Here is a 57,671-nt window from a genome sequence, read left to right on the forward strand (position 1 = left end):
AACGCGCTCGCCTCGTTCTCCGTCGAGAACCTGCTGAACGAGCAGTACACGCAGTACCAGCAGTTCCTGCCGAGCGCCGGCATCACCTTCAAGGGCTCGCTCACCATCAAGTTCGGCGACGGATACCTCTCGGCACTCTCGCCCACCACCCTTGCTGCCAAGTGAGCCGGGAAAGCCACCTCTCTCAGGAAAGAGAACGCCCATGTACATCGCAATGAACCGCTTCAAGGTGAAGCTGGATTCGCAGGCCGAGTTCGAGCGCGTCTGGCGCGAGCGCGACAGCTACCTTTCGAGGGTTCCGGGCTTCGTGGCGTTCAACCTGCTGAAGGGGCCGCTTCGAGACGATCACATTCTCTATTCGTCTCACACGCACTGGCAGACCAAAACCGCATTCGAGGACTGGACGAAATCGGACGCGTTCCGCGACGCTCACCGCAATGCCGGCACGAACAAGGTGAATTATATCGGGCCACCAGAGTTCGAAGGTTTTGAATCTGTGCTGTCCCTGACAGCTTCCTAAGCGGATGCCGGAGGGGGCAAGGTTTTCGCCCCATTCGCACATTTCGTCTCCCGTATCTCATCCAGCGCCTGTATCTTTTGGGTGCCCATCGCCGATATGAAGCACTTCGCGGTGCGGAAGGCATTTTAACCATGGCGGACGAACGGGACAAAAGATGAGGCGATAGAGATCGTCGTCAAATGGCCGTTGCAAATATGGACAAGTTTGTCTCGCCCCGGCTTAGGAATATATTGGGGCTTCCCCACACAGTCTGGAGCGTACAATGGCCGATCTCGTCATAATTGCATACGATTCCGAACAGAAGGCGGAGGCGGCACGGCAGGAGCTTCTCAAGCTCCAGCGGGAATACCTGATCGAGCTGGGTGATGCCGTCATCGCCGTGCGGCAGGAGGACGGCACGATCAAGCTGCACCAGATGATCAACACGACGCTCGCCGGCGCGGCGTCCGGCAGCCTCTGGGGTGGCCTCGTCGGGCTCTTGTTCCTCAATCCGCTGATCGGCATGGCGGTGGGCGCCGGCGCCGGCGCGATCGCGGGCAAGTTCACGGATACGGGCATCAATGATGACTTCATCAGAGATGCGAGCTCGGCGCTCGGCAACGGGCAGGCGGCGTTGTGCGTCCTCATTCGCAAGGTGACCGCGGACAAGGTGGTCGCCGACATGGCGCAGTTCGGCGGCACCGTGCTTCGCACCAACCTTTCCAACGAGCAGGAAGAGAAGCTCCAGGCTGCGCTCAGGGGCGCTTGAGTTCGCTGGTCTCGGCCAACGCCCCGGCCGCATAGGCCGGGGCCCAATGTTCCGACATCCGAACCCGTCCAGCCGCCGATCAATCGTTGACGGGCAGCGGAGCCTCCCGGTTCACGAGACCTGCCTCGCGCAGCTCGCGCCAGAAATCGGCGGGCACCTTTTCCTCCAGGGCGGCTCGGTCCTCCGCGATGCGGCTCGGTTGGCTGGCCCCCGGGATCACGGCCGCAACCGCCGGATTGGCGAGCGAAAACTGAAGTCCCGCCGCCTTCATGCTAATGCCGTGGCGGTCGGCGATGGCCTTGATGCGCGCCACCTTGGCGAGGATGGCGGGTGTGGCCGGCGCGTATTCGAAATTCGGGCCGCCGACGAGCGCCCCGGAACTGTAGGGGCCGCCCACGACGATGCCGAGGCCCCGTTCCGCCACCATGGGCATCACGCGCTGAAGCGCGCGGTCATGGTCGAGCAGGGTGTAGCGGCCCGCGAGGAGGAAGCCGTCCGGACGGGGCTCTTCGAGGCCGAGCAGCAATTCAATGGGCTCGACGCGGTTGACGCCGAGGCCCCAGGCTTTGATCACGCCCTCGTCGCGCAAGCGATCGAGAGCCTTGAAGGCGCCCTTGCGCGCGCTCTCGAACATGGCCAGCCATTCGTCACCGTAGAAATCCTGTGCCACGTCGTGGACCCAGGCGATCTCGATATGGTCTGTCCCGAGGCGCTTCAGGCTGTCCTCGATGGAGCGGAGCGTCGCGTCCGCCGAATAGTCATTCACGATCTTGTTCGGGCGGCCGTGCTTGAAGACATCGCCCTTCTCGCCGAGATCGCGGGCGCTCACATCCTCGACCTCATCGAGAATGACGCGGCCGACCTTGGTGCTGATGACGTACTCTTCGCGCGGCTTGCCGGCGAGCGCCTCGCCCATGCGAATTTCCGCGAGGCCCGCGCCGTAGAAGGGCGCGTTGTCGAAATAGCGGATGCCGTCGTTCCAGGCGGCCTCCACGGTCGCGCGGGCCTCCGCCTCGGGAATGTCGCGGAACATATTGCCGAGCGGCGCGGCGCCGAAGCCGAGCTTGCCCGGGAGAATATTCTTGAGTGCCATTGTCCTGTCCTCTGTTCCGGGTTTGCGAAGCGGCGCAGTGCGCGCGCCCCATCGGCTTACGCTGCGATCGAGCGGTTCAGCGCCCCCACGAGCCTGGCCGCCAGCGGATGATCCGACCGCGGGTTCTGGCCGGTGATCAACTCGCGATCCTCGATCACGTTCGGCTCGAAATCGACCGTGGTGGTGCTCACATCGCCGCCGGCGACCTTAAGTGCATCGACCATGTTGAAATAGAGCTTGGCGTGGAGGATGTGATCCTCGACGACCTTCTCTTCAGTGTTGGAGAACACGGTCATCTTGTACCCGGCATACTGCCATCCCCTGGCCCATTCGACCGCCTTTTCGGCAGCGCCGGCGATCATGGCCGAACGGAACTCGCGCACGTGCGGCATCGCCGAGACGACCGCGATCGGGCCATGGCAGAGCAGCGCCGTGGGCTTCGCCCGATCATGGAAGTGGCGCAGGATCTCGCCCATGTCTGCGTCCTGCATCAGGTCCACCACAGGGGCCTGCCCGCCGGGCACGAACACGCCGGCATAGGCGTCCAGCCCCTCCTCGATCACGGCGCGCAGCGTACGCACTTCGTTCATCGAGGGATCCTCGGCGAAGAACGCCTTGGCGCGGCGGTAGGCCGCCTCGTCCTCAAAATGCTGGGCTGAATCCGACGCCGCGTCGATATGCGGCTTGGTGCCGTTCGGGGTGGCGAGCACCACCTCATAGCCCGCCTGGATCACCGCCATGGCGGGCACGACAGTCTCATTGAGGTATTGACCGGTCGCGCCCCAGCCACCGCCCTGGATCTCGATCCGGGTGGCATTCGAACCAATCACGAGAACCTTTCCCTTGCTCATGTGAGCCTCCGTTGGAAGGGATTGTCCCCTTCGGACAGGCTCACCATGCGCCCACGCGATATATTCCTGAAATTTATTATTTTTATTTTAGATATTCATCTAACATTATAACTCATGCGGTACGATCTCAATCTCCTGCCGGTCTTCATCACACTGATGGAGGAACGCAACGTGTCCCGCGCCGCCGAGCGGCTGGGGATCACCCAGCCCGCTCTTTCGAACGCGCTGGCCCGCCTTCGGGTCGTGATGCGCGATCCCCTTTTCATCCGGGAGCGCTACGGCATCCAGCCGACGCCGCTCGCCCAGGAACTGGCGCCGGTGATCGCCGAGGCGCTGGCGAAGATCGACGAGGTGGTCCTCCGCCAGCAGGATTTCGATCCGGCTCAGGCCGAGCGGCTGGTGACCATCGCGCCCAACAGCTACGTCGAGTTCGCGCTGGTGCCGGCACTCGTCGCCAAGCTTCGCGCGGTGGCCCCGGGAATCAAGCTTCGCCTCGTCCCCTTCGGCAGCGATCTCGCGGAGACGGGTGTCATCTCCGGCACGACTGCCATGGTGCTGGGCCGCATCATCGATGCGCCTGATAACCTCGTCGTGCAGCACCTCATGGATGACGGGCTCACCTGTGTCGTGCGCGCCGGCCATCCGCAGGTATCGGGCGCGATGACGCGCGCGCAATATGAGAGCCTCAAGCATGTGAACGTGCTGCCGCCCGGCCGGCTGCGCGTCGGCCTCTTCCAGGCGCTGGAGCGGCAAGGGCTCCGGCGGGAGGTCGCCGTCTCGGTGACGCATTTCCTCGCGGTTCCGGAGATGGTCGCCGTTACGGATTTTTGCGCGACGCTGCCACGCCTCATCTGTCGCCGCCTCGCCCATGACACGCGCTTGCAAATCGTGCCGGCGCCCGTCGACCTCGGCACTTTTCCGGTGGAGATGGCCTGGCACGTCCGCTATCGCCACGATCCGGCCCATCGCTGGCTCCGCTCCCTGATCGGGGAGGTCGCGCGCGAGGTGGCGGGCGACGGGGCGCCGTGAGGGTCGGTTTTCAATCAGCGCTGCTGCGCGCCAGAATGGGCATTAACTCGGCCGCAAAAGGCGGACATTTGCAGGGTGAGGAAGCGGGACTTGGCTTCGATGACACGAGCCGCCCCCTTTAGTTGGCCACGAAACGCTCGTTCTGAGCACCAAGGCGGCCGCCGATACTCAGAAATGATAGGCGAAGCGCAGGCTGCCGCTCTGGACCAGGAAGGACTCCCCGCCCGAGAGCCCGTATTCCGCCTTCGCCTCGAAGCCACCTGCCTTGTAAAAATCAACGCCCGCCGAGAAGGAGCCGAAGATGCCGGGCGAGTTCAGATAGGTCTGGAATGTGCCGTCCTGCGCCGAGGCGCCCACGAAGCTTGAGGAGACCGTGCGCGTATCGTTGGAGTTGAAGCTGACCCCGAAGGTCAGGAACGGGCGCAGGATCGCATCGTCGAGATTGTAGCGGCCGCCGATCTCCACCATGGGCGAGAAGATGAGGTTCGTCTGGCTGCTGCCGTCCACCTTGAGCGCATAGCCCAGGGCGCCCTGCTCCTGGTAGCCCGGCGCGGTGGAATAGACGAGGTCGAGATCCGCATAGGGCCGGATGTACCAGTTGGGGAAGGTGAACTCATAGCCCGCCCGCAGCCGCCCGCCGATGAAGGTCATGCTGCTGTCGCTCTCCAGCACGTTGTAGACCGCGGGCAGCGTCCCCACCGCCGGCAGGGAGACGAGCCGGTTGTTGTCGTAGCTCCCGTTGGCCACCGCGAGCGAGCCGGCGAACAGCCAGGGCCCCGCCACGTGCTTGATGGAGACGGCGCCGTCGAAGGATGTGCCGCTGCCGCTGGAGCCGTTGTTCGCCGAAGCCCAGCTCTGGCCGATGCCGAACGATCCGCCCACATACCAGCCCGCCGCAACCTCCTTCTGTGCGCCCATCCGATACACGACCTCCGAGACGCGGAAGCCCTGGGTGTCGCTGGTCTGCCACTGGCTCGCCCAGCTGCCCGTCACCTTGGCCCAGGTGCATTCGTCCTCCCCGAGCAGCGTTCCAGCGTCGACGAAGACCGGGCAGCTCAGGGCCGCGCCCAGCACGGCGCCGGAATTGTTCAGCAAAGCGGTGGCCTGCGCCTGCGAGGCTTCGGGCGAGAGGGTGCTCAGGGCAGACTTATAGGCGCCGCCGCCGCCCACCTGGGAGAGATAGCCGAACAGGGGCGCGAAGAGCGGGTCCTGGTTGTTCCAGGCGTTCGTCAGATAACCGGCGAAAGAGGCTTCGCCGGGGGTGAGCGCGACGCCGGCGGGCTGGAAATGCGCGCTGGGCGTGAGGAAGAGCGTGAAGCCGTTCTGCTCCAGGCTCCAGTCGAACAGGAGCGAGGATTGAGCGGTGGCGCTCCAGTCCAAGGGTCCGCCGGAGAGAACGGCATAGGATCCGGGCAGGAGGGTTTTCGCGTAAGGGGCAATCACGCCTTCCACGGCGGCGAAGCCTTCGACTTTCAGCATGTCCGCCTGTTGCGGCGCCCGCGCGTCGATGTCCACCGCGAGGATGCCGGAAGAGGACTGCCCGAAAAAGCCGGTGACGGTGGTCGTGCCGATGGTCCCGCGGCCCAGCACATTGATCGTGCCCGCATTCTGGAGCTCATACACATTCAACAGCGACCCGGAATTGAGCACGCCGTTATTGGCCATCATGCCCAGCGCCGAACCGATATCGACGCTGCCCGTGATGGTGCCGGCATTTGATACATAGGTCGTGCCGCCGCTGCTGAGGATGGCGGTGCCGTTCACTCCGTCCACCGTGGTGACCGAGCCACTTCCGGCGATCTGGATCTGGTTGGCGGTGCTCCAGTACAAAGGCTGGAATGCCCCCCCGGACAGAACGATGCCCGCCGCGCCGATGCCGCTGCCGGCGGCATAGCCCGCATTGGTCCCGCCGATCACGCTGCCGCCGACGGAGACGTTGATGGCCTGCACAGGAGCGCCGCTCTTAGTGGAGACGGTGCCGGTGCTCTGGGCGAGGATGCCGATGGCGCCGACGCCCGTGGCCTGGATCACCCCGCCCGTCTGGTTGACCGTGACGGTGCCGCCGGTGGCCGGGTTTTTCCCTTCGGACTTTCCATAGATCTGGGCGCTGTTGCCAAAGGCGAGGCCGGAATTGCCGGAATTGTTCGCGATGCCGCCGCCACCGCCCACCGATTGCGCCACGATGCCGTGCGCGTTGGCGCCGGTGGTGAGGATATTGCCGGCAACATTGACGCTCACCGCCCCGGCGGAGGCGTTCACGCTGTTGGATGTCTGCAGCGTGTTGGCTGAGAGCGGCTGCACGGGCAAAGAGGGATCACCCGCAAAACCGCCGCCGCCATAGATGCTCTGCGCGAGGATGCCCCAGGCGCCCGCGCCCGAAGTGGAAATGCTGGCCCCCGCGTTCAGGCCAACCGAGACCATCCCCGATGCCCCGTTGTTGCCGCCGGGCGTGCCCTGGAGCTGGGTGAGCGCGGTGTTGCCCGCAGGCACCGTGATGAGACCGCCGCCGCCGCCGATGCTCTGGGCGATGACGCCCATGCTGCGCGCGCCCATGGTGACGATGGGGCCGGCGACGGTCACATTGACCGCCTCGCCATTGCCGCTCGCGCCCGTGCCGCCGCCCATATAGATGCTGAAGGAGGAGGCATCGCGCCAGGGCGCGAAATTGGCGCTGAGGCCGGCCGTGTTTCCATAGCACAGGGTGGTCTGGACACCGCTCACCCGTGCCGAAGCGGAATTGGTGCAGCCGACCCCTCCGAGCCCGCCGCCGCCGCCGACGGACTGCGCCACGACGCCGTGCGCATCATCGCCCAGGGTCGTAAGCGCGCCGACGGTCACCGTGGTGCTGCCGCCATCGCCGCCCGCCGCGCCGGCCCCGCTCCAGGCGGCGCCGATGCCCACGGTGGTGGTGTTGTTGACGCTGCCTTCCGCGCCCACGCCGCCGCCCCCGCCGATGGACTGGGCGAGGATGCCGATGGCGCCGTAGCCCGCCGTGAGCACGCTGCCGGAGCTGTCCACCGTCACGACAGAGCCGTTGCCGCCCGTGCCGCCGGTCGCGCCCACCGACACCGTGGCGGAATAGGTGACTCCCTTGCCGTCGGCGCTGGGGATGCCCGCCACCGCGTTTGCCTCGGAGTTCGCCGCCCCGCCCGTGCCGCCGCCCCCGCCGATGGACTGGGCGAGGACGCCGTAGGCGCGCACGCCGAGGGTCGTGATGCTGCCGGTATTGGTGACCTGTACATAACCACCCGTACCACCCGAGCCGCCCGAGCCGCCCACCGCGACGCTGGCGCTGTAGCCGGCATCGGGCTGGTTCAGCAGATTTTCGATCTGGAAGATGGTGGTGAGAACGGCAGACGCGTCCGACGAGCCGCCGGCACCGCCGCCGCCGCCGATGCTCTGGGCGAGAATGCCGACCGCATCGCCACCGGTGGTGTAGGCGCCGCCATTCCGCTGGACGAGCTGGCCAGTGGATATGGTGCCGGCATTGGTCACCGTGACCACCTGGGCGCCCGCGCCGCTGCCGCCCGAGCCGCCGAGCGTGACATTCATGACCACGTTATCGCCGCTGCCCGCCGCCACGCCGCCGCCCGCATTGCCGCCGCCGCCGCCGATGGACTGGGCGAGAATGCCCTGGGAGCCGGAGCCGGCGGTCTGGATGAGGCCATTGGCGGTGTTGCTGACCAAAACCGTGCCGCCGAGGCCGCCGCCGCCGCCGGAACCGCCCAGCCCCAAGGACACGTCGACGGCCTTGCCGGTCTCCATGCCAAGATTGGGGCTGCTGACGCTGCCATTGCCGACACCGCCATTGCCGCCGCCGCCGGCGATGGACTGGGCCAGGATGCCGGCGGCGTTGTTGCCCTGCGTGATGATGGTGCCGCCGCAGAGCGCGCCGCAATTGCGATCCGAGTCGCCATTGACCACCCCGACAGCGCCGCCGGCGCCACCGCCCTTGCCCGCGCCGCCGATGCCGACGCCGATCTTGATGTTCACGCCGGCGCCCTCGATGGAGCGCGCCATGGCGCTGGCATCGCCGCCATTGCCGCCGCCCCCGCCGATGGACTGGGCGAGGATACCGATGCTCCCGTTCCCCGCGGTGGAGACCTTGCCGATATTCGTCACGGTGACGAAGCTGCCGGCCCCGCCGGAGCCGCCGGAGCCGCCCACCGCGGTGGAGATGGAGACGTTCGGCAGGCTGTCGGTGGGCAGGGATTCCGTGCGCGACAGGGCGGAGCCGCCATTGCCGCCGCCCCCGCCGATGGATTGGGCGAGGATGCCGATGGAATCGAGCCCGGTGGTGGCATAGGTGGCGTCCCGGCCTCGGACGAGGACGGTGCCGCCCTCGCCGCCCTTGGCGCCATTGCCGCCGATGGCGGTGTTGACGGTCAGCACCGTGTCGATGGAATAGACCACCGCGGCGCCGCCGGAGCCGCCGCCCCCGCCGATGGATTGCGCCAGCACACCGGGCGAATGCACGCCTGATGTGGCGACCGAGCTGCCATTGCTGATGATCTCGACGGTGTCGCCATTGCCTCCGGCGCCGCCGCTGCCACCCACCGCCGCCGAGAATGGCGTGAGGGCATAGGTCCTCGCATAGCCGCCATTGCCGCCGCCGCCACCCACCGACTGCGCCCCGATGCCGGGGGCGAAATGCCCGGCGGTGGACAAAGCGGCGGCGTCCAGGGTGACCTTCACGGCGGCGCCGTTACCCGACGCCCCGCCTGCGCCGCCCACCGAGGCCGCGAGGCCCGTGGCATTGGCGCCGTTGCCGCCGCCGCCGCCCACGCTATGGGCGAGGATGCCGAAGGCCCCATCGCCCTTAGTGGTGAGGGAGCCGCCCGCCTTCTCGACGCTCACCGCGCCGCCGTCGCCGCCAACGCCGCCATTGGTGCCGATGGCGATCACGCCCTTGGTGCCCGTGGCCGTGCCGCCGCCGCCGCCGATGCTCTCGGCCAGGATGCCGATGCCGGCGATGCCGGTGGTGCTGATGTCGCCGATGTCCCTGACATCAACCGTATTGCCGCTGGCGCCCGTGCCCGCCGTGTGGCTGCCGAGGAGATTGAGCAGGCCCGGCTTGCTGTCCATCACGCCGCCCGATCCGCCCAGGCTGAGGCCGAGGATGCCGATGGCCCCCACGCCGCCGGTGGAAATGGTGCCGGCATTGATGACGGTCACTGTCCCGGGAGAGCCCGTGCCGGGCCCCGTCTGGCCCACCTGGTCGATCTCATAGGTTCCGTCGGAATTCTCCTTGAGCAGCCCGACCCCGCGCCCGCCCGTCGCGCTGGCGGCGAGGATGCCGATGGCCACGTCGCCCTGGGTGGTGATCGAACCGGCGTTCTCCACCTTCACATCACCGGCATTGCCGGGCGGGGCGAGGGTGGAAGGCACGCTGTTGGGCGTGCCGCCATTCTCCAGGCTGTCCGGCGGCCGCTGGGAGGTGTTGGCATTGCCGCCGGTGCTGACGGCGAGGATGCCGACGCCCAATTCTCCGTTCGTGGTGATGGCCGCACCGCGTGAGACCACGACGCTGACATCCCCGCCATTGCCGTTCTGGTGGCCGTTGCTGGTGCCGTTCTCCGCATACCAGGACAGGCCGCCGGCGCTGAAGGCATAGATGGCGACCGAGTTGTCGCCGCGCATATTGATGGTGGCGCCGGGATTGAGCAGCACCGAGACGGTGCCGGCATTGCCACCCCGCGCCGAATCCTTGTTGTCCGTCGCACCCGAATAGCCGCCGACGGACAGGGCATAGACGCCATAGGCGTTGTCGGTGTTCAGCCCGCCGACGGGCGGCAGGACGGGGACATTGATGCTGCCCGACAAGATAACCGAGACGTTGCCGGCCGCGCCCCCGCCATTGACATTGTGGTTGCTGTCGTGGCTGTAGCCGCCGCCTTGCCCGCCCGAGCTCAAGGCATAGACGGCCGCGACGTTCGGGCCAAGCTGGATCACCGAACCCTCATTGACGGTCACCGAGACGTTTCCGCTGGTGCCGCCATGGCCCGATTTACTGCTGTCCGCATAGCCGCAGCCGCCCACCGACTGCGCCCAGATGGCCGCGGCCTGCGGGATGACGAGCCCGCCCAGCCCTTGGGCGCCGGGCGTGAGGATGCCGGGCGAATAGATCGTCCCGTTGTTGACGATGCTGACGTCCCCGGCCGCCCCGCCCAATGACGCGTTCGACGTGCCGTTTGCGCCTTGGGATTGCAGCAAGAGCGTCGCGTTGGAACCGATGCCGGTGAGGTTCTGGCTGTTGGTGGTGCTGACGCCGGACGGGTTGATCCCCTCGCTCCCGGCCGTGCCGTGCACAAGGCATGTGACCGGCTGGATGGTCTGGGCGCGGGCGGAAGAGGTGGAGGCGAGCAGCGCCGTCATCGGCACGGCCAGGGTCACAGCGGATCCGACCGCGAACGCGACCCCAGAGCGTACAAATCCCATGGAAACAGCCCCTCGACGTCCGTGTCCGACGCGCGCGGCGGGGCGTTGCCCCATCCGGATCCGATTGGCTCGGATCAGCGACGACGACCGAAGAAGAAAACGTAAGTGACTGCCAAGCTTACTGCAATTGCAGACTTCTCAGGGGCTGCTGAACGATCTTCAGGTGGCCATGCAGCTCAGGCGCCGTCAGCGTCCTCGCTCACGGCGTGCATCTGCTCCCGCAGCCATTTCAGGCCTTCGTCCGCCTCGTCGCAGGCGCGGTAGACCATCTCCAGGGTCACCTCGATCGGCTCCAGCGCGGGATCGAGCATGGCAAGACCGCCTTCCGCGAGCGCCGATCGGGCGAGGCGGGCCGGCACGGTCCCCACCATGTCGGAGGCACGCAGGAGGGGAGCAAGGGCCGTGAAATAGGGTACCGAGACGGCAACCCGCGGCGCCGGCGTGGCGTGTGCCCGCCCCTCCAGCACGGCCCGCTCGATCCAGACGCGGCGCACGAGGCCCCGGTCGTCCTGAAAGCCGTCGCCGCGCATCTCGTCGGTTCCGGTCAGTTCGACCACGGCGTGCGGATATGCGAGGAGGCGGGCCGTCGTTACGTCACCATCGAGCAGCGGATGGCCTTCCCGTACAAGAAGCGCCGCGCGCTCGGTCACGAGCCTGCTCCTGCGCAAGGTGTCCGGAAGGGCCTCGAACCAGCCGATGAGAAGATCCACCGAGGCGCTTTCCAGTTGCCGCCGGAAATCCAACCGGCTGAGCGGGATCACTTTGAGATCGATGGCGGGCGCGACCACGGCGAGGCGCGCCATGAGCTTGGGCAGGGTGACGGAGCAGAAGAGGTCGCCGGCCGCGATGCGGAAAACGCGGTTGGACTCGGCCGGCACGAAGGGGCCCGCATTGAGCGCGCCGCCAAGCAGCGCCAGCGCATCCTGGACCGGGCCCGCGAGCGCGAGCGCCCGCGGCGTCGGCACCATGCCGGTCTCGCCGCGCACGAAGAGGTCGTCATCGAGCGCCTGCCGCAGCCGGGCGAGCGCGTGGCTGACCGCGGAGGCACTGAGATTGAGCTCCTCGCTGGCCAGCGAGATGCTGCGATAGGTCATCACCTGATGGAAGACGTAGAGCAGGTTGAGGTCGATCTGGCGCAGGTGCATGGCAGCTCCGTTCCCCTTCCGCAGGGATGCCCCCTCTCGCCGACCCCGAGAGAGCCCCCGCCCAGCCGTTCGCAGAGCTTTGCCCGAACTTTATCCGCGGCCTGCCGCTCGACGCAGGGGGAAATAGCGTCGCAAAGCACGAGACATCAAGCGTTTCATCCCGCGGGGTGAAGGATCTCAGAGCTTGCGAATCCGGCGGTCGGTCGCCGGCGCGACCATTCCGGGGATGTAGGCGTCCGAAATGAAGGACCGGCAATGGGCCTCGAATGCCTGCAGAAGCCGGGACTTCTTGAAATGCGCGACGGTGGCGGTGCCGACCACCATGGGACGGTGCTCGCCGGCAAGGCGCACCCTGACGACGCGGCGTCCGTCGAGCGCCAGATCCGAGCGCGGGCGCACATTGGCGAGCGTATAGCCGTAACCGTTCGCGACCATGGTGCGCACCACCTCCTGATGCGCGGAGCGCGAATGGATCTTGGGCTGCAGCCCCTCTTTGAGGAACAAGGCAAGGAAGTATTCGGCGCTGATGGGCAGGTCCAGCAGGATCAGCGGCTCATCCGCGAGGTCCGCAAGGCTGACGGCGGAAAGCCGCGCGAAGGAATGCGCCTCGCTGACCACCACGTGCGCCGGAAGGCTCGCCAGGGGGGTGAAGGCGACACCGTCCGGAATCTTCAGATCATAGGTGATCGCGATGTCCATTTCCGCGCGCCGGAGGCCCTCGAGCAATCTCTCCTGGTCGGCCTCCACATGCTGGATCTGGGTGCCCGGAAATGCCGACGTGAAGCCGTGCGAGAGTTCCGGGATGATCATGGGCGCCAGGGTCACCATGCAGCCGACCGAAAGCTGGCCGCGCACCTGGTCGGTCGCTTCCGAAGCGACGGCATAAAGCCCTTCCGCCTGCTCGATGAGATGCTTCGCCTCCGCCAGGAGCTGGCGCCCGACCGGCGTCAGCGACAGGCCCTGGGCGTGGTGGCGCACGAAGAGCTGGACGCCCAGTTCCTGCTCGAGATGGCTGATGGCGGTGGAGATCGAGGGCTGGGAGATGCTGATGCGCTCGGAGGCGAGCGTGATCGAGCCGGTCTCGCCGGCGGCGATGAAATATTCGAGCTGCCTCAGCGTATAGCGCATGAGGCTTCCATAGCCTGTTCCGGATCGCCTTGCGAGCGGCCCGGAACAGAGGCGGGCCACCCGCTCTATTCGTCGCCGGGCACGCCGTAGCTGGGCGCCGCGCCCGGATCCAGTGCGCGCTGCACATAGGCCTCCATCTGCGGCCGGTAGAGCGCCCAGAGCGCCGCAAGGCGGCCGATGGGATCGGTCTCATCCCAGTCCACCCGCAGATCGGCGATGGGCCAAGCCTCCTCACCGGCCATCAGCAGGCCGGCGGAATGCACCGGCCCTGCCTCGCCGCCCGCCGCAAGGCCCGCCTGAAGCGCAGCGATCAGCCGGTCACCGAGGTCTCCCCCGGCGCCCTCGAACGCAGCCGTCATGGCGGCGGGGACCGACGTGGTTGCCAGCATGTTGCCGGCCGCCACGCAATCGCGCCCCTCGGACTTGCTCCAGGTGCCGAGCGTGCCCGAACCGGAGAAGATCGCGGTTCCGCCGCGCGCATCCACGGCGGTCACCTGCCGATGATCCATGTGGGGGCGGGAAGCAGCCAGCACCTCAACGGCCGCCTGCGCGGGAGCGCCCAGCGCCATCAGGTCGAGAGCGGCGGGCCCAAGCCTGGGATCGGTGACGTTCTGCGAGCAGACGGCGCCGACGCCCGCGCGCACATGCGCGCAGCGGGCGGCCACCGCCGGTGAGGAGGACGAGATGGCGATGCCGAACCGGCCGGTCTTCGCGCAGCGCGCGGCGATGGAGAAGGTCATGGTGCCCTGCCCTGGTCAGTCGGGGATGACGGCGGTGGCGTCGATCTCCACCAGCCAGCTGGGGCGGGCGAGCGCCACCACGACGAGGCCGGTGCAGACCGGATGCACGCCTTTGATGTACTCGCCCATGGTCCGATAGACCGCTTCGCGGTGGCGCACGTCGGTGAGATAGACCACGAGCTTGCAGACATGCTCCATCTTGCCACCGGATTCCTCGACGAGCTGGCGGATGTTCTGCATCACCTTGTGGGTCTGGGCGACGGGATCGCCCAGCCCGACGTCTTCCGCCGTGTCGAGGTCCTGCGGACACTGGCCGCGCAGGAAGATGGTGGCGCCGCGCGCGACCACCGCCTGGGCGAGATCGTTGTCGAGACGCTGCTCGGGATAGGTCTTGGCGGTGTTGAACGGGCGAATGCGCTTGTGGATCATCGTGCGTTACCTCGGCTTGAAGGGTGAGGGCCGCTAGGGCGCCAGTTGGTCGAGCAGGCGGTCCATCATGCGATCGCACGCGGCGAGCTGATCGAGCGCGATGTATTCGTCCGGCTTATGCCCCTGATCCATGGAGCCCGGACCGCAGATGATGGTCGGGATAGAGAGACGGCCGTCGAACAGCCCCCCTTCCGTCCCAAAGGCGACCTTGAAGGTGGAGGGATCCTCGATCAGCCGCCGGACGAACGCGACGATCGGCGCGTCGGATGGCGTGGCGAGGCCGGGATAGGTGTTCACCACCTCGAAGGCGATGTCCGCTTCGGGAAACGCCCCCCTGCTCCGCTGCACAAGCCGCGCGGCGTCGTCCATCAGCCGATCGAGGATCTGCGAGGCATCATCCTCGGCAATATTCCTGATCTCGAAATCCACCGTGCAGCGGTTCGGCACGATGTTGAGGGCGGTTCCGCCTGCGATCACGCCGGCATGCAGCGTGGTGAAGGGCACCTCGTAGTCGGGATCGCGCGTCCCTTCCTCGGCGATGCGATCCTGGTGCTCGCGCAGCACGCCGACAAAGTCGCAGGCCAGATGGATGGCGTTGAGCGCCTTGGGCGCGAGGGCGGAATGACCCTCCACGCCGCAGCAGGTGGCCCGCGCCGCCAGCTTGCCCTTGTGGCCGGTGGCGATCCGCAGCAAGGTCGGCTCCCCGACTATGCACATGAGCGGGCGGATGGGCGCCGTCTCCAGGCGCTCGATCAGCGACCGCACGCCGACGCAGCCCACCTCCTCGTCATGGCTGAGCGCGAGGTGAAGCGGCGTCGCAAGGGTGCGCCCCGCCGCCCGCCCGGCTAGCGCGAGCATAGATGCGACGAACCCCTTCATGTCGGCAGCGCCCCGCCCATAAGCGCGGCCGTCTGTGACGCGCAGGCGGAATGGATCGCTGCTCCAGGCCTGCCCTTCGACCGGCACCACGTCCGTGTGGCCGGACAGCATGACGCCCGGCTTGTCGGTCGGGCCGATGGTCGCGAACAGATTGGCCTTGCGCCCGTCCGGCGTGGCGATGATCTGGCTTTCGATGCCGTGGGCCGCGAGCAGGTCGCGCGCATAGGCGATCAGCTCGCGATTGGGATCGCGGCTGACGGTGGGAAAGGCGATGAGCCGTTCGAGGATGTCGAGCGTGGTCATAGGTAGAGATGCCGTACCGCGTCGCTCTTCAGCAACTCCGAGGCGATGCCGGAAGCGACCACGCGGCCCTTCACCAGCATGATGCCACGATGGGCGATGGACAAAGCGGTCTCCGCATTCTGCTCGATCAGCAGCACGGTGGTGCCGCGCCGGTTGATCTCCGCGACCGTGTCGAAATATTCGTCGATGAGCTTCGGCGAGAGGCCGAGCGAGGGCTCGTCCATGACGACGAGCTTCGGCGCGCCGATCAGCGCGCGGGCGAGCGCCACCATGGCCTGCTCGCCGCCGGAGAGCGTGCCGGCGCGCTGGTTGATGCGCTCCCGCACGCGCGGAAACAGATCGAGCATGCCTTCCAGCTTGTCGGCGAACCGGCCTTCGGCCTTCTGCGCCTCGAAGCCGAGGCGGATATTGTCGCGCACGCTGATATCCGAAAACAGCCGGCGGCCCTCGGGCACGAAGCCGATGCCCAGTGCGCTCAGCGCCTCGGTGCGGGTGCGGACAAGGTCGTGGCCCATGATGCGGATGCTCCCGCCGGAAAGCGGCAGCAGCCCGGAAATGGCGCGGAACGTGGTCGTCTTGCCCGCGCCATTGGGGCCGAGGATGCAGACCAGTTCGCCGGCCTCGACCTTGAAGGAGACGTCCCGCAGCATGGCAACGACGCCATAATTGGTGTCGACCTTTTCAAGCTCCAGCATGCTGCGTCGCCTTGCGTCCGAGATAGGCTTCCTGGACCCGCGGGATCTTGCGGATCTCCTCATAAGGCCCGTCGGCGAGCTTCTGGCCATAGTCGAGCACCATCACGCGGTCCGGCAGGCTCGCCACGAGTCGCATGTCGTGCTCGATGATCATCAGCGAGAGGTCGGGGCGCTCCGCGCAGACGGCGCGGATATCGTCCATCAGCGCATCGGTGTCGGCGTCGTCCATGCCCGAGGATGGCTCGTCGAGCAGCAGCACCTTAGGATCGGTGGCGAGCGCCCGGGCGATCTCGAGCCGCCGACGGTCCGCCTGCGCCAGTTCGCCCGCCGGCCGATGGCGCTGGGCGTGGAGCCCGCGCGACACGCTTTTCAGCAGCATTTCGGCATGAGCGGCGGCGGCCTCCAGCTCCGCCTTGGCCCGGCCGCGCCGGAAGATGGCGTCGAACACCCCCGCGCGGGTGTGGGTGTGGCGGCCGATGACGACATTGTCCAGCACGCTCAGATCGCCGAACAGCCGGCTCGACTGGAAGGTGCGGGCGATGCCGCGCGCGACGATCCTGTGGGCGGGAACGCCGTTGAGCGGCTTGCCCTCCAGCCGCACCTCGCCCGAGGAAGGCACATAAATGCCGGTAATGATGTTGAGCAGCGTCGACTTGCCGGCACCGTTGGGACCGATGATGCCGAGAATCTCGCCGCGCTTCAGGGTGAAGGCGACCTCCGCCATGGCGACGAGACCGCCGAAGCGCATGGTGAGGTTCTCGCCTTCGAGAACGACGGGGGAGGAGACGGAAACACCCACGGTCAGTCTCCGTAGCGTCGCAGGCGCTGGGGGAAGAGGCCCTGGGGGCGGATCATCAGGAACAGGATGACGGTCACGCCGAAGAACAGGATGCGGTAGTCGGAGAAGGCGCGCAGCTTCTCCGGCAGCAGCGTCAGCAGGAAGGCGCCGACAATGACGCCGAGAATGTTGTCCATGCCGCCCGCGATCACCATGGTCATGATGGTCACCGAGACCAGGAAGGTGAAGTTGTCGGGCGAGATGAAGCCCACATAAAAGGCGTAGATGGTGCCCGCAAACCCGGCGAGGAAGGCATCCACCGCGAAGGCGAGAACCTTGTACCAGGTGACGTTGATGCCCTGGCAGCGCGCCGCCAGTTCATCGGTGCGCAGCGCGTTCCAGGCGAGGCCGACGCGCGAATCGTGCAGGCGCTCGGCGAAGACGATGGAGATCAGCACCAGCAGCGCCGAGAGATAGTAGAAGTTGGCCTGCGCCGGCAGCTCCTGGCCGAAGATGATGAGCGGCGAGCCGAAGGAATGGCCGAACAGCTCCGGGACCGGAATGCCGACAAGGCCATTCGGGCCGCCGGTGAATTCCAGATTGTTGAAGAGCTGGTTCACCACCACCCCGAACGCGATGGTGACGAGGGCGAGATAACTGTCCCGCGTGCGCATGGAGGGAATGCCGAGCAGGAAGCCGAAGATGGTGGCGACGATCGCGGCCGCGGGCAGCGCCAGCCAGAAGCTGACGCCGAAATTCAGCGCCAGCAGCGCCGAGGCATAGGCGCCGATGCCATAGGAGGCGCCGGTGGCGAAGTTCGGGATGTTGGCGCTGCCGAGCTGGAAGTTCAGCGCGAGCGCCAGGACCGCATAGAGCATGGAGAGCACGCACAGATGCAGCGCATAGGTGCTTCCCTCCAATGCGAAGGGGAAGGCGAGGACGAGGGCAATGCCCACCAGCTTGGCAAGGCGCGAATGCCGCGCGAACGCCGCCTCCAGCCGGGCTTCCAGCGATGGCATGCGCTCCATCAGCACCAGCGCCGCGCCGAACAGCAGCAGCAGGCCGATGACGAGGCGCCAATCCTCGGCGAGAAGGAACTGGCGCAGGAACACCGCGCCGACCAGTTGGACGGCGATAACCGTCAGCCCACCCGACACCGGGTTGGATGTGTCGCGAGACAAAGCCGGGCTCTGCGTCATCAGACCTTCTCCACCAACGTGCGGCCCAGCAGCCCGGACGGGCGAAACACCAGAACGCCGATGACCAGCAGGAAGACGAAAACGAGGCGGTAGGACGCGCCATTGGGGACGGTTGCCTGCACCAGCGTATCGAGGCCGGCGATCAGCAGGCTCCCGATGATGGCTCCCGGCATCGAACCGAGCCCCCCGACCACCGCGGCGGAAAACCCGATCAGGCCGACATCGATGCTGAAATCGAAGCGCGACATGCCGGCGTAGCTCGAAAAGAACAGGCCCCCGATGGCGCCGATGGCGGAGGCGATGAAGAAGGTGGCGCGGAAGATGCGCCCGGGATTGATCGCCATGAGCCGAGCCGCATCGCGATCCTGGGAGACGGCCTTGATGTGGAGGCCGAGCCGGGTGTTGTTGAGCATGAGGAACAGCGCGCACACGCAGAGCGCCGACACGGCGATCACGGTGAGGCTGAAGAGGGGGACCACGAAGCCGCCGAACGCGATATCGCCCGAGACGAGGCGGGGAAAGGCGTGCGGGTTGCTCCCGTTCGGGAAGAGATGCCGGATCAGTTCGCGCAGCACGATCCCGAGCGCGACGGTGGCCACCAGCGCCATCATCGCGGGCGCCTTGCGGAACCTCTGGATGACGAGAAGATCCAGGAGCACGCCGACCACGCCGGTGATGCCTACCGCGAGCACGAGCGCCAGGAGAAAGGTGAAGAGGGAGGGCGCGTCGCCCAGCGAAGAGCCGATGGCGGAAATGATCGCCAGTGCGAAGAACGGGGCGAGCAGCGAAACATCGCCGTGCGAGAAGTGTATGATGTTCAGCACGCCGAAAAGCAGGCTAAAGCCCACGGCGATGAGCGCATAAATGCTTCCCAACGTGATCCAATTCAGCACCTGCTGGAAGAAGATTTCGCTCATGGCCGGCCTCTTTCGGGGCTCTGCTTTGTGTCCTGCATCGCGCGAATTTGCCCCAAAGCAGCCACGGTTTAGAATAGTTTTTTCCAAACCAATGGGTCCGATGTTTTGAAGGAGCTCTCGCACCGCTGGGTCAGCGCCCGTGACGCTCCCACGGACTTGGTTCGGAAAATACAAGGTCAACGGTTCCGAAGTTCCGATTTTCTTTCCGGCGGTGACGGAGCGAGACTTCGCAGCATGGGAGCGTTCGCGCCTCCCGGCCAACCAAGAAAAGGCCCCTTCCAGGCCATTTCAGAGGAGACACGACTATGGCTTCCCCGCGCGCCACGCGCCTTCCACGCTCCCTGGCCTTCGCAGCCCTCGCTGCCCTGACGCTCGGCGCCGCTTTGCCCGCCCAGGCTCAGGAGACGGTGAAGATCGGCTTCATCGGACCGCTCAGCGGCGGCAACGCCCAGCAGGGCATCGCCGCCCGCAATGGTTTCCAGCTCGCCGTCGATCAGGCGAACGCCGCCGGCCTGCCGTTCAAGATCGAGCCGGTCATCCTCGACGATGCGGCCAATCCGCAGACCGGCGTCTCCGCCGCGCTGAAGCTCACCAACGACCCGAAGGTCGTTGCCGCCACCGGCCACTGGAACAGCGGCGTCGCGCTCGCCACCATCCCGGTGTTCAGCCGCGCCAACGTGCCGTTCGTGATCTGGGGCGCGATCAGCCCGAAAATCACCGAGAAGAACAACCCCATGGTCTCCCGCGTGGTGACGACGCTGGTGAACACCAACGCGCCGCTCGCCAAATGGGCGGTGACCGGCATCGGCAAGCGCATCGCCATCGTCTCTGACACGAGCGACTACGGCGCGGCCAATCTGGAGAACTTCCGCAAGTTCTTCGAGGCGGACGGCGGCACCATCGTCGCGGCCGAGAGCGCGCCCGTGGGCACCACCGATTTCCGTGCCCTCCTCACCAAGATCAAGGGCACCAATCCCGACGCCATCTATTTCGGCGGCGTGGTGGCGGAAGCGGGCCTCGTACGCCAGCAGATGGTCCAGCTCGGCATGAACCAGCCCATGATCGGCGTGGACGGCTTCTACGATGCCGGGTTCCTGAAGATCGCCGACACGGCGGCCAACGGCACCATCGTCGGCATTGCCAAGGAAGTGGGCAATCCCAAGCTCGATGCCATGACGGCAGCCTACCAGAAGGCCAATTTCGCCGATCCCATCGGCTCCTATACGAAGAACGCCTACGACGCGACGAACATCATCATCGACGCGCTCAAGACGGCCGGCACCAAGGACAAGGCGGCCATCGCCAAGGCGATCCGCGCCATCGAGTATGACGGCGCCATGGGCCACACCAGCTTCGATGAGAACGGCCAGACCAAGCGCGAGGTCGTGCTCGAACTGCGCGAAGTGAAGGACGGTGCCTGGACCACCCGTCAGTGACGTAAGACGGCAGCGGCGGTGCCCGCCACCGCCGCTGCAATTCCAAGGGACAGGCCAAGCGCCTCCCAAGGCGGCACCGGGATAATCAACACGGTCCGCGCCGGCCGGCACATCGCCGCCGGAACGGCTTGGCCGTGCCGGGCACGGTGCGTTCCGCCGCATACAGTCATGTCGACGTGAGGGTCGCAAATGTCAGTTGAGAAGATCGACACGCTGGTCATCGGCGCCGGGCAGGCCGGTCTGGCCATGAGCGAGCACCTGGGCAAGCACGGCGTGCCGCATCTCGTTCTCGAGCGTTCCAGGATCGCCGAACGCTGGCGCTCGGAACGTTGGGACTCGCTGGTGGCGAACGGCCCCGCCTGGCACGACCGCTTTCCCGGCCTCGCGTTTTCCGACGTCGACCCTTCCGTCGGGCCGGACGACTTCGCCCACAAGGAAACCGTGGCGGACTATCTCGTCGCCTATGCGGACAAGATCGCCGCGCCAGTGCGCTGCGGCATCGAGGTGCGGAAGGTGGAGCGGAATTCCGGCCGTCCCGGCTTTCGCGTCGAGACATCCGCCGGCACGATCGAGGCCCATCGCATCGTCGCCGCCACCGGGCCGTTCCAGCGCCCCATCATCCCTCCCGTCGTTCCCGCTGACGCCGGCATCCTGCAGATGCACTCCACCGGCTACCGTAATCCAGCCCAGCTGCCCGAAGGCGCGGTCCTGGTGGTGGGGGCGGGCTCGTCCGGGGTTCAGATCGCGGAAGAGCTTCTGCGGTCGGGGCGGTCCGTCTATCTGTCTGTCGGGCCGCATGACCGCCCGCCCCGGGCCTATCGCGGCCGGGACTTCTGCTGGTGGCTCGGCGTGCTCGGCAAATGGGATGCCGCCGCCCAGGAGCCCGGCAAGGAGCACGTGACCATCGCGGTGAGCGGCGCGCTGGGCGGACACACGATCGACTTCCGGCGCCTCGCCGCGCAGGGCATGGTCCTCGTCGGGCTGACGCAGGCCTATGATGGCGGCGTGCTGCGCTTCGCGCCCGACCTCGCCCATAATCTCTCGCAGGGCGATGCGAATTACCGGTCGCTTCTCGATGAAGCGGACGCCTATGTCGCGTCCAACGGCCTGGATCTGCCGGAAGAGCCTGCGGCGCGGGCCGTGATCGAGGACGCCGACTGCATCGCCCATCCCCTCCTCTCGCTCGATCTCGCCGCGGCGGGGATCTCGACGATCATCTGGGCGACCGGCTTTGCCGTCGACTATAGCTGGATGAAGGTGGACGCCTTCGACGAAAAGGGACGGCCAAAGCATCAGCGCGGCGTCTCCACCGAGCCAGGCATCTATTTCCTCGGCCTGCCCTGGCAATCCAGGCGCGGCTCCAGCTTTATCTGGGGCGTCTGGCACGACGCCAAATACGTGGCGGATCAGATCGCCATCCAGCGCAGCTATGCCGCCTACGATGCGTGGCGCAGGGTCGGCTGACGCATCCTCGATGCGAGGCGCGTGCCGCCGCCCTAGACGCCGCCGGGCTCAGCCGGATCATCGGGAGCATGTGCCCGCGTCGGCGCCGCGACCAGATGCCATCCGGCGAGGATGGGCACCAGAAGGAGGATGCCCACCAGGATCCCGGTGAGCCGGGCAAGGGCCGGCGCGATCTCGGCACCCACATAGCTGTCGGGCACCAGGGTCACCAGGATCGCCAGGGTAAACTGGGTTCCGGCATAGGCGATGGAGCTCTTGCCGTTCTCGATATGCCGGCCCAGGGCGACGCCCAGCATCGTCCCGATGATCAGCACCGGCGCGCTCGCCTGCACTGAGGCATGCGCCAGGAAGAGGAACGCTGTCGCAAGCGCCGCGCCGCAGATGCATCCGCCCACCCGCAGGACGATCCGGCGGCTCACCGGAACGAGCCCGCTCTTGCCGATGCTGCTCACCGGGATCAGCATGAGCGCCATTATGGTGACGGCGCCTTGGGACAGCTCCGGGATCTGGAAAGCCGCACTGAGGAAGGGCAGTGTGGCGAGGGCAAGGGCACCTTGGCTCGCGTGGCGGGCGGCTTCCGGGCTCCAGCCGAAGCGGGGTGCCGGCGGGCTCGGCGGGCCCGGCCAGCGCCGCCGGAGCGTGAACGTCGAGACCATGCTGACCAGCACGCAGGCGACGGTGCCCGCTATGACCTCCCGTATGCGCGTCGAGACAAAGGCCTCCACGACGTGGTCGGGATGTTCGAGCTTGTCCAGCAGGATCATGGCGAAGGTCAGACCGACGAACAGCCAGGCATAGCTGCGCTTGCTCATGAGCGAGCCATAGAGCGCGCCGCCGCCGACCAGCGCCAGGGCCGCCGCCGAGGCCGCCGGGCTGGTCCAGATCAACGGCGTCGCGGTGAGCGCCAGCAGCGCGCCGGCAATGGTGCCGATGATGCGCAACACGCCGCGCCACAGGCTTTCCGAGATGTGGCCGCGCATCACCATATAGCCGGAGAATGCGGCCCAGGAGATGTTCTGCACATCCGCGAGATGGCCGAAGGCGATGGCGAGCAGCACGGAGGCGACGCATTCGAGCTCGTCGACCATTCGCGGACCGGGAGTGAAGAACTCCTGCGCCTGCGCCACGAGGCGCTGGCGCCACCAGCTATCTACTGCTCCGCCATTCACTGGCCGCCCCCTGCGCTTGGAGCCTGAGATTTAGCGTCTCATCATCGCGTCGATGAGACATCCGATGCATTCCTCGGAGCCTCTATATCACTCAGGCAAGAATCACTCAGGCAAGGCCTGTGGCGGGGGTACGCGCAACATCGCCGAGGCGAACACCGCCCAGCGCGCCTTGAACAATGGCTCGATAACCTGCAGGCCTGTCCCATCAGTGTTACCAAGCCGGACGCGATTGTTCACGCCTTCCAGAAGGTCCACGAGAATATCCCGGATGGTCGATGGGTCCCCGGACCGGATGAGGCCTGCGGCCTGCGCTGCGATGATTGCTTCGGTCAGAGGCTCCAGCGCGGCCTCGGACCACGTGGCAAGCCGCTCTCGCAGCGCGCCGGACAAAGCGGCTTCCGCATTCACCGAGAGATAGAAAGCCGCATAGTCGCGCGCGGAGCCGAGCACGCAGTAGCGCAGCGCCACATGGCGCACCGCGTCGAGGGGGCCCGTCGCTTCACCAACCGCAGCGGCGAGCGCGTGGCGGAAATCAAGGATGTCCCGCTCCAGCACGGCCTCCAGCAAAGCCGCTTTGTTGGGATAGCGGCGGTAGATGGTGTGCTTGGATATTCCGAGCTGAGCCGCAATTTCCTCCAGCGAGCTGCTCGCGATCCCTTTTCGGCAGAAGGCAGCGCGGGCGCCATCAAGGAGACGGCCATCAAGAACCGCGGCCTGCTCCCGGGTCGGTCGTCCACCTGACTTTCGTCCGCTCACTCCTCGTCCCCCGATATCCAGGCGCCGGGCCGCACCATTGCGCTCCAAGCCAGCCCGCTATAAACAGCACGACTTCGTGCTGTTTATAGGATGCCGCCTGCATGTCGTCCATCACCGTATCCCGGCTTTCCTGGGCGACGCCTGATGGCCGGAATGTCTTCTCGGACCTCGACCTTCGCTTCGGCAAGGAACGCGCCGGGCTGGTGGGGCGGAACGGCGTGGGAAAGACCACGCTCTTCAAGCTCATTACGGGCGAGGCCCGACCGAGCGCAGGAACGGTGCGCGTGGATGGTACGCTCAGCCTGTTGGCGCAAAGCGTGCAAGCCGGCCCCCAGGAGACGGTCGCGGACCTGTTCGGTGCATCACGCGCGCTTGACGCCCTGCGGCGCGCCGAAGCCGGCGCCGCCAGCCTCGACGAGCTGGCTGACGTCGATTGGACCATCGAGGAACGCATCGCCAGCGCGCTCGTGCGCGTCAGTCTCGACGCCCAGGCCGACACGCGTCTGAAGACCCTTTCCGGCGGCCAGAGGACGCGCGCCAGCCTCGCCGCCGCCATCTTCGCGGAACCCGACTTCCTGCTGCTGGACGAGCCGAGCAACAATCTCGACCGTGCCGGCCGGGCGGCGGTGATCGAGCTTCTGGCCGGCTGGCGGTCCGGCGCGATCATCATCAGCCATGACCGGGAATTGCTCGAACATGTGGACGCCATCATCGAGATGACCTCGCTCGGTGCCGCGCGCTATGGCGGCAATTGGAGCGCCTATCGCGCCCGCAAGGCCATCGAGCTGGAGGCGGCACAGCACGATCTCGCCCACGCGGAAAAACGGGTGGCGGAGGCAGACCGCAAGGCGCAGCTCGCCAGCGAACGAAAAGACCGCCGCGATGCCGCCGGAGCGCGCAAGGCCGCGCACGGGGGTCTGCCCCGTATTCTCATCGGAGCCCGCAAGAACAATGCGGAAGCGAGCCGCGGCGCGGGCGCCCGCCTCGCCGACAGCCAGCGGTCCCAGGCGCAGGACGCCGTGGCAGAGGCGAGAGCCCGTGTCGAGATTCTCCAGCACCTGTCGATCACCCTCCCCTCCACCGGCCTTCGGGCGAGCCGCCATGTCATCTCGCTGGATGGCGTTGTCGCGGGCTATGAGGCTGGCGACCCGGTCATTCGCGACCTCTCCTTTTCGATCGCGGGGCCGGAACGCGTCGCCCTCATCGGTCCGAACGGCTCGGGCAAGACGACCCTCCTGAAGTTGATCGCGGGTGATCTGGAGCCCTTGAGCGGCACCGTGTCGGTCGCCGTGGATTTCGCCATGCTCGACCAGCAGGTCGGCATCCTCGATCCTGCTCTGTCTATCCTGGACAATTTCAAGCGCTTGAATCCCGGCTCGAACGAGAATGCCTGCCGCGCCGCCCTTGCGGGCTTCCTCTTCCGGGCGGACGCCGCGCTCCAAGAGGTCGGCACGCTCAGCGGCGGGCAGATGCTTCGCGCCGGGCTTGCCTGCGTGCTCGGAGGATTGCGGCCGCCATCCCTCCTCATCCTCGACGAGCCCACCAACCATCTGGACATCGATTCCATCGAAGCCGTCGAGGAGGGCCTGTCGGCCTATGACGGCGCCCTGCTCGTGGTGAGCCATGACGAGGCCTTTCTCGCCAATATCGGCATCAGCAGGCGCCTGTGCCTCTCCGGCCATGCCTGACCGGGAAGGCGCTCGCGAACGTACCCACTCACAGGATGAGCAGCAGCTTTCCGGCGAAGTTGGCGATCAGGCCTAGAGCGTGACCACGATCTTCCCGAACTGGGCATTCGATTCCAGGAAACGATGCGCTTCGACCATCTCCTCGAAGCGAAAGGTCCGGGCGATCACCGGGCGGAGAGCGCCTGTGGCGAGGCCGTCCAGGATAAACGTCTTCGCCGCATCCAGTCGCGCGGGATCACCCGATATCTCATGCATGAGATATCCCCTCAGCGTAAGGGATTTTCCAAGAACATTGCCGAGCGGGAAGGGCGTGGGCTCAGGGCTGAGGCCGCCATACTCGATCAGCACGCCCCCACGGGACATGGATCCGGTCAAAGGTTCAAACAAAGAGCCTGCGACGGGATCGAACACCACGCGGGCGCCGTCCGGTCCAGCGATCTCCGTCAATCGCGCGGAGAGATCCTCGGCTTCCAGTACGACCACATGCGCGGCGCCAGCTTCGATGAGCGCCTTCCGCTTTGCCGTCGTTCGCGTCACGGCGATCGGCGTCGCGCCAACGTGGTTGGCGATTTGGATCGCTGCCAACCCGACGCTGCTCGACGCCGCAGTGACGACGACGAAGTCGCCGCGGGTGAGTTTGGCAATATCGATCAGCGCTCCATAGGCGGTGATGTATGGCATCCACAGCGCGGCTGCGGTCTCCCAGCTCAGTGACGGCGGATGCTTGACCACCAGTCGCGCGGGGAAGACCGCAAGCTCACCATAGGCAGGCCACCGGATCATGGATGGCGGCGGCACGATGCTGACCGCGTCGCCAGGCGCAAGATCCTGCACGTCGCTTCCCAGGGATTCGATGAGTCCCGAGGATTCCAACCCAAGGCCGGAGGGAAGAGCGGGCTGCTCGATATAGATGCCCCGACGCAGTAGCGCCTCGGCCCGGTTGAGGCCGAGCGCTTTCACGCGAATGCGGACCTCGTCCGGGCCCGGCAACCGGATTTCGTGCTCCTCAATGCGCAGCACTTCCGGACCGCCCAACTCATGAAACCGCACAATGCGTGGCATGGTCTCGCCTGATTTAATTAGAAATAGAATGGACTTATTTCTCCTATCTCCTGCTTGCTCGATGAGATAAATCGCCAAACCGGCAGAGCAGTAATAACCATAGGTTCCGAATATGGATCGCCTGACCAGCATGGCGGTATTCGTAAAGGCGGTGGATCTCGGTTCTTTCGCGGCAGCTGCCGCCGCTTTTGATCTTTCCGGCCCCATGGTTGGCAAACATGTCCGTGCGCTGGAGGAGCGCCTGGGCGCGCGGCTGCTGAACAGGACCACCCGCCGCCAGAGCCTCACGGAATTCGGCCGCGCCTATTACGAGCGCTGCCGCATCGTGCTGGCTGAAGCCGAGGCTGCCGACGCTCTCGCCGCCGACCAATTGGGTGAGCCGACAGGCCGGCTGCGCGTCGCAATGCCGGTGCATTTCGGTCGCCGCTGCGTTGCCCCGATCCTTTTGCGGCTCTCCGAGCGCTATCCGAAGCTGGATATGGATCTGTCCTTCAACGATCGTTTTGCGGACCTTGCGGACGATGATTTCGATCTCGCGATCCGGACGGGCGAACTGACTGACAAGGCCGGGATCATCGCTCGTCGTGTGGCCAGCCAGCGCATGATCGTCTGTGCTTCGCCGGCGTATCTCAAAGCGCATGGCACGCCGCAATCGATAGAAGACCTCGCTCTTCATCAGGCCGTTGTCTATCGGCGCTCCGGACGTGTCCGCCCCTGGCTGTTTCCGCGCGAGGGTCAGCCAGCGGCTGAGGTCACACCCTGTCACCGCCTCAGGTTCGACGATCTCGCCGCCATCGCCGAGGCCGTGGCGGCCGGCACCGGGCTTGCGTGGCTCCCCAGCTGGCTCATCCGCGAGCCGCTGATGTCAGGCTCTCTGGTACGCCTCCTGCCGCAGGAGCCGGAATATCTTTATGACGTCAATGCGCTTTGGCTGCCGACGCCCCAGATGCCGCCAAGACTTCGCGCGGCGATTGATGTTCTGGCGTCCGAACTTCCCAAGCTCATGAGCTGATAATGAGCGGCAAGTAGGCTCTGATCGACAGAAAGCCTGCTCGATCGCGCGGATCATTGAAACCCACCTTCAGTCGCAAAGCAGCCGGTCGCCCGATCGACTGAATTCGGACAGGCAGGGCGCACCGCAGAGCACGAAGTGGGTGATGCCCAGCTCCCGCCCATACGCAGCGATAGCCACATCCTCCGCCTTGCCGGCCCGCCGTGTGTGCGCGTCAAGATTGCTTGACGGCTTTATACGACATTGTATATCGACTTTATAGATTATAGATCGCCGCCGGCAGAGAGCCCGCGCTCGCAGGAACCCTGAAATGCCTTCTCCCGTGTTCTCACGCCGCGCCATCCTCGCGCTCACCGGCGCCGCCATCCTGGCGCGCCCCGCATTCGCCCAGTCCGAGCGCGTGGCGAAGATCGGGCTTGTGCAATCCACCACGGGCGGCTCCGCGGCGCTCTACGGCACCGAGCAGAAGCAGGCCATCGACCTCGCCTTCTCGGAGATCAACGCCGCGAAGAGCCTGAACGGCATCACCCTCCAGGCCCTCTATGCCGATGACGGCGCGGATCGCGGGCAGACGGTGAACATCTTCCAGCGCCTCATCCGCCAGGACCGGGTGGTGGCCATCCTCGGGCCCACCCTCTCCAATTCCGCCTTCGCCGCCGATCCGCTGGCCCAGCAGGCGGGCATCCCCGTCATCGCCTCCTCCAACACCGCGCCGAACCTCACCAAGATCGGCGACTTCATCTTCCGCACCAGCGTGCCGGAGGACCAGGTGTTCCCCACCGTGCTGCGTTATGCGGTGGACAAGCACCACATCAAGCGCGTGGCGCTGATCTACGGGCTCGACGACGCCCTCACCCGCAGCGCCCACGACGTGCAGAAGAAAGCGGTCGCCGACCTCGACCTCGAGCAGGTGGCCGTGGAGAGCTACCAGAAGGGGGACGTGGACTTCTCCGCCCAGCTCACCAAGATCCGCGCGCAGAATCCGGACGCCATCATCCTCGGTACCCTGGCGGAGGAAGCCGCCGCCATCCTGCGCCAGGCGCGCCAACTCGGCATCGGCGAGAAGGTGGTCTTCATCGGCTGCAATGCCAACATCTCCGCAAAGCTGTTCGAGCTGGCGGGGGCGGCGGCCAACGGCATCATCGTCGGCGCATCCTGGTTCGCGGGCTATGACAGCCCCCGCAGCAAGGCGTTCGTTGCCGCCTATCGGGCCCGGTACGGCACGACGCCGGACATCTATGCGGCGCAGGGCTATGACGCGGCCTATATCCTCGCCGAAGCCATCCGCCGGGCCGACAACGCCACCGACAGCAAGCTGGTGCGTGACAAGCTCGCCTCCATCACCAAGTTCGAGGGCGTGCTCGGCACGTTCGGCTGGTCGGCGGACCGGGACGCCACGGTGACACCCAAGGTGCTCATCGGCGACGGCGATAGCAAGGTCTTCGTCGCGGCACCCGGCGCCTGACGCCGCCATGCTTCTCCAGCAACTTGTAAACGGCCTCTCGCTGGGGGCCGTCTACGCCGTTTTCGCCATCGGATTCACGCTGGTGTTCGGCGTCATGAACGTCCTGAACCTGTCCCAGGGCGCGGTCTTCATGTGGGGCGCCTATCTCGGGCTCGAAGCGGTGCGCACGCTCGCTTTGCCCTTGCCGGTGGCGATCCTTGTGGCGCTGGTCGGCGCGGGCGTGCTGGGAGTGCTGAGCGAGGTCATCGTGTTCCGCCCCCTGCAACGGCGCGGCGCGCACCGCTGGATGGGGATGGTGGGCAGCCTCGCGCTGGCCCGCATCCTCATCGGCATCGCCCAGGAAACCTTCGGCATGCAGGTGGTGCGCTATCCCGACAATGCGCTGGCGGGCGCCGCCTTCGATATTCTGGGCGCGCGGCTCCAGCTCCTGCAGATCGTCGCCATCGGCGCGGCGCTTGCCATGATGATCGCGCTCGCGGTCCTGCTTCGCCTGACCAATCTCGGGCGCGCCATCCGCACCGTGGCGTTCAGCGAGACCGTGGCGCGGCTCGTGGGCGTGCCCGTGGACCGGGTGCGACTTGCCACCTTCTTCGTCTCGGGCGCCATGGCGGGCGGGGCGGGCGTGCTCTGGTCGTTGCTGTTCCAGTCGGTCTCGCCCTTCATGGGCGAGGGCATCCTGCTGAAGGGGCTCACGGTGCTGATCCTCGGCGGGCTCGGCAATGTGGTGGGCGCGCTGGCCGGCGGGCTGCTGCTCGGCCTCGTGGAAGTGGCGAGCGTGGTGGCGGTGGGCTCGGGCTATCGCGACGCGGTGGGCTTCGGCCTCGTCCTCATCATCCTCGTCACCCGGCCCACGGGCCTGTTCGCCACCCGCGAGGTGAAGCGGGCATGAGCGATTTCTTCTACGCCTATCACAACGTCATCGACCTCTGCCTGCTGAACGCGGTGCTCGCCTTCGGCTGCTTCCTGCTGCTGGGCGTGAACCTGTTCTCGCTCGCCACTGGCGGGCTCATGGCGGTGGGCGCCTATCTCTCCGTCTGGCTCACCATGAAGCAGGGATGGGCCTTCGCCCCTGCGCTCGCGGCGGGCACCTTCGCGGCCACCCTCGCCGCCGCCGGGCTCGGCGCGCTGGTGCTGCGGCTGCGGGGCGATTATTTCGCCATGGCCACCCTCGCCTTCACCGAGGTGGTGCGCATCATCGCCCTGAACTGGGACGGGGCGACAGGCGGAGCGCTGGGCATCTTCGGCATCCCCACGCTGACGCAGACCTGGCAGCTCGCGCTCCTGCTCGCCCTCGTCATCTACCTCGTCTGGGCTGTGCGCCAGTCCGCCATCGGCGAGCGCATGCGCGCCGTCGCGGCGGACGAACTGGCGGTCTCGGCGGCGGGCCATGACGTGGCGCGGTTCAAGCTCGCGGTGTTCACCGCCTCGGGCGCCATAGCCGGGCTGGGCGGGGGCCTTGCGGCCCATCTCAACATGTTCATCGCGCCGGGGGATTTCGGCTTCCTGCGCAGCGTGGATGCCGTGGTGGCGCCGGTGCTGGGCGGGGCGTGGAACATTGCCGGCCCGGTCATCGGCGCCGTCATCCTCACCGTGCTGCCGGAGGCGCTGCGCTTCTCCGCCCAGATGCGCGAGATCCTGGTGGGCCTCGCCATGCTGGCGGCAGTGCTGTTCCTGCCCACGGGCGTCGCCTCTTTGCCCGCGCTGCTGTGCCGCCGGAGGCTGCCCGCATGAGCGCCCTCCTGGAGCTTCGTGGCGTCGCGCGCCGCTTCGGCGGTGTCGCGGCCCTCTCGGACGTCTCGTTCGCCGTGCCGGTGGGCGCGGTGGTGGGGCTGATCGGGCCCAACGGCTCGGGCAAGACCACGCTCATGAACGTGATCAGCGGCGTCGATGCCCCCACGGAGGGCGCAGTGCTGCTGGACGGCACGCCGGTGCAGGGCCTGCCCGCGCACGTGCTGGCGCGGCGCGGCATCGCCCGCACCTTCCAGCACATCCGCCTGATCCCGGACCTCACCGCCGCGCAGAACGTGGCGCTGGCGCTGCATGCGCCAAGCGCCGGCGCCGTGGACATCCTGCTGCGCCTGCCCCGTCTCGGCCGCATCGAGACGGCACGCCACGACCGCTCCACCACGCTCCTCGCAAAGGTGGGCATCGGCCACCATGCCCGGACGCCGGCCGGCGACCTTTCCTACGGCGACCGCCGCCGCGTGGAGATCGCCCGCGCGCTCGCAGCGGTACCGCGCCTCCTGCTCCTGGACGAGCCGGCCGCCGGCATGACCCATGGCGAGCGGACGAGCCTGCGCGACCTCATTGCCGGCCTTCCGGCCTTGGGCGTCACCGTGCTCCTGGTGGAGCACGACATGGACCTCGTCATGGGCGTCTGCGACGAGATCCGTGTGCTCAACCAGGGCCAGATCATCGCCTCCGGCGCGCCGGAGGCGGTGCGCGCCGATCCCCGCGTCATCGAAGCCTATCTCGGAGCCGAAGATGCTTGAGATCGACCGGCTCAGCGCGGGCTATGGCGGCCCGCCGGTGCTGAAGGAGGTTTCGCTCCGGCTCAATCCCGGCGAGATCGTCGCCGTGGTGGGCGCCAACGGGGCCGGCAAGACCACCCTGCTCAACACCATTTCCGGCCTGCTGCGGCCCGTGGGCGGCACCATCCGGCTCGACGGCGCGGACATTGGCGGGCGCCCCACCGAGCGCATCGTGCGCGCGGGACTCTCCCTCGTGCCCGAAGGCCGGCAGGTGGTGGCGCCGCTCACCGTGGAGGAGAACCTCCAGGTGGGCGCCTATGGCCGCAAGGGCGGCGGCGCGGCCGACACCCTCGCCGCCATCTATGCCCGCTTCCCGCGCCTGAAGGAGCGGCGGCGCCAGCCGGCCGGCCTCCTCTCCGGCGGCGAGCAGCAGATGCTCGCCATCGGCCGCGCGCTGATGGCCGGCCCCCGCGTGCTGCTGCTGGACGAGCCCTCCATGGGCCTCGCCCCGCTGGTGGTCTCGGAGATCTTCACCCTCATCGCCGAGCTGAACGGGCAGGGCATCGCGGTGCTGCTGGTGGAGCAGAACGCCCGCAAGGCGCTGGCCCTCGCCCAGCGCGGCTACGTGCTGGAAGGCGGGCGCGTCGTCCTTGAGGGCGAGGCGGCGGCGCTCGCCAAATCCGCCGCCGTGGTTGAAGCCTATCTCGGCGCCGCCCGCGCGCCCGCTTCGCCGGTCGCCCCAGCCCCTTTCCTCCAGGCCCAAGGAGCCCGCTGATGACGCTGATCGTCGGAGCGCACCCGCAGAACCTCTCCCTCTCCATCCTCGCCCGCCGCCCTGATGCGGTGGCGGCGCTGAAGGAGAAGGGCCTCGCCTTCTTCGTCTATGGCGCGGGCTCCCAGACCATTCCGCTGCTGAAGGCGGGCGTGCTGCACCTCGCCGGTACGGGGGCGACCCCGCCCATCCTCGCCAAGGCGCAGGGGCTGCCCACCGCGGTCTTCGGCATGTCTGGCCCGCGCCCCGAGCGCGGCGGCATTATCGTGCGCGAGGAGACCGGCATCCAAAATCTTGAAGACCTGAAGGGGCGCGGCATCGGCCTGATGCCCATCTCCTGGCACACCCAGTTCCTGGCGGCGGAGCTGGACGGCGCGGGGCTCGCCTGGAGCGACGTGCGCGCGGCCGAGATCATTCCCGCCACCGCCAAGGATGCCTTCGTCGCGGGCCTCCTCGACGCCATCGTCGCCACCGACCCGCTCTATTCCCAGATCGCCCGGCGCGTGCCCACCCGCGTGCTGGCCTCGCCCGGCGCGGCCTTCTCCAACCGCTCCGTCTATTGGGGACCAACCGAAATTCTGCGCGACCATCCCCACGCTGTCCGAGCGCTGCTGGATGCGCTCATCGCCTCGGACGAGGCCACCCTGCGCAATCCACACGAGGCCGCCGCGCTGCTGGACGGGCTGAACGGCAATTCCGCCGAGGAATGGCTGCTGGCCCTCACGTCGCGCCCCTGGGGTGTCGCGCCGCCCGACGCGGGCTTCCGCGCCGAGCAGCAGCTCCATGCGGACATCTTCGCCAGGTTCGGCCTCATCCCCGAAGCCATCGACGTAACCGACACGGTCGACGCCTCCCATTTCCCCCAACTCGCCCGCTCCGCCTGAGCGCGCCAGACAACGAGGGTCATCCCATGGAAGTCCTCTGGTATCTCACCGGCCCCGACGGCCGCTATCCCTGGCGCCCCGATGGCGCGCGCACGCTGAACTATGCCTATTTCCAGCAGCTCGCGCGGGCGGTGGACCATCTGGGCTTCACCGGCGCGCTGCTCGCCACCGGCTCCCACGATGCCTGGGTGCAAGGCTCGTCGCTGATCCCCTTCACGGACAATTTCCAGCATCTCATTGCGGCCCATCCGCCGCTGCTCTCGCCGACCCTCCTCGCCAAGATGATCACCACCTTCGACCAGTTCTCGAAGGGGCGCCTCAGGGTCAACATCGTCAATGGCGACGCCAAGCTGATGGCCCAGTTCGGCGTGCATCTCAGCCATGACGAGCGCTACGCCTATACGGACGAATACCTCACCGTGCTCACCGCCATGCTGCGCGGCGAGACGGTGAACTTCAAAGGCAAGTACATCCATATCGTCGATGGCGGCGTACCCCTGCCCCCGGTGCAGCGCCCCCGCGTGCCGCTCTGGTTCGGCGGCTCCTCCCCCGCCGCCCACGAGGTCGCCGCCAAGCACATCGACACCTACCTCTCCTGGGGCGAGACGCCGGAGCAGGCGGAGGCGAAGGTCCGCGAGGTGAAGGCGCTGGCCGCCAAGCATGGCCGTGCCGACAAGATCAATTTCGGCATCCGCCTCTATGTGATCGTGCGCGAGACCGAGGAGGCCGCGTGGGCGGCCGCCCAGGACCTCTACGACCACATGGACGAGGCTGCCATCGCCGGCGCCCAGGCCTATGTGGCGGGCATCGATTCCATCGGCCAGCAGCGCATGTCCGCGCTCCACGGCGGGCGCAAGCCCAAGGATTTGCGTGAGTTGGAGATCGCGCCGAACCTGTGGTCCGGCATCGGGCTCGTCCGCCACGGGCCGGGCACCGCTTTGGTGGGCAGCCCGCAGCAGGTGCTGGCGCGCATCCAGGACTATCGGGACGCCGGCATCGAGGTGCTGATCGTCTCCGGCATGCCGCTCCTGGAAGAAGCCTATCGCTTCGCCGAGCTGGTCCTGCCGCATCTGCCGGTCGACCGCGCGGTGGACGAGGGCATCACCTCCGCCTGGACGAAGGAGCGCGACACCGCCTGGCGCAAGACCGCGTGAGCCTCGGCGGGATTTAGCCTCGCTCCTTCCGGCCCCGAGCAGAAGGTTGCGAACTTCCGACAATGGATCTCGCGAGCCGCTGCGGAATGACACCTGCACATGAATGGAGGCTGAAAAGTCATTTGCACCGTGCAGCGCAAGTCCATATCCCAGGCAGGATCTTCATTCCCGCTTGAGGCGGTTACCCGGAGCGCAAAGGTGAATACGGAAGGATCGTCGGCGGAGAAGGCGCTGAGGGTGGGCATCGCCGGGCTCGGCGCGATCGGCAAGGCGGTGGCGGAGCGCCTGATCCAGGGCATGCCCGGCCTGCGCCTGTCTGCCATTGCCACGCGGAGCACGGCGGCGGCAGAGCAGTTCCTCGGCGAACGCCGTGCGCGGGCGACGCTCACCGACCTCGCGGGATTGCCGCCGCTCTGCGATGTCATCGTCGAGGCCTTGCCCGCGTCCGCATTCGACGCGGTTGCCGAACCGGCGCTGCGGGCGGGGCGCACGCTCGTCGTCATCAGCGTCGGCGCGCTGCTGACGCGCCCTGGACTGGAGGAGGTCGCCGCACGGCACGGCGGGCGCATCGTCGTGCCCACAGGGGCCCTCCTCGGCCTCGATGCCGTGCAGGCCGCCGCGCAGGGCGAGATTCATTCGGTGCGGATGGTCACGCGCAAGCCGCCGCGGGGCCTCGCCGGCGCTCCCTACATTGTCGCGCACAAGATCAGCCTTGACGGGCTCGGCGCGCCGCTCAAGGTCTTTGAAGGCACCGCAAGGGATGCGGTGGTGGGCTTCCCTGCCAACGTCAATGTGGTGGCCGCGCTCAGCCTCGCCGGGATCGGGCCGGACCGCACCGTGATCGAGATCTGGGCCGACCCTGCGCTTGAGCGCAACCACCATGCCATCTCCGTGGACAGCGACAGCGCGTCCTTCTCCATGGAGATCGCCAACATCCCGTCGGAGAATCCGAAGACCGGCCGCATCACGGCGCTGAGCGTGATCGCCGCCCTCAGCAAGCTTCAGGCGCCGATCAGCGTCGGCACCTGAAGTTCACGCCAGGGCGCGACGCGCGATCTCCGCGCGCTGCGCCTTGCCGTTCCGAGTCAGCCTCAGCGCCGGGGTGTCCGCTGGCCTCCGCATCGTGCCAAGCTATAGAGTGGCTCCGACAGACCTCAGGAGCCCGTTGCATGCGTGCCGTTTTCGTGGATGCCAGCCCGACGCTTGCGGATGTCATGGACCGTCTCCATCGCGCCGGCGACCCGCCCATGACCGTGCATCGCGACCCGGACGTGACGCCGGCGGAGCTGCCCGCGGTTCTCGACGGCGCGCAGATCGCCGTGATCGACCACACCGCCTTGCCGACCGGGATCGCACGCCAATGCGCCGGGCTGAAGCATGTGGTGTTTCTCGGCACCGGTGCCCGAAGCTACATGAACCCCGAGGAACTGGCGGCGCTCGGCATCTCCGTCCACCTCATCAAGGGCTATGGCGACACCGCCGTGGCCGAGTGCACCTTCGCGCTCATGTGGGCGTCGGCCAAGGGCCTTGCCAAAATGGATCGGGGCGTGCGCGCGGGACGTTGGCTGCGCACCGATGGTGTTCAGCTCACGGGCAAGACGCTGGGTCTCATCGGCGTCGGCGGCATCGGGGGCGAGATGGCGCGCCTCGCCCTCGGCGCGGGCATGCGGGTGCTCGCCTGGAACCGCTCGCCCAGGGATTTTCCCAACGTACAGTTCGTGTCCCTGGAGGAACTGCTGGCGGAAAGCCACGTGGTGTCCATGCACCTCCTGCTCAGCGACGAGACCCGCGGCTTCCTCTCCGCCGCCCGCATCGCCGATATGCGGCCGGGCGTTATCTTGGTGAACACCGCCCGCGGCGCCTTGATCGACGAGGAGGCCCTGGTTGCGGCGCTGAGGTCCGGGCACGTGGGACATGCGGGCCTGGACGTCTTCGTCACCGAACCGCTGCCGGCGGACCATCCGTTCACGACCCTCGACAACGTGACGCTCTCGGCCCATTCGGCCTTTCGCACGCCTGAGGCCAGCGACAACCTCATAGAGGCGGCCCTGGTGCACTGCCGCCGCATCAGCGCAGAGGCGTGAGAACAAACCTGCATTTGCCCGCTCCACTTGACAACGCGCCATATGAACCGCCACCTAGCCGGGTTCCCAGGGGGGCCTCGCGAGGAGGCTGAGATTCCGCCGGCTCGGACTTCAGGTCCCGGCAACGCGGTGACCCTACGAACCTGATCCGGATCATGCCGGCGTAGGGATGCGGGACAGGCGGCCGAAGGGCCCTGATTCCAGCTGCGCTCATGGTCCTTTTGCGATCCACATCCGTTAGGCGGTGCCGGCGGGTCGGGGAGGAGTGGCCGAGGTGACGCAAGCCGAGATCATCGACGCGCTGTTGGCGTTCATCGCGCGTCCGGACGCGCCGGAAGCCGAGTTCGAAGCCATGGCGCTGAAGGTGTTCGCCTATCAGTTCCTGCACAACGAGCCCTATCGCCGCTTCGCCCTCCAGCGCGGCCGCACGCCGCTTTCGGTCCGGCGCTGGCGCGACATCCCGCCGGTCCCGATCACCGCCTTCAAGGACCTGACGCTGAGCTGCACTCCGCCCGAGGCGGCCGAGCGCGTCTTCATGACCAGCGGCACGACGCAGGGCGTTCGCGGCCGCAGCTACCATCCCACGCTCGCCGTCTATGACCGCTCGATGCTGGTCAATTTCCGCCGGCGCTTCATGGGCGGCCGCGAGCGCATGCCCATGGGCATTCTCTTCCCCGACGAGACGGCGCTGCCCAACTCCTCGCTCGCCCATTACCTCGCGCTCGCCCGGCGCGAATGCGGCACGCCCGAAAGCGCGGTCTTCATCGGCGCGGACGGTCTCGACCTTGACCGGCTGCTGCCGGCCCTCGCCCATGCCGAAGCCAGTGGCGAACCTTATGCGCTTCTGGGCGCGAGCTATTCCTTCGTGCCGCTGATGGATGCGCTGGCGGCCCGGGGCCTGCGCTTCGCTTTGCCGGCCGGCAGCCTCATCCTCGACACCGGAGGCTTCAAGGGCCAGTCGCGCGAGCTGGCGCCGGACGAATTCTATGACGGACTCTCGGCGGCTTTCGGCGTGCCGCGCAGCGCCTGCATCAACATGTACGGCATGACCGAATTGAGCACCCAGTTCTACGACGACGGCAATGCGACCGTCCCGCCCGTGAAATCCGGCCCCCACTGGATCCGCAGCCGGGTGGTCGATCCGCTCACCGGCACCGATTTGCCCGGAGGCGAGCGGGGCGTGCTGGTGCATCACGATCTCGCCCATTTCAACTGCGTCTCGGCCATCCTGACCGAGGATGCCGGCGAGATCGTGCCGGGCGGATTCCGCCTGTTCGGCCGGGTCGACGGGGAGGCCTCGAAGGGCTGCTCCGTGGCAGTGGCCGAGTTCCTGGCGGCGGCGCGAGGCTGAAGCGGTGATCGAATATGCCGGCCATCTGCCGGGCTTGAACCGGGACGACGTGCGCTGGCGCCATGTTCGCCATGCCGCCTGGGGCGAGACCGTCGAGATCGCCCTGCCGGAGCTGGACGAGACGCAGGCGCAGGCGCTTTGCGAGCGCGTGCGCGCAGGTGCCCGCGCCCGTCTTCGGCGGATGGAGATCGCGCGCATCGTGGCCGCGATCGATGCGGCGGTCGCCCGCCTGCTCGACCGGCAGCACCCGCTGCGCCGCAAGGCCGAGGATCTTCTCCCTGTTGTCACGGGCTATGACCGGGAAACGGTGCGCCTCGGCCTCACCAGCTATCTCAAGACCTTCCGCAAGCCGCAGCTCCTGCGCTTCCTGGCCGAGGACTTCCCCAATCCCGGCGTGCTCGATGGCTTCCAGCCGGCGACCAAGGGGGGTTTCCTGCGCGCCCAGGGCCCGGATCTGCTGCTGCATATCTGGGCCGGCAATGTCCCGGCTTTGCCGCTCTGGAGCCTGATCTGCGGGCTTCTGGTCAAGGCCGGCACGGTGGGCAAGCTCGCATCCGCCGAACCGCTCATGGCCGGCTGGTTCGCCAGCCTGATCGCCGAGATCGATCCGGAACTCGGCGAATGCCTCGCCATCGTCTGGTGGAAGGGCGGGGAGGAAGCGGGCGAAGCGACCTTCCTGCGCGCGGCCGACACGGTGATGGCCTATGGAAGCAACGCAACGCTCACGGCCCTTCGCGCAAAGCTGCCCGTCACCACGCGCTTCCTGCCGCACGGCCACAAGATCGGCTTCGGCGTGATCGCGCGCGCGGCGCTCGACAGCCGCAAAGCCATGATGCTCGCGCGCCTCGCGGCCCATGATGTCGCCCGCTACGAGCAGCAGGGCTGCTACTCCCCCCAATTGCTCTTCGTGGGGCGCGGCGGGCCGGTGGCGCCGGGCGAATTTGCCCGCTATGTCGCCCATGAGCTGGCCGCCCTCGCCCATCGCCATCCACGCCGCGGGCTTTCGCCCGAGGAGGCCGCATCCCTCGCCGCATGGCGGGGCACGCAGGAGCTGCGCGCGCTTGATGGCGGGGCGGAGCTTTTCGGCGAACCGGCCGATCCCTGGGCCGTGGTCCATGTGGAGACGCCCGAAGCCCTGGCCCCGACGGGGCTCAATCGCACGCTGAAGCTGGTTTCCGTCGACAGCCTCGATGCTGTCCCGGCCCTCGTCGCGCCGTACCGGACTTTCCTGCAGACCGCCGGCATCGCGGCGCCGCCGACCGAACTCTTCAGGCTCGCAGCGCAGCTCGGCGAGGTGGGCGTCACACGCATTGCCGCGCTCGGCCGCATGACCGCACCGGAAGCCGGCTGGCACCATGACGGCCGTTTCAGCCTGCTGGACCTCGTCACCATGACCGAGATCGAGCACAGCGCCGAGGCGGCGGCGGAAGGGTTCGCGCCCTATGTCGATTGACCCGTCCGCATCCGGCTTCGTCACCATCGACAGTGCCCGTTATCGCTATGGCGGCGTGGGCCCGGCGATCGTCGACGGCATCGACTGGACCATCCCGCGCGGCGCGATCCATTGCCTGCTCGGCCGCAGCGGCTGCGGCAAGACCACGCTGCTCAAGCTCGCCGCCGGCCTCCTCCTGCCGGATGAAGGCACGATCCGCATCGGCGGCGAGACGCTGCGCGGCCCCGGAGCGCGCATCGGCTTCGTCTTCCAGGCCCCGACCCTGCTCGCGTGGCTGAGCACGCTCGACAATGTGCTTCTGCCCCTCTCGCTGAAGCGCCGCCCCACGGCGGCCGACCGCGCTGCGGCGCTCGATCTGCTCGCGCTCGTCGGACTGGCGGACCACGCCGCGCGCCGGCCCTTCGAGCTTTCCGGCGGGCAGCAGAGCCGCGTCGCCGTGGCGCGCGCGTTGATCGGCGAACCGGACCTACTGCTGCTCGACGAGCCCTTCGCCGCGCTGGATGCCCTGACGCGCGAGGACTTGCAGGACGACCTCCTCCGGCTCTGCGCGCTGCGCGGCACGACGGCGCTGTTTGTCACCCATGATATCGCCGAGGCGGTCTATCTCGCCGACACGGTGGCGGTGATGGCGGCGGGCCGCCTCGTCCATGCGCGCACAATCGAGCTATCCCGCCCCCGCCACCGCGACATGCGCTATGCGGCCGCTTTCGCGGCGGCCTGCCAGGAGCTGCGCGGAGCCATGGACGAGAGGCTGGCGGCATGAAGGCGCGCCTGCCCTCCGCGCTGCTGCTCGTGGCGCTCATCGCCGCCTGGGAGGCATGGTGCCGGCTGGGTGCCGTGCCGGCGCTCGTCCTGCCTCCGCCATCCGCCGTCCTCGCCACGCTGTGGGGCGAGATCGTCTCGGGCCGGCTCTGGCCGCATCTCGCCGTCACGGCGGCGGAGATGGCGCTGGGCCTCGGCATCGGCGCGGCCGTCGGGCTCGCCATCGGCATCCTGCTTGCGGAAGTCCCTGCCCTCAGCCGCCTGCTGCGGCCCTATGTGCTGGCGAGCCAGCTCGTGCCCAAGCTCGCGCTCGGGCCGCTTTTCATCATCTGGTTCGGCTTTGGCATGACGCCGACTGTGGTCATCACGGCGCTGATCTGCTTCTTCCCGCTGATGGAGAATACGCTGACCGGCCTTGGCGAGGTGGATCCCGCCCGGCGCGAGCTCTTCCGCATGCTGGGAGCGAGCCGCCTCCAGACCTTGTTGCGCCTCAAGCTGCCGGCGGCGCTGCCGGTCATCATGGCGGGCCTGCGCGTCACGGTCGTCCTCGCGCTCGTCGGCGCCGTGGTGGGCGAGTTCATCGGGGGGCGGGCGGGCCTCGGCGCCTCCATCATCGCCGCCCAGAGCGTGATGGATTCGAGCCTGATGTTCGCGCTGTTCATCGTGATCACCGCACTCGGAATGCTGCTCTACGAGGCGGTGCGCGCCCTGGAGCGCCGGGTGCTCCATCGCTTCTCGAAAGGCTAGATCATGCCTGCACCATCCGCCTTGCGCCTTGCCTTCCTCTTCGCCCTGTCGTGGCTCGCTGCCGGGCCGGCGGCCGCCCAGCCGCTCGACAAGGTCACCGTCGCCGGCTGGAGCCAGCCCATCAGCGAGATCACGAACCTGCTGGCGGAGCCGGACAAGGGCTTCTTCAAGGCGAAGGGCATCGCGCTCGACTATGTCCCGGGCACCGGCGGCGGCTCGGCGATCCAGAACATGCTCGCCGGCCAGGCGGACATCGCCTTCACCGACCCGGCCTCGCTCTATCTGGCGCTCGACAAGGGCGAGAAGCTGGTCGCGATCTACAACATCTATCCCCAGAACGTGTTCAACGTGGTCGCGCTGAAGAAAAGCGGCATCCGCTCGGCTGCCGATCTCAAGGGCAAGCGCATCGGCGTCTACAGCCTCTCCAGCGGCACCTTCCAGAACCTCCTGGTGCTGCTGCATCAGGTCGGGCTGAGCGAGAAGGATGTCACCGTCCAAGTGGCCGGCCTCCTTAACTTCGCTCCGCTCATGCAGGAACAGCTCGACGCCACCGCCGCCACCGACACCGGCCTCCTGGTGGCGCGCGCCAAGGGACTGGGCGAGGTCAACGTCATCGAGGTCAAGGATCAGCTGAACCTGCCGAGCGACATCTTCGTCGTCACGCAGGCGACCTACGAGGCGAAGAAGCCGCTTCTCAAACGCTTCCTGGCCGCCTATCGCGATTCCGCCGCCTGGATGATCGCAAACCCACAGGAGGCCGCGCGCATCGCCGTCACCCGCGCCATCAATGGGCGCGACGAAGCGGTCAATCTGGAGATCATCAAGCTGCGAAACCTCGCCAGCGTCTCGCCGACGACCGAACGCGAAGGGCTTGGCCATTTCGATCCCGAGGTGATGCAGAAAGGCGCGGACACCTTTCGAAGCCTCGGCCTGATCAGCCGTCCGCTCGATATGGCGGAGATCGTCAAGAGCGACCTCATTCCGCAGAAGGACGGGACGCCATGAAGTTCCGCGACCGGACCATTCTCGTTACCGGCGCGAGCCGCGGCATCGGCGCTGCGATCGCAAAGGCCTTCGCCACTGAGGGCGGGCTGGTCATCGTCAACTACCTCCACAACGAAGCGGCTGCCGCTTCGGTCGTGGCGGAGTGCCGCCAGCTCGGCGGCGAGGCGCTGGCGGTGGCAGCCGACGTCACCTCTCCTGAAGCCGTGGCGGCGATGGCGGAGCGCATCGGGCAGGAGATCGGTCGGCTCGACGTCGTGGTCAACAATGCCTTCGCGCCCTATCGCTTCGATCCCGACCGGCGCGCCCGCTTCTGGGAAACGCCGTGGGAGGCCTACAGCCAGCAGTTCGACGGCGCGGTGAAGGCCGCCTACACGGTCAGCCGGGCCATGCTGCCGCTGCTCGGGCGGAGCGGGCGCGCCAGCATCGTCAACATCGCCAGCGATCTCGTGACGCGGCCGAGCATCCCCTATCACGACTACACCACGGCCAAGGCGGCCCTGGTCGGCTTCAGCCGCAATCTGGCGGCCGAACTCGGGCCCCTCGGCATCCGGGTGAACTGCGTCGCGCCGGGGCTCGTCTATCCGACCGACGCCAGCGCCGCGACCAAGGAGGAGGTGCGCGAGAGCCTGATCGCCCAGACCCCCTTGCGCCGCATCGCGACGCCAGCGGATGTGGCGGGGCCGGTCCTGTTCCTCGCCAGCGATTGGAGCGGCTTCGTCACCGGCCAGACGCTGCACGTCGATGGCGGCCTGGTCATGATGTGACCGAGAGGACGCCGGCGGAACGGCCGCGCCCGCGGCGAACCCCTCAGAGATTGCTCAGATTGAGCTGCCGCAGCAGCGGGACAAGCTGGTCGCGGGCGTGCTGCCGGTGGCGCCGCGCGGCCTGATTTGCGCGATCCGCGTCTCCCGCGCGGATCGCGTCCGTCAAAGCCTGATGCTCCAGGGCGGAAAGCGTCGGCAGAGGGCGCAGATTCAGGGTGAACATGCGGGCCCTGTGCAATTGATCGGTCACCGTCCCGACGATCCGGTCCAGCCGCTCATTGCCGCAATCGTCCGCAAGACAGGCGTGGAATGACTTGTCGGCCTGCGCCCATGCCAGGCGGTCCCCTTTCACAAGGGCGGCCGACATTTCGGCGGTGAAGCCTTCGAGCTTCCCGGCGATCCGCTCGCGATCGATCTCGGGCAGCCGGGCGAGGCGCTCTCCCGCAGCCCCTTCAAGGGCAATGATGACGTCATAGATCTCGTCGATATCGTCCGGCGAAAGACCCCGCACGAGAATCCCACGCCGGGGAAGGATCCGCACCAAGCCCTCCTCCTGGAGGCGCGCCATGGCCTCGTGGACAGGCGTGCGGCTCATGTCCAGCTGGCGCGCGATCTCCACCTCCCCGGCCTGATATCCGGGCGGGTAGGCATTCTCCAGAACCGCGCGCTTGATCGCTTCGTAGGCGAGTTCGACGAGGTTGGGCTTTGCAGCTTCCGCCTTCGGCCCCATCCGCAGCTTCTGCATCGTGGTCTCGGATCGCAGGCTGTCCCCGAGTGCCGATTTCATCCTGAGCCCCGTTTTCATCCGCACCCGTTTTAGTCCGCCCATAACGCTTGACAATCCGATGCATCAAATTCCATCTTGCATGCAACAATAAATGCAAGATGGAGGAAAAGTCATGGGCTCAAGGCATGGGCTGGCTGCAATCGCCGCCGCCGCGCTCGCATTCGCATCGGTCATCCCGGCGAGCGCGCAGAGCAAATTCCCGGAGAGGCCGATCACCATCGTCGTCCCCGCCGCGGCGGGAGGGCCGAGCGACACGGTGGCCCGGCTGGTCGCGCAGGCCATGACGCCCACCCTCGGCCAGCAGATCGTGATCGACAATAAGGGTGAAGCGGGTGGCTCCCTCGGCGCGGGCGACGTGGCAAAGGCCCCGCCCGATGGCTACACGCTGCTGCTCTACCACATCGGGGTGGCAACCTTCGCCCCGCTCTATCCCAAGCTGCCCTACAAGCCGGAGGAGTTTTCGCCGGTCGGGCTGGTGACCGAGGTCCCCATGGTTCTGGTGGGCCGGACGGACCTGAAGGCGAACAACATCTCGGAATTGCTCGCTTTGATGAAGGACAAGAAGACCTCCCTCACCATCGGCACCGCCGGGGTGGGCGCTGTCTCCCACCTTTGTGCGCTGCTGCTCGAGAATGCCACCGGCGCCAAGTTCGTGGACGTGCCCTACAAAGGCGCGGGTCCCGCCATGCTCGATCTCGTCGGCAAGCGCATCGACCTGATGTGCGACCAGACGACCAACACCACCAATCAGATCAAGGCGGGAGACATCAAGGCGTTCGCCGTGACGACGCGCGAGCGGATCTCGATCCTTCCCGATGTGCCGACATTGGACCAAAGCGGCCTCAAGGGCTTCGAGATCACCGCATGGCATGCGCTCTGGGCGCCGAAGGGCACACCGGAAGCCATCCGCCTGAAGCTGTCGGAAGCGCTCAAGGCGGCGCTGAAAGACCCCGCCGTGGTCTCGCGCATGGCATCCCTCGGCACCCTCCCCGTGCCGGACGACCTCGCAACACCCGCGGCCCTCGACAAGCAGTTTACGTCCGAGATCGCGCGTCTCGGCAAGCTATTGGCCAATGTGGCCCCGAACTAGGCCCCGCCGCCCGCTTCACGAACCCGACCCAACAGACATTCCGCGTATTCGGAGACCAAGATGAAGGCCTACAAGATCGCAGCCATTCCCGGCGACGGCATCGGCGGGGAGGTCATTTCCGCCGGCGTCGAGGTGCTGCACGCGCTTGCCGGGCGCGAAGGCACCTTCAGCTTTGAGGTCGAAGAATTCGACTGGGGCGGCGAATACTATAAGCGGCACGGGCGGATGATGCCCGAGAACGGCCGCGACCTCATCCGTCACCACGATGCCATCCTGTTCGGCTCCGCCGGCCACCCGGAGATCCCCGATCACATCACGCTCTGGGGATTGAGGCTCGCCATCTGCCAGCCGTTCGACCAGTACGCCAATGTGCGGCCGACGCGCATCCTGCCGGGCATCACCTCGCCCCTGCGCCACGTGGGGGGCAAGGAGCTGGACTGGGTCATCGTCCGCGAGAATTCAGAGGGCGAATATGCGGGTGTCGGCGGCCGGGCCCACCAGGGTCATCCCCTGGAGGTGGCTACCGACGTCGCTATGTTCACCCGGGGCGGCGTGGAGCGCATCATCCGGTTTGCCTTCCGCCTCGCCCAATCCCGTCCCCGAAAGCTGCTCACGGTCGTGACCAAGTCCAATGCCCAGCGCCATGCAATGGTGATGTGGGATGAGGTGGCCACACAGGTGGCGGCCGAGTTCCCGGATGTGACGTGGGACAAGATGCTGGTGGACGCCATGACGGTGCGCATGGTGATGAAACCGGAGAGCCTCGACACCATCGTCGCCACCAACCTGCATGCGGACATCCTTTCGGATCTCGCGGCCGCGCTCGCGGGATCGCTGGGCATCGCGCCTACCGCCAACCTCAATCCGGAGCGCGCCTTCCCGTCCATGTTCGAACCCATTCACGGCTCGGCTTTCGACATTACGGGCAAGGGCATCGCCAATCCGGTCGGCACCTTCTGGTCCTCGGTGATGATGCTGGAGCATCTCGGCGAGAAGGCCGCCGCCGACCGGCTGATGTCGGCCATCGAGCGGGTGACCGGCGATGCGCGCTTCCACACCCCCGACCTCGGCGGAAAGGCCACCACCGCCGATGTCACGCGGGGCGTGATCGATACCATTCACGGCGCCAACATTTGACGGCCGGATAAGCGCCGGCAGGCGAAACTTTTGCCGGAGGAGGTCGCCCGTTTGCCGGTCCGTGCCGGCGCGGGGGCGGACCGTCTCCGGCCTTTAGCGCTTCACCAGGATGGAGCCGTCGATCTGCGACACCCGCTCAACACCTGTCAGGGTCATCGCCACGCGCATTTCCTTGGCGATGATGTCGAGCAGGTTCTCCACCCCCGCCTGGCCGCCGCTCGCCAAGGCATAGGCGAAGGCGCGGCCGAGCAGCACGCCCTTCGCGCCCAGGGCGAGCATGCGCACGACATCCAGGCCCGAGCGGATGCCGCAATCGGCCAGAATGGTGAGGTCGCCCCCCACCGCATCGGCGATGGCCGGCAGCGCCCGGGCGCTGGAGAGCACCCCGTCGAGCTGGCGGCCGCCATGGTTTGACACGACGATACCGTCGGCCCCGAACGTCACCGCCTCGCGTGCATCCTCGGGGTCGAGTATCCCCTTGATGATGATCGGTCCGCGCCAGAAATCACGGATCCATTCAAGATCGGACCAGCTGATCGACGGATCGAAATTCGTGGCGAGCCAGCCGATATAGTCGGCAAGGCCGGTCGGCTTGCCGAGATATTTGGAGACATTGCCGAGGTCATGGGGCGTGCCCATCAGGCCGACATCATAAGCCCAGCTCGGCTTGAAGACGGCCTGGAGCATGCGCCTCTGGGCGCCATAGGGCCCGGACATGCCCGAATGAGGGTCGCGATAGCGCGCGCCCGGCGTCGGCATGTCGACGGTGAAGACGAGGGTGCTCACCCCGAGAGCCTGCGCCCGCTCGAGCGCATTCCTCATGAAACCGCGGTCTTTGAGGACATAGAGCTGGAACCAGGGCGCCCTAGGGCTTGCCGGCACCACCTCCTCAAGCGGACAGACGGAGACCGTGGACAGGGTGGTGGTGATGCCCTTGGCCGCCGCCGCCTTGGCCGCCTGCACCTCGCCGCGACGGGCGAGCATACCCGCGAGCCCCACCGGAGCGAGGGCGACCGGCATGGCGAACGGCTGTCCGAAAAGCTCGGTCTCGAGGCTGAGCTTCTCGACATTCTTGAGCACGCGCTGCCGGAGGCTGATGCCTTCGAGGTCGAGGACGTTGTTGGCCAGCGTCCGCTCGGCATAGGCGCCACCGTCGACATAGTCGAACAGGAAACGCGGCAGCTTGCGTTTGGCGGCGGCGCGATAGTCGTTGGGAGAAGCGATGATCATGAGGGGCAACGCGGCTGAAACGACGACGATCTCCCGTTTAGACGCAATGCTACCCCGTGACTACGCATGTCGCGCCGACTTACCAATATTCCAAGGATCAGCACGGAGGCGCGGCTCGGCCGCGATGCCATGGGACCTTCGGGCGTCCGTTTCGGGTCACGCGGGTCGCGGCTCACCCGCACCTATCAGGCAGCGCTTGGCGGGCCGACATCCGCCGAGCTATCACAAACTGATTGTGCCAACGGAATTTGCGATCTATGCGGGCATATCCCCTCCAATCCGTGCATGGTCGCATCCTACCGGCCAAACCAGCCTCATGCCCCCCCAAGCAGTACGGCCGAGGCCTCAAGCATATGAGGCTTGCGCGTAGCTTGCGTGAGGCTTTCTCAAATATAAGAAAATGTAACAATCATATATATTGATAAGTTTCCCTTCATAAAATTGAAATAATAAAATATTTTCACTGTATTTAAGCCATGCTCAAAAATAACGAAACCCTCTTCGAGCCGCGCCGGAGGGATGTTATTCCCTTGCATCTCGGAGGTAACCAGCACACGGCGGCACGATAGCTGCAACTGCTAAGGTCAAGATCAAGGAGTGGTCCTTTACGCACGCAGGGCACCCACCTAAGGTTGAAAAAATCTTGGGGCGGCTGGTGTCATCATTTTGTTGCAGCGCAGGCTTGTCTCGGCGCCGGATGGCAGCATCGACGGCCCTTGCGCGCTTCGCCTTCAATTCCTGCCTGATGGCGGCGTTGGCGTGCCTTTCCGGCCCCGTGGCGCACGCGGAAGATGTCACGAACCAGAACCAGTATGATGCGGCCCTTGCCGCCGCCGAAAGCACCCCCGGTCCCGCAACCATAAACGTGACCGGGGGCGGCGGGCTGCTGACCCTCCAGTCCGGCCCACGGGCCTATCCGCCGGGGCTTTCCACATCGCTCCAGATCAACTTCGACAGGACGACCCTCGACGTCGGCGGCGCCAGTGCCCCTGATGCCGTCCTGACGCTGGGGCCAGCCGCGACGCTCAACTTCACAGGCGCGGTGACGCCGCCCGTGCCCGGCAGCCTCGCCGGCTTTCTGCGGGTCGGCTACGGGGGCGCCGGCACGCTCAACATCAATGGCGGGACGATCAGCGTATCCGCCATAACCGGCGGCAGTGACCCGGGCCGCGTCATCGTCGGCGGCGGTGGCGGCACTGGCATCAGCACCGTGAACATGACGGGTGGCCTCCTCTCCTTCAGCAGGAGCGGCAGCAATTACAGCGGCTTTGCCATCGGCCGCACCGCCGGGCCGGCCGGGGTGTTCAATCAGAGCGGCGGCCAGGTCACTGTCAGCGGCCTGCTCTCCGCCGACTTCGGCACCCAAGGGGGAACCGGCACCTACAACCTGACCGGAGATGCGGTGTTCGAAAAGAACGCCGCCAATGCGCCCGGGGTTCTCTATGTGGGCTCACGGCCGGATACCGGCACGGGCATTGCCGGCTCCGGCACGGTCCATGTGTCGGACGCGGCGAGCTTCACCTTCTACTCCGACAACATCTTCGTCGGCGATGCCCGCGCCACGGGCGCCTTCATCCAGGACGGGGCCGCCTCCAGCGTCTATCTCCAGGCGGACAACGGGGTCCTGTTCGGCTCGAACAATTCCAGCGCTGGCGGTGCCAATGGCGGCGGCCATGCGAGCTACACGCTTTCAGCCGGCACGCTCACCGTCGCCGGGAATTCCCAATCGCTGGCGCTGGGATACGCGGCAGGCGGTTCCGGCACCCTGGAGGTGAGCGGCGGCACCGCCACCATTCTCGGCAATGCCGGCCTCAGCATCGGCACGACCGCAGGCGCCACGGGCGCCGTCATCCAGACCGGCGGCGAGGTGAATGCCCGCGTCTCTTTCGGCGCCGGCACGGGCAGCTACTCCCTCTCCGGCGGCACCCTGAAGACCGGCACCGGCATCACCGGCGGCCCCGACGACACGTTCACGCTGGCCGGCGGCACGCTGAACTTCCTTTCCGGTGCGACCACCAGTTCCGGCTTCGTGACGACGCTCTCCGCCGCCTCGACCATCGATGTGGACGGCACGTCCGCGGCCTGGAATTCCGCCACATCCGGCAGCGGGACCCTCAACAAGACCGGCGATGGCATTCTCAGCATCGGCGGGACGAACACCGGCTTCACCGGCTCTGTCACGGTGACGGAGGGAACGCTGGCGCTGACCAATGCGGCCGCGCTCTCCGCCGCCAACTCCGTGACCCTCCAGGGCGCGGGCACCAGCCTGAGCACATCGAGCGTCGGCACCGCGACGGTGACCATCGGCGCCCTCAACGGAAACGGGGCGCTCAATCTCGGCAACAGCCGGCTCGGCGTCACCGTGGGGGCCGGAGAGACGGCCGCCTATTCCGGCATCATCACCGCCGGCTTCACCAGCAACAGCACCTATGGGCGCTTCGACAAGACCGGCGCCGGCACGCTCGTCATCAACGGTGCGCGCATGGCGGACACCGCCACAGGCACCGGTGAGTTCTACGTCACCCAGGGCATCCTGGCGCAGACTGCCGGCGACACGGCCATCGCGTATCTGGACGTGGGCACGGGCACCACGGCGGGCGCCGGCAATGTGGGCGCCATCACCATCTCCGGCGGTACGCTCACGGTGAACCGGACCTTCTCCGTGGGGGCGTGGGGCGGAAGCGGCACGGCGAACCAGACGGGCGGCACCGTCTTCATTCCCGACCCTGGAAGCTGCACGAGCTGCGGCGCGATCTCCATCGGCAACCAGGGCGGCACCGGCGTCTACAACCTGTCCGGCGGCACCATCGACTTTACCGGCGGCGTCCTCAACCTCGGCCGCACCACCAGCGCGTCCTCCCCCGCTTTTTCCGGCACGCTGAACGTGTCGGGAAGCGGCGAGATCATCGCGCGGGCGGGCAACGTCATCCTCGGCAATTGGCTGGTGAGCGGATCGGGCGTGGCCGGCATCGGCGACGGCATCCTCAACCAGAGCGGCGGCACAATCCGCATCGAGAACGACGCCGAACTCTATCTCTCCGCCAAAGGCGACGGCACCTACAATCTCAGCGGCGGCGTGCTCCAGATCGGCGGGTCGTCGCTGAAGCCGGTCTATGCCAGCGGTGGCGGCACCTACGCCTTCAACCTCGGCGGCGGCACCATCGAGGTGCTGGACACGGCCCTCAGCACGAACGCCGCTGCGACGCTGGTGGCGAACACCACCTCCACCATCGATACCAACGGCCTTGGCGCCACCTGGAATGGGGCCCTCACAGGCTCGGGCACCCTTGCCAAGCAGGGCGCCGGAACGCTGACGCTCGGCAGCATCGCCACGACAGGATATCTGGACCTCGCCGAGGGCGACCTCGCCTCCACCGGCGTGAACAATTCCATCAGCCTGCTCAACGTCGCCTCCGGCAGCAGCCACACCCTCCAGATCGCGAGCGGGACCACGTTCACCCTGACCGGGAGCAATCCCGGCAGCACGGCGGGCCTGATCTATAACGGCTCGACGCTCAACCTCACCGGAGGCGGCACGCTCAAGGTGGGCGCGAACACCCTGGTGATTGGCTATCCCATAGGCAGCGGCCCGGACACACAGCCTTCCGGCGGCACGCTCAACCTCTCCGGCTCCGCGAAGCTGGACCTCAATTCCGGCACCACCTTCACGGACTTCTACGTGGGCGTCGGCTCGGGAGTGACGGGCGTAACGGGCACCGTCACGCAGGGCGGCAGCAGCCGGGTGACGCTCGGCACCAACATGATCATCGGCGGCGACGGGGCGACCGCCACCTACACGCTGAATGGCAATTCTTCCCTCGTCACCGGCGCGAACACCTTCATCTTCATCGGCCTCAACGAGGCCCAGCGCACCGCGGGGACGACGGGCACGCTGTCGCTCAACGACACCGCCACCTTCAGCCAGACCGACGGCTACCTGTTCCTCGGCATGGCAACGGCAGGGGGCAGTGGCGGCAGCGGCACCTATGCCGGCGACGGCGCCATCGTCCAGAACGGCAATTCGAGCGTCAATCTTTCGGGCACCAGCGTCGCCATCGGCCTCGATGCCGGCGGCACCGGCCGCTACGAGCTGAACGGCGGCCAGCTCACCATCGACACGACGCTCGCGTTGGAAGTGGGCTCGCGCGCCGGCTCGAATGGCCTCCTGGTGCAGACAGGCGGCACGCTCACCGCCGCCGCGTCCGTGCAGGTGGGCAGCAGCGGCTCGGGTGCCTACACCATCAGCGGCGGCACCGCGGCCTTCGACGGCGGCCTCGTCATCGCCAGAGCCGCCGGCTCCACCGGCGTCGCAAACCAGAACGGCGGCACCGTCACCGCGCACGGCTTGACGTTCGGCGCCGGCACCGGCGCCTATAATCTCAATGCCGGCACGTTCACCGTGCAGGGCTCCATTGCCGGCAACGCCGCCGGCGGCCCCGACACGCTCACCTTCGGCGGCGGCACGCTGAAGGCGGGCGGCGCCCTTTCGGCGAACGCCAATTTCAGTACCGTCATCGCCGACGACAGCATCGCCCGGATCGACACGAACACTTTCGCCATCACCTGGAACAGCGCGATATCCGGGACCGGCGACCTCATGAAGTCCGGCGCCGGCGTCCTGAGCCTCGGCGCGGCGAATACCAGCTTCACCGGCGATGTGACGGTCGGCGCAGGTATTCTGGCTCTGACCAATGCCGCGGCCCTCTCGGCCGCCAATGGCGTCACCGTCTCCAGCGGCGCGACGTTCGACATCGGCAGTGTACCTTCCGCCCCCTCCAGCACCTACCAATTGGTGAGCATCGGCACGCTCAACGGCGCCGGCACGGTGGACGTGGGAACCAACGCGCTGCGGGTCGACATCGCCTCCGGCGAGACCGCGTCGTTCAGCGGCACGCTGGTGGCCGACAAGAGCAGCTGGGAGAGCTCGGGCGCCGAAAGCAGCCTCGTCAAGGATGGCGCCGGCACCCTCGTCATCGACAACATGTCCATGACGAGGGGCAACCTCTATGTGGTCAGCGGCGCCCTGTCCCAGACCTCCGGGACCACGTCCCTCACCTATCTCGCGGTGGGCGAGCAGGCGGGCGCGAGCGGCATCCTCTCGGTGACGGGCGGCCGCCTGGACATCGGCGAAGGCCTCCAAGTGGGTGACTGGGGCGGCACCGGCACCGTCAACCAGAGTGGCGGCGCCGTCTCCCTCCTTGCCACCTGCGCCAGCCCATCCAATTGCGTTGCCATGAATATCGGCAACCAGGGCGGCACGGGCACCTACAACCTCACCGGCGGCCAGCTTCTGATTGCCGGCGGCAGCCATTCCATCGGCCGCAATGCGGGCGCGCAGCCTTCGTCGAGCGGCACGCTGAACATCAGCGGCAATGCGCTGATGCAGATCAGCCCCAACGGCGCGTTCGGCACCGGCTTGCTGGTGATCGGCGACCGGGATCCCGGCTCCCAGACCAATAGCACCGGCGTGCTCAACCAGAACGGGGGCACGGTTCGCTTCGTGGACACCGCCCGCCTCTATCTCGGGGGGTACGGGTCTGGAACCTACAATCTGAATGCCGGCACGCTGGAGATCGGTGGCGCCAGCCTGCTCGGCCTCTATGGCGGCGGCGGCAATACCACTGGCTCCTACGCCTTTAACCTCGGCGGCGGCACCATCAAGGTCATCGGCACCGCGCTGACCACCAGCGTCGCCGCCACCCTCGTCTCCGGCACCACTTCGACCATCGACACCAACAGCCTCGGCGCCGCCTGGGGCGGCGTGCTGAGCGGGGATGGCGCGCTGGCGAAGATCGGCGGGGGTACCCTCACCCTCATGGCGGCGAACAGCTATACCGGCGGCACCAACCTGTCGGGCGGCACGCTGGCGCTCGGCAATGCAGGAGCGCTGAGCAGCGGTGCGCTCAGTTTCACGGGCTCGGCGACCCTCGCTTTGAACGGCAGCTACACGCTCGCCAATGCCATCGGCATTGCGGCGGGCGCCGCCGCCACCATCAATACGGGCATCAACAGTGTGACGCTCAATGGCGGGCTCAGCGGGAATGGCGCGCTGACGAAAGCGGGGTCTGGCACCCTCATCCTGCAGGACGCCAATTCCTATGCCGGAGGGACCACCCTTTCCGCCGGCACCCTGGCCATTGGCGATACCGGAGCTCTCGGGTCAGGGTCGCTCTCCTTCGCGGGAAGCGGCACCCTTGCCTTCCTCGATGCGTTCACATTCACAAACCAGGTCTCCCTCGGCGCGGGCAGCATCGCTACTTTCGATACGGGTGCCAATGCGGTGACCCTCAGCGGGCCGGTCTCCGGCTCCGGCGGCCTCACCAAGGCCGGAGCCGGCGTTCTCACCCTCGCCGGCGGCAACAGCTTCAGCGGCCCCACCAGCGTCTCCGCCGGCACCCTCGCGGTGACGGGTGCGCTGACCGCCAGCAACGTCACGGTCGGATCCGGCGCGACGCTCACGGGATCGGGCAGCATCGGCGGGGCGGTCGCGGTTCAGGCGGGCGGCGTGCTCTCAGGAGCAAGCAGCACGCAGCTCTCCATGGGCGCGCTCACCCTCGCTTCCGGCTCTGTCATCAATGCCAATCTGGCTGCGCCTTCGCTCAGTCCCCTGTTCAATGTCGGCGGAGCGCTCACGCTCGACGGCACGGTCAACATCACCAGCCCGAACCTGACAATCGGCGTCTACCGCCTGTTCAGCTATGGGGGCGTGCTCACCAATAACGGGCTTGAAATCGGCACCGTGCCGGGGGGCCTCGACGCCTCCGACATCCTCGTGGCCGCGGGCAATGGCCGGGTGGACCTCGTCAACACCAATGGTGCCGTCCTCCAATACTGGAACGGCAGCGCGACGCTCGGCCCCGGCACGGGCGTTGTGACCGGCGGCTCCGGCACCTGGAGCGCGACCAACGGCAACTGGACGGATGCCGCCGGCACCTTCAACGCGCCCATGCAGCCGCAGCCGAGCTTCGCCGTATTCGACGGCAGCGCCGGCACCGTGACCGTGAACAATAGCGCCGGTGCAGTCAGCGCCACCGGCATGCAATTCGTGGTTTCCGACTATCTGATCCAGGGCGGCAGCATCACGCTGTCCGGCGCTCCGGCCGTTATCCGCGTGGGCGACGGGACGGGCGCCGGTGCGTCGATGACCGCCACCATCTCCGCGCCGCTCGCGGGAAGCACGAGCGTCGAGAAGGCCGATCTCGGCAGGCTGGTCCTCTCCGGCGCCAATACCTATAGCGGCGCCACCCTCATTTCCGCCGGCACGCTCGCTTTGTCCGGCAGCGGCAGCATCGCCGCCTCCAGCGGGGTGACCGTCAACGGCGCCTTCGACATCTCGGCGACGACCTCCGGCGCGACCATCGCGAACCTCGGCGGCACCGGCACGGTGGCGCTCGGCGCGCGCACCCTCACCATCGCCAACGGAAGCGGCACGTTCGCCGGCACGCTTTCCGGCACGGGCGGCCTCTCGCTTCAGGCCGGAACGCTGGGACTTTCCGGGGCCAACAATTACAGCGGCAACACTGCCATTGGCGCCGGCGCAACGCTCGCCCTTTCCGGCGCTGGCAGGATCGCCGACACAAGCGGCGTGGTGGCTAATGGTACCCTCGATCTCTCCGGCGCAAGCGGAGGGGTGTCGCTTGCCTCGCTGTCCGGCAGCGGCGCGGTCCAGCTCGGCGCGAACACCCTCACGCTCACCCAGGCCGCGGACACCTTCTCGGGCGCCATTTCCGGCACCGGCGCCCTGGCCCTTCAGGCCGGCAGCCAGATCCTCTCGCACGCAAACACCTATTCCGGCGGCACCACCCTCACCGGCGGCACGCTCAAACTGGAGAATGCCGCCGCCCTCGGCAGCGGCGCGCTCGCATTCGCCTCCAGCGCGACACTGCTGTTCGGCGGCGATCTCAGCCTCGCCAATGCGGTCAGTTTCGCCTCGGGCGCCAATGGCACGGTGGACGTCGCCACCCACCATGCAACTCTGACGGGGTCTCTCACGGGCGCCGGCACCCTTACCAAGGCAGGCACCGGCGATTTGACCCTTTCGGGCGCCAATGCCGGCTTCACCGGCGCGGTGCGCATCACGCGCGGGAACCTCCTGCTCGCCGGCGCGCAGGCTCTCGGAACCGCAAATGCGGTCAATATCAGCGCCGGGGCCGGGCTCGATATCAGCGCAGTGACCGGCGGCGCAGGCTTTGCCGTGGGCGCCCTGTCCGGCGCCGGAACGGTCACAACCGGCAGCAATCGGCTCACCACAAGCGGGGGCGCCTTCTCCGGCACCATCACCGGCATGGGCGGGCTGACGAAGGTGGGGGCCGGGACCTTCACAATGAGCGGCGCCAACAACTATCAGGGCGGAACCGTCATCGAGGGGGGCATCCTGGCGGCGGGCGCCGCCAACACCTTCAGCCAGGCAAGCGCCACCACCATCAATGCCGGCGGCACGCTCGACCTCGGCGGCTTCTCCCAGGCCATCGGCACCGTCGCGCTTTCCGGCGGCACCCTGCAGAACGGCGCGCTGGCGGGAGCGGTCACCTCCACCGGAGGCATCATTTCCGGCCTCGGCGGCACCGCCAGCGTCTCGGTCACGCTCGGCACGACCACCCTTCTCGGCACCAACGGATTCGCCGGCCCAACGACCGTGTCGGGCGGCACCCTGGTGGTCGCGGGCACCCTCACAGGCAACAATGTGACGGTCGGCGCCGGCGGCACCCTCACCGGCAGCGGCAGCATCGCCCGCAATGTGGTGGTGAACGCGGGCGGCGCGATTTCGGGCGTCACCGGAACGACGCTTTCCTTGGGGTCGCTCTCGCTCGACGCAGGCGCCGTCATCAACGCCAATTTGACGGCCCCGTCGACCGCCGCCCTGTTCGCCATCAGCGGGCACCTGATCCTCGACGGCACGCTCAACATCACCAGCTCAAGCCTTGATGTCGGCGTTTCCCGGCTGTTCAGCTATGGCGGGACGCTGATCAATAACGGCCTCGAATTCGGCACGCTGCCCAGCGATGTCACGGCCGCGGACCTCTCCATCATCGCCAATTCCGGCCGGGTGGACCTCATCAACACCGCGGGTACCGTGCTTCAGTTCTGGAACGGAAACGCGGCCACAGGCCCGGGCTCCGGTACGATCAATGGCGGCTCCGGCACCTGGAACACCACGAACGGCAACTGGACGAACGCCGACGCCACGGTCAACTCCCCCATGCAGCCTCAACCGGGCTTCGCCATCTTCGAGGGCGCGGCGGGCACGGTGACCGTGGACGACACGGGCGGCGCCGTAGGCGTCACCGGCATGCAGTTCATGACCTCGGGCTATGTGGTGCAGGGCGATCCCATCATGCTGTCGGCGGCCGAGACCGTCATCCGCGTGGGCGATGGGACCCTGTCCGGGGCGGCCACCACCGCCACCATCGCCTCGGAGCTGACAGGCGCCAACGGCATCAACAAGACCGATCTCGGCACGCTGGTCCTCTCCGGCACCAACACTTATACGGGCGCGACCGTGATCTCCGGGGGCACGCTGGCGCTGGCGGGCACCGGCAGCATTGCCGCTTCCAGCGGCGTCGAGGCGAACGGCACGTTCGACATCTCGGCCACCCATTCGGGCGCGATCATCGCCACCCTCACGGGCACCGGCGCGGTGGCGCTGGGAGGCCAGACCCTGACCATTGCCAATGCCGCCGGCACGTTCTCCGGCGCCGTATCCGGCAGCGGCGGCCTCGACATTGCGGGCGGGACGCAGACCCTCACCGGAAACAGCACGTTGAACGGCGGCATCACCCTCTCGGGCGGATCGGTGGCCGTGGGCAGCGCCGCCGCCCTCGGCAGCGGAATCCTCAGCTTCGCAGCGGACGGGACCCTTTCCTTTCTCGGCGATTTCAGCATCGGCAACGCGCTCGCCATCGGCGCCGGCATTACGGCAACGGTGGACAGCGGCTCCAGCGAGGCCGGCATCGGCGGCACCATCTCCGGGCCCGGCGGCCTGCTGAAGACCGGGACCGGGGCTCTGACGCTGTCCGGGGCGAACACCTATGCCGGCGGCACCACGCTCGCGGCTGGCAGCCTTGTGCTCGGCAATACCAATGCGCTCGGAAGCGGCGCACTGACCTTCGCGGCGGACAGCACGCTGGCCTTCGATGTGAGCGGCGCCATCGCCAATGGGTTTGTCCTGGCGAACGGCGCGACCGGAACCTTCGACACGGCCGGCCGGACCGCTACGCTCGCCGGGCCGGTTTCCGGCAACGGCGTCCTCAGCAAGACCGGCAACGGCACACTCAATCTTGCCGGCGCCAACACCTATACCGGTGGCACCATCCTCTCCGCCGGGACCATCGGCCTGCTCGATCCGGGCGCTCTGGGCAGCGGCGGCCTGAACGTGACGGGCGCCGCCTCGATCGCCTTCGGCAGCAGCCAGACATTCGCCAATTCGACGTCCATCGCAGCCGGCGTCACGGCCATGTTCGATACCATGGGCAATGCCGTGACGCTCAGCGGACTGGTCTCCGGCAATGGCGCGCTCGGCAAGACGGGCACGGGCACGCTGACCTTCGCGAATGCCAATTCCTATGCCGGCGGCACCGTCCTGGCCGGTGGCACGGTGGTCCTTAACAATGCCACCGCCCTCGGCACGGGCGGCGTGACGGTGGACCAGAGCACGCAGATCGTCGTGGGCTTCGCTGCCCCCTTCACCTACGCCATGTCGCTCAGCAGTGGTGCCACCGCCACGCTCGACACCGGCCTGTTCGACATCACCATGGCGTCCGGGGTGTCTGGAGCGGGCGGCCTCACCATCACGGGCGGCCGGACGGCGACATTCACAGCCCCCACCACCTATTCCGGTGCGACCTCCGTCTCGAGCGGCACGCTGCACGCGGGCGCTGCAGCCGCATTCTCCGCGGCCTCGGCGTTCACCGTCGCGAATGGCGCCACCCTTGATCTCGGCGGCACCGGCCAGACCATCGGCTCGCTCGCAGGTGGAGGATCCGTGCATCTCGGCGCCGCGACCCTGACCACCGGCGCGGACAATACGGACTCCACCT

At 67.3% G+C, this 57,671-nt stretch carries 43 protein-coding genes and 1 riboswitch (2 of these 44 only partly in view); of the genes, 26 read left to right on the plus strand and 17 right to left on the minus strand.

Features of this window, described 5'->3' with window-relative positions:
• From ABLE91_RS21270 to ABLE91_RS21280, 3 genes are all read left to right on the plus strand, one after another.
• On the plus strand, positions 1-165 hold the 3' end of the coding sequence (locus tag ABLE91_RS21270) for a TonB-dependent hemoglobin/transferrin/lactoferrin family receptor (RefSeq protein ID WP_348934084.1). It extends 2,022 nt beyond the left edge of the window; only the last 165 of its 2,187 coding nucleotides appear in the window; its start codon lies off the left edge, out of view; the stop codon is at positions 163-165.
• A gap of 37 nt (positions 166-202) precedes the next feature.
• Positions 203-520 (plus strand): heme-degrading protein HmuQ, encoded by a 318-nt coding sequence (hmuQ, locus tag ABLE91_RS21275; protein WP_348934085.1) that lies wholly within the window; start codon positions 203-205, stop codon positions 518-520.
• A 262-nt stretch (positions 521-782) separates the two neighbouring features.
• Positions 783-1,268, plus strand: coding sequence for a DUF1269 domain-containing protein (locus ABLE91_RS21280; protein ID WP_348934087.1), 486 nt, complete (start codon positions 783-785; stop codon positions 1,266-1,268).
• A gap of 79 nt (positions 1,269-1,347) precedes the next feature.
• Here the strand turns inward: ABLE91_RS21280 and ABLE91_RS21285 are convergent, their stop codons facing one another.
• Both ABLE91_RS21285 and ABLE91_RS21290 read right to left on the minus strand, forming a co-directional pair.
• Positions 1,348-2,361, minus strand: coding sequence for an aldo/keto reductase (locus ABLE91_RS21285; RefSeq protein ID WP_348934088.1), 1,014 nt, complete (start codon positions 2,359-2,361; stop codon positions 1,348-1,350).
• Between the two features lie 56 nt (positions 2,362-2,417).
• Complete coding sequence (locus ABLE91_RS21290; RefSeq protein WP_348934090.1) at positions 2,418-3,212, minus strand: type 1 glutamine amidotransferase domain-containing protein; 795 nt, start codon at positions 3,210-3,212, stop codon at positions 2,418-2,420.
• A 114-nt stretch (positions 3,213-3,326) separates the two neighbouring features.
• On the opposite strand from ABLE91_RS21290, the gene ABLE91_RS21295 reads away from it, so the two are divergent.
• On the plus strand, positions 3,327-4,241 hold the full coding sequence (locus ABLE91_RS21295) for a LysR family transcriptional regulator (RefSeq protein ID WP_348934092.1): 915 nt from the start codon (positions 3,327-3,329) through the stop codon (positions 4,239-4,241).
• A gap of 168 nt (positions 4,242-4,409) precedes the next feature.
• Here the strand turns inward: ABLE91_RS21295 and ABLE91_RS21300 are convergent, their stop codons facing one another.
• The 10 genes from ABLE91_RS21300 to ABLE91_RS21345 form a co-directional block, all read right to left on the minus strand.
• Positions 4,410-10,679, minus strand: a complete 6,270-nt coding sequence (locus ABLE91_RS21300; RefSeq protein WP_348934093.1) for a hypothetical protein — start codon at positions 10,677-10,679, stop codon at positions 4,410-4,412.
• 176 nt (positions 10,680-10,855) lie between these two features.
• Positions 10,856-11,824, minus strand: coding sequence for a LysR family transcriptional regulator (locus ABLE91_RS21305; RefSeq protein WP_348934095.1), 969 nt, complete (start codon positions 11,822-11,824; stop codon positions 10,856-10,858).
• Between the two features lie 177 nt (positions 11,825-12,001).
• Positions 12,002-12,952, minus strand: coding sequence for a LysR family transcriptional regulator (locus ABLE91_RS21310; protein WP_348934097.1), 951 nt, complete (start codon positions 12,950-12,952; stop codon positions 12,002-12,004).
• 65 nt (positions 12,953-13,017) lie between these two features.
• Positions 13,018-13,692, minus strand: a complete 675-nt coding sequence (locus ABLE91_RS21315; protein ID WP_348934098.1) for a DUF1028 domain-containing protein — start codon at positions 13,690-13,692, stop codon at positions 13,018-13,020.
• A gap of 15 nt (positions 13,693-13,707) precedes the next feature.
• Positions 13,708-14,121 (minus strand): RidA family protein, encoded by a 414-nt coding sequence (locus ABLE91_RS21320; RefSeq protein WP_348934100.1) that lies wholly within the window; start codon positions 14,119-14,121, stop codon positions 13,708-13,710.
• 33 nt (positions 14,122-14,154) lie between these two features.
• Positions 14,155-15,303, minus strand: coding sequence for an acetylornithine deacetylase (argE, locus tag ABLE91_RS21325; protein ID WP_348934101.1), 1,149 nt, complete (start codon positions 15,301-15,303; stop codon positions 14,155-14,157).
• Positions 15,300-15,998, minus strand: coding sequence for an ABC transporter ATP-binding protein (locus ABLE91_RS21330; protein ID WP_348934103.1), 699 nt, complete (start codon positions 15,996-15,998; stop codon positions 15,300-15,302). The genes argE and ABLE91_RS21330 overlap by 4 nt, the downstream gene beginning before the upstream one ends.
• Complete coding sequence (locus tag ABLE91_RS21335) at positions 15,985-16,797, minus strand: ABC transporter ATP-binding protein (protein WP_348934104.1); 813 nt, start codon at positions 16,795-16,797, stop codon at positions 15,985-15,987. The genes ABLE91_RS21330 and ABLE91_RS21335 overlap by 14 nt, the downstream gene beginning before the upstream one ends.
• Positions 16,798-16,799: 2 nt before the next feature.
• Positions 16,800-17,975 (minus strand): branched-chain amino acid ABC transporter permease, encoded by a 1,176-nt coding sequence (locus ABLE91_RS21340; protein WP_348934106.1) that lies wholly within the window; start codon positions 17,973-17,975, stop codon positions 16,800-16,802.
• A complete protein-coding gene (locus ABLE91_RS21345; protein ID WP_348934108.1) occupies positions 17,975-18,892 on the minus strand; it encodes a branched-chain amino acid ABC transporter permease in 918 nt (305 codons plus the stop codon). Before ABLE91_RS21345 ends, ABLE91_RS21340 begins: the two co-directional genes overlap by 1 nt.
• A 305-nt stretch (positions 18,893-19,197) precedes the next feature.
• Here ABLE91_RS21345 and ABLE91_RS21350 point away from each other — a divergent pair, with 305 nt between their 5' ends.
• Positions 19,198-20,328: a branched-chain amino acid ABC transporter substrate-binding protein gene (locus tag ABLE91_RS21350; protein WP_348934110.1), complete on the plus strand. Its 1,131-nt coding sequence runs from the start codon at positions 19,198-19,200 to the stop codon at positions 20,326-20,328.
• 189 nt (positions 20,329-20,517) lie between these two features.
• The gene (locus ABLE91_RS21355; protein WP_348934111.1) at positions 20,518-21,792 is read left to right on the plus strand and encodes a flavin-containing monooxygenase; all 1,275 of its coding nucleotides are present in this window, start codon (positions 20,518-20,520) and stop codon (positions 21,790-21,792) included.
• Between the two features lie 32 nt (positions 21,793-21,824).
• Here ABLE91_RS21355 and ABLE91_RS21360 read toward each other — a convergent pair whose 3' ends face one another.
• Entirely contained in the window at positions 21,825-22,961 is a 1,137-nt protein-coding gene (locus tag ABLE91_RS21360) for an FUSC family protein (protein ID WP_348934112.1), read from the minus strand.
• 102 nt (positions 22,962-23,063) lie between these two features.
• The gene (locus ABLE91_RS21365; protein WP_348934114.1) at positions 23,064-23,717 is read right to left on the minus strand and encodes a TetR/AcrR family transcriptional regulator; all 654 of its coding nucleotides are present in this window, start codon (positions 23,715-23,717) and stop codon (positions 23,064-23,066) included.
• A 101-nt stretch (positions 23,718-23,818) separates the two neighbouring features.
• Here ABLE91_RS21365 and ABLE91_RS21370 point away from each other — a divergent pair, with 101 nt between their 5' ends.
• Complete coding sequence (locus tag ABLE91_RS21370; protein WP_348934116.1) at positions 23,819-25,405, plus strand: ABC-F family ATP-binding cassette domain-containing protein; 1,587 nt, start codon at positions 23,819-23,821, stop codon at positions 25,403-25,405.
• A 72-nt stretch (positions 25,406-25,477) separates the two neighbouring features.
• On the opposite strand, the gene ABLE91_RS21375 is transcribed toward ABLE91_RS21370, so the two are convergent.
• Positions 25,478-26,467, minus strand: coding sequence for a zinc-dependent alcohol dehydrogenase family protein (locus ABLE91_RS21375; protein WP_348934358.1), 990 nt, complete (start codon positions 26,465-26,467; stop codon positions 25,478-25,480).
• 112 nt (positions 26,468-26,579) lie between these two features.
• Between ABLE91_RS21375 and ABLE91_RS21380 the strand changes: the two genes are divergently transcribed.
• The 16 genes from ABLE91_RS21380 to ABLE91_RS21460 all read left to right on the plus strand — a co-directional run bounded on the left by ABLE91_RS21380 (position 26,580) and on the right by ABLE91_RS21460 (position 42,391).
• On the plus strand, positions 26,580-27,479 hold the full coding sequence (locus ABLE91_RS21380) for a LysR family transcriptional regulator (protein WP_348934117.1): 900 nt from the start codon (positions 26,580-26,582) through the stop codon (positions 27,477-27,479).
• Positions 27,480-27,789: 310 nt separating this feature from the next.
• The gene (locus tag ABLE91_RS21390; protein ID WP_348934119.1) at positions 27,790-28,944 is read left to right on the plus strand and encodes an ABC transporter substrate-binding protein; all 1,155 of its coding nucleotides are present in this window, start codon (positions 27,790-27,792) and stop codon (positions 28,942-28,944) included.
• Between the two features lie 7 nt (positions 28,945-28,951).
• Positions 28,952-29,833: a branched-chain amino acid ABC transporter permease gene (locus ABLE91_RS21395; RefSeq protein WP_348934121.1), complete on the plus strand. Its 882-nt coding sequence runs from the start codon at positions 28,952-28,954 to the stop codon at positions 29,831-29,833.
• On the plus strand, positions 29,830-30,675 hold the full coding sequence (locus ABLE91_RS21400; RefSeq protein ID WP_348934123.1) for a branched-chain amino acid ABC transporter permease: 846 nt from the start codon (positions 29,830-29,832) through the stop codon (positions 30,673-30,675). Before ABLE91_RS21395 ends, ABLE91_RS21400 begins: the two co-directional genes overlap by 4 nt.
• Entirely contained in the window at positions 30,672-31,436 is a 765-nt protein-coding gene (locus ABLE91_RS21405; protein WP_348934124.1) for an ABC transporter ATP-binding protein, read from the plus strand. The genes ABLE91_RS21400 and ABLE91_RS21405 overlap by 4 nt, the downstream gene beginning before the upstream one ends.
• A complete protein-coding gene (locus tag ABLE91_RS21410) occupies positions 31,429-32,190 on the plus strand; it encodes an ABC transporter ATP-binding protein (protein ID WP_348934125.1) in 762 nt (253 codons plus the stop codon). Before ABLE91_RS21405 ends, ABLE91_RS21410 begins: the two co-directional genes overlap by 8 nt.
• Entirely contained in the window at positions 32,190-33,071 is an 882-nt protein-coding gene (locus tag ABLE91_RS21415) for an ABC transporter substrate-binding protein (RefSeq protein ID WP_348934127.1), read from the plus strand. Before ABLE91_RS21410 ends, ABLE91_RS21415 begins: the two co-directional genes overlap by 1 nt.
• Positions 33,072-33,097: 26 nt before the next feature.
• Positions 33,098-34,225, plus strand: coding sequence for an LLM class flavin-dependent oxidoreductase (locus ABLE91_RS21420; RefSeq protein ID WP_348934128.1), 1,128 nt, complete (start codon positions 33,098-33,100; stop codon positions 34,223-34,225).
• A 198-nt stretch (positions 34,226-34,423) separates the two neighbouring features.
• Positions 34,424-35,254 (plus strand): aspartate dehydrogenase, encoded by an 831-nt coding sequence (locus ABLE91_RS21425; protein ID WP_348934130.1) that lies wholly within the window; start codon positions 34,424-34,426, stop codon positions 35,252-35,254.
• A 140-nt stretch (positions 35,255-35,394) separates the two neighbouring features.
• Complete coding sequence (locus ABLE91_RS21430; RefSeq protein WP_348934131.1) at positions 35,395-36,309, plus strand: NAD(P)-dependent oxidoreductase; 915 nt, start codon at positions 35,395-35,397, stop codon at positions 36,307-36,309.
• Positions 36,310-36,367: 58 nt separating this feature from the next.
• A riboswitch (TPP riboswitch) is annotated at positions 36,368-36,497 on the plus strand.
• Between the two features lie 86 nt (positions 36,498-36,583).
• Positions 36,584-37,660 carry a LuxE/PaaK family acyltransferase gene (locus ABLE91_RS21435; protein WP_348934133.1) on the plus strand — a complete coding sequence of 359 codons (1,077 nt, stop codon included), beginning with the start codon at positions 36,584-36,586 and terminating at the stop codon, positions 37,658-37,660.
• Between the two features lie 4 nt (positions 37,661-37,664).
• Positions 37,665-39,113 carry an acyl-CoA reductase gene (locus tag ABLE91_RS21440; protein WP_348934135.1) on the plus strand — a complete coding sequence of 483 codons (1,449 nt, stop codon included), beginning with the start codon at positions 37,665-37,667 and terminating at the stop codon, positions 39,111-39,113.
• Entirely contained in the window at positions 39,103-39,876 is a 774-nt protein-coding gene (locus ABLE91_RS21445) for an ABC transporter ATP-binding protein (RefSeq protein WP_348934137.1), read from the plus strand. Before ABLE91_RS21440 ends, ABLE91_RS21445 begins: the two co-directional genes overlap by 11 nt.
• Complete coding sequence (locus ABLE91_RS21450) at positions 39,873-40,622, plus strand: ABC transporter permease (protein ID WP_348934139.1); 750 nt, start codon at positions 39,873-39,875, stop codon at positions 40,620-40,622. The genes ABLE91_RS21445 and ABLE91_RS21450 overlap by 4 nt, the downstream gene beginning before the upstream one ends.
• A 3-nt stretch (positions 40,623-40,625) precedes the next feature.
• Entirely contained in the window at positions 40,626-41,627 is a 1,002-nt protein-coding gene (locus ABLE91_RS21455) for an ABC transporter substrate-binding protein (RefSeq protein WP_348934140.1), read from the plus strand.
• Positions 41,624-42,391, plus strand: a complete 768-nt coding sequence (locus ABLE91_RS21460) for an SDR family oxidoreductase (RefSeq protein ID WP_348934141.1) — start codon at positions 41,624-41,626, stop codon at positions 42,389-42,391. Before ABLE91_RS21455 ends, ABLE91_RS21460 begins: the two co-directional genes overlap by 4 nt.
• 43 nt (positions 42,392-42,434) lie before the next feature.
• On the opposite strand, the gene ABLE91_RS21465 is transcribed toward ABLE91_RS21460, so the two are convergent.
• A complete protein-coding gene (locus tag ABLE91_RS21465) occupies positions 42,435-43,178 on the minus strand; it encodes a GntR family transcriptional regulator (protein WP_348934143.1) in 744 nt (247 codons plus the stop codon).
• A gap of 112 nt (positions 43,179-43,290) precedes the next feature.
• Between ABLE91_RS21465 and ABLE91_RS21470 the strand changes: the two genes are divergently transcribed.
• Together ABLE91_RS21470 and ABLE91_RS21475 are read left to right on the plus strand one after the other, a co-directional pair.
• Positions 43,291-44,268 carry a tripartite tricarboxylate transporter substrate-binding protein gene (locus tag ABLE91_RS21470; RefSeq protein ID WP_348934145.1) on the plus strand — a complete coding sequence of 326 codons (978 nt, stop codon included), beginning with the start codon at positions 43,291-43,293 and terminating at the stop codon, positions 44,266-44,268.
• Between the two features lie 60 nt (positions 44,269-44,328).
• Positions 44,329-45,405, plus strand: a complete 1,077-nt coding sequence (locus tag ABLE91_RS21475; RefSeq protein WP_348934147.1) for a tartrate dehydrogenase — start codon at positions 44,329-44,331, stop codon at positions 45,403-45,405.
• A 93-nt stretch (positions 45,406-45,498) separates the two neighbouring features.
• Here ABLE91_RS21475 and lldD read toward each other — a convergent pair whose 3' ends face one another.
• Positions 45,499-46,635 (minus strand): FMN-dependent L-lactate dehydrogenase LldD, encoded by a 1,137-nt coding sequence (gene lldD, locus ABLE91_RS21480; RefSeq protein ID WP_348934148.1) that lies wholly within the window; start codon positions 46,633-46,635, stop codon positions 45,499-45,501.
• Positions 46,636-47,332: 697 nt separating this feature from the next.
• On the opposite strand from lldD, the gene ABLE91_RS21485 reads away from it, so the two are divergent.
• Positions 47,333-57,671: the 5' portion of an autotransporter-associated beta strand repeat-containing protein gene (locus ABLE91_RS21485; RefSeq protein ID WP_348934150.1), read on the plus strand. Its footprint extends 2,453 nt past the window's final position; only the first 10,339 of its 12,792 coding nucleotides appear in the window; it begins with the start codon at positions 47,333-47,335; the stop codon falls past the right edge of the window.

The sequence above is a fragment of the Aquabacter albus genome, from assembly GCF_040049275.1.
Lineage (GTDB): Bacteria > Pseudomonadota > Alphaproteobacteria > Rhizobiales > Xanthobacteraceae > Aquabacter.

What these genes read in the sequence shown, in the direction of transcription:
- ABLE91_RS21295 (WP_348934092.1), top strand. Translation starts at nt 3,327, where the DNA reads ATGCGGTACGATCTCAATCTCCTGCCGGTCTTCATCACACTGATGGAG.
- ABLE91_RS21315 (WP_348934098.1), bottom strand. Translation starts at nt 13,692, where the DNA reads ATGACCTTCTCCATCGCCGCGCGCTGCGCGAAGACCGGCCGGTTCGGC.
- ABLE91_RS21455 (WP_348934140.1), top strand. Translation starts at nt 40,626, where the DNA reads ATGCCTGCACCATCCGCCTTGCGCCTTGCCTTCCTCTTCGCCCTGTCG.
- ABLE91_RS21410 (WP_348934125.1), top strand. Translation starts at nt 31,429, where the DNA reads ATGCTTGAGATCGACCGGCTCAGCGCGGGCTATGGCGGCCCGCCGGTG.
- ABLE91_RS21330 (WP_348934103.1), bottom strand. Translation starts at nt 15,998, where the DNA reads ATGCTGGAGCTTGAAAAGGTCGACACCAATTATGGCGTCGTTGCCATG.
- ABLE91_RS21380 (WP_348934117.1), top strand. Translation starts at nt 26,580, where the DNA reads ATGGATCGCCTGACCAGCATGGCGGTATTCGTAAAGGCGGTGGATCTC.
- ABLE91_RS21400 (WP_348934123.1), top strand. Translation starts at nt 29,830, where the DNA reads ATGAGCGATTTCTTCTACGCCTATCACAACGTCATCGACCTCTGCCTG.
- ABLE91_RS21445 (WP_348934137.1), top strand. Translation starts at nt 39,103, where the DNA reads ATGTCGATTGACCCGTCCGCATCCGGCTTCGTCACCATCGACAGTGCC.
- ABLE91_RS21345 (WP_348934108.1), bottom strand. Translation starts at nt 18,892, where the DNA reads ATGAGCGAAATCTTCTTCCAGCAGGTGCTGAATTGGATCACGTTGGGA.
- ABLE91_RS21280 (WP_348934087.1), top strand. Translation starts at nt 783, where the DNA reads ATGGCCGATCTCGTCATAATTGCATACGATTCCGAACAGAAGGCGGAG.
- ABLE91_RS21320 (WP_348934100.1), bottom strand. Translation starts at nt 14,121, where the DNA reads ATGATCCACAAGCGCATTCGCCCGTTCAACACCGCCAAGACCTATCCC.
- ABLE91_RS21310 (WP_348934097.1), bottom strand. Translation starts at nt 12,952, where the DNA reads ATGCGCTATACGCTGAGGCAGCTCGAATATTTCATCGCCGCCGGCGAG.
- ABLE91_RS21420 (WP_348934128.1), top strand. Translation starts at nt 33,098, where the DNA reads ATGGAAGTCCTCTGGTATCTCACCGGCCCCGACGGCCGCTATCCCTGG.
- ABLE91_RS21405 (WP_348934124.1), top strand. Translation starts at nt 30,672, where the DNA reads ATGAGCGCCCTCCTGGAGCTTCGTGGCGTCGCGCGCCGCTTCGGCGGT.
- ABLE91_RS21290 (WP_348934090.1), bottom strand. Translation starts at nt 3,212, where the DNA reads ATGAGCAAGGGAAAGGTTCTCGTGATTGGTTCGAATGCCACCCGGATC.
- argE (WP_348934101.1), bottom strand. Translation starts at nt 15,303, where the DNA reads ATGACCACGCTCGACATCCTCGAACGGCTCATCGCCTTTCCCACCGTC.
- ABLE91_RS21285 (WP_348934088.1), bottom strand. Translation starts at nt 2,361, where the DNA reads ATGGCACTCAAGAATATTCTCCCGGGCAAGCTCGGCTTCGGCGCCGCG.
- ABLE91_RS21350 (WP_348934110.1), top strand. Translation starts at nt 19,198, where the DNA reads ATGGCTTCCCCGCGCGCCACGCGCCTTCCACGCTCCCTGGCCTTCGCA.
- ABLE91_RS21300 (WP_348934093.1), bottom strand. Translation starts at nt 10,679, where the DNA reads ATGGGATTTGTACGCTCTGGGGTCGCGTTCGCGGTCGGATCCGCTGTG.
- ABLE91_RS21340 (WP_348934106.1), bottom strand. Translation starts at nt 17,975, where the DNA reads ATGACGCAGAGCCCGGCTTTGTCTCGCGACACATCCAACCCGGTGTCG.
- ABLE91_RS21465 (WP_348934143.1), bottom strand. Translation starts at nt 43,178, where the DNA reads ATGAAATCGGCACTCGGGGACAGCCTGCGATCCGAGACCACGATGCAG.
- ABLE91_RS21475 (WP_348934147.1), top strand. Translation starts at nt 44,329, where the DNA reads ATGAAGGCCTACAAGATCGCAGCCATTCCCGGCGACGGCATCGGCGGG.
- ABLE91_RS21395 (WP_348934121.1), top strand. Translation starts at nt 28,952, where the DNA reads ATGCTTCTCCAGCAACTTGTAAACGGCCTCTCGCTGGGGGCCGTCTAC.
- ABLE91_RS21470 (WP_348934145.1), top strand. Translation starts at nt 43,291, where the DNA reads ATGGGCTCAAGGCATGGGCTGGCTGCAATCGCCGCCGCCGCGCTCGCA.
- ABLE91_RS21460 (WP_348934141.1), top strand. Translation starts at nt 41,624, where the DNA reads ATGAAGTTCCGCGACCGGACCATTCTCGTTACCGGCGCGAGCCGCGGC.
- ABLE91_RS21355 (WP_348934111.1), top strand. Translation starts at nt 20,518, where the DNA reads ATGTCAGTTGAGAAGATCGACACGCTGGTCATCGGCGCCGGGCAGGCC.
- ABLE91_RS21450 (WP_348934139.1), top strand. Translation starts at nt 39,873, where the DNA reads ATGAAGGCGCGCCTGCCCTCCGCGCTGCTGCTCGTGGCGCTCATCGCC.
- hmuQ (WP_348934085.1), top strand. Translation starts at nt 203, where the DNA reads ATGTACATCGCAATGAACCGCTTCAAGGTGAAGCTGGATTCGCAGGCC.
- ABLE91_RS21375 (WP_348934358.1), bottom strand. Translation starts at nt 26,467, where the DNA reads ATGCCACGCATTGTGCGGTTTCATGAGTTGGGCGGTCCGGAAGTGCTG.
- ABLE91_RS21370 (WP_348934116.1), top strand. Translation starts at nt 23,819, where the DNA reads ATGTCGTCCATCACCGTATCCCGGCTTTCCTGGGCGACGCCTGATGGC.
- ABLE91_RS21430 (WP_348934131.1), top strand. Translation starts at nt 35,395, where the DNA reads ATGCGTGCCGTTTTCGTGGATGCCAGCCCGACGCTTGCGGATGTCATG.
- lldD (WP_348934148.1), bottom strand. Translation starts at nt 46,635, where the DNA reads ATGATCATCGCTTCTCCCAACGACTATCGCGCCGCCGCCAAACGCAAG.
- ABLE91_RS21390 (WP_348934119.1), top strand. Translation starts at nt 27,790, where the DNA reads ATGCCTTCTCCCGTGTTCTCACGCCGCGCCATCCTCGCGCTCACCGGC.
- ABLE91_RS21305 (WP_348934095.1), bottom strand. Translation starts at nt 11,824, where the DNA reads ATGCACCTGCGCCAGATCGACCTCAACCTGCTCTACGTCTTCCATCAG.
- ABLE91_RS21415 (WP_348934127.1), top strand. Translation starts at nt 32,190, where the DNA reads ATGACGCTGATCGTCGGAGCGCACCCGCAGAACCTCTCCCTCTCCATC.